Origin of the sequence: Tenacibaculum sp. 1_MG-2023 (assembly GCF_030547425.1) — a bacterium.
Taxonomy (GTDB): Bacteria; Bacteroidota; Bacteroidia; order Flavobacteriales; family Flavobacteriaceae; genus Polaribacter.
Window position 1 is genome coordinate 1 of the sequence record NZ_JAUORH010000001.1, and the last position, 57,671, is coordinate 57,671.

At 31.5% G+C, this 57,671-nt stretch carries 58 protein-coding genes and 1 pseudogene (1 of these 59 running past the window's edge); 30 read left to right on the forward strand and 29 right to left on the reverse strand.

What is annotated here, in order from left to right:
- The 6 genes from Q4517_RS00005 to Q4517_RS00030 all read left to right on the forward strand — a co-directional run.
- Positions 1-706, forward strand: a 706-nt coding sequence (locus Q4517_RS00005) for a DUF6973 domain-containing protein (protein WP_368506452.1), incomplete at its 5' end; no start/stop codon positions are given.
- Positions 707-1,393, forward strand: coding sequence for an alpha/beta fold hydrolase (locus Q4517_RS00010; RefSeq protein ID WP_303504809.1), 687 nt, complete (start codon positions 707-709; stop codon positions 1,391-1,393).
- A gap of 9 nt (positions 1,394-1,402) precedes the next feature.
- Entirely contained in the window at positions 1,403-1,987 is a 585-nt protein-coding gene (locus tag Q4517_RS00015; protein ID WP_303504811.1) for an alpha-ketoglutarate-dependent dioxygenase AlkB, read from the forward strand.
- A gap of 182 nt (positions 1,988-2,169) precedes the next feature.
- Entirely contained in the window at positions 2,170-2,847 is a 678-nt protein-coding gene (locus Q4517_RS00020; RefSeq protein ID WP_303504813.1) for a succinate dehydrogenase cytochrome b subunit, read from the forward strand.
- Positions 2,848-2,859: 12 nt separating this feature from the next.
- Positions 2,860-4,875, forward strand: coding sequence for a fumarate reductase/succinate dehydrogenase flavoprotein subunit (locus Q4517_RS00025; protein WP_303504816.1), 2,016 nt, complete (start codon positions 2,860-2,862; stop codon positions 4,873-4,875).
- A 9-nt stretch (positions 4,876-4,884) separates the two neighbouring features.
- Complete coding sequence (locus Q4517_RS00030; protein ID WP_303504819.1) at positions 4,885-5,631, forward strand: succinate dehydrogenase/fumarate reductase iron-sulfur subunit; 747 nt, start codon at positions 4,885-4,887, stop codon at positions 5,629-5,631.
- A gap of 241 nt (positions 5,632-5,872) precedes the next feature.
- Here Q4517_RS00030 and Q4517_RS00035 read toward each other — a convergent pair whose 3' ends face one another.
- Genes Q4517_RS00035 through Q4517_RS00045 form a run of 3 tightly spaced genes read right to left on the reverse strand, consistent with a single transcriptional unit; the run spans position 5,873 to position 8,218 of the window.
- Entirely contained in the window at positions 5,873-7,003 is a 1,131-nt protein-coding gene (locus Q4517_RS00035; protein ID WP_303504821.1) for an endonuclease, read from the reverse strand.
- Between the two features lie 23 nt (positions 7,004-7,026).
- The gene (locus tag Q4517_RS00040; protein ID WP_303504823.1) at positions 7,027-7,635 is read right to left on the reverse strand and encodes an FAD-dependent oxidoreductase; all 609 of its coding nucleotides are present in this window, start codon (positions 7,633-7,635) and stop codon (positions 7,027-7,029) included.
- A 1-nt stretch (position 7,636) separates the two neighbouring features.
- Entirely contained in the window at positions 7,637-8,218 is a 582-nt protein-coding gene (locus tag Q4517_RS00045; protein ID WP_115899595.1) for a MarC family protein, read from the reverse strand.
- A gap of 110 nt (positions 8,219-8,328) precedes the next feature.
- On the opposite strand from Q4517_RS00045, the gene Q4517_RS00050 reads away from it, so the two are divergent.
- A complete protein-coding gene (locus Q4517_RS00050) occupies positions 8,329-8,901 on the forward strand; it encodes a DUF3109 family protein (RefSeq protein ID WP_303504831.1) in 573 nt (190 codons plus the stop codon).
- Positions 8,902-8,953: 52 nt separating this feature from the next.
- Here the strand turns inward: Q4517_RS00050 and Q4517_RS00055 are convergent, their stop codons facing one another.
- The 5 genes and pseudogenes from Q4517_RS00055 to trxA form a co-directional block, all read right to left on the reverse strand.
- Positions 8,954-10,291 (reverse strand): deoxyguanosinetriphosphate triphosphohydrolase, encoded by a 1,338-nt coding sequence (locus Q4517_RS00055; RefSeq protein WP_303505505.1) that lies wholly within the window; start codon positions 10,289-10,291, stop codon positions 8,954-8,956.
- A 72-nt stretch (positions 10,292-10,363) separates the two neighbouring features.
- Positions 10,364-11,035 carry a hypothetical protein gene (locus Q4517_RS00060; protein ID WP_303504833.1) on the reverse strand — a complete coding sequence of 224 codons (672 nt, stop codon included), beginning with the start codon at positions 11,033-11,035 and terminating at the stop codon, positions 10,364-10,366.
- Between the two features lie 340 nt (positions 11,036-11,375).
- Complete coding sequence (locus Q4517_RS00065) at positions 11,376-13,763, reverse strand: ribonucleoside-diphosphate reductase subunit alpha (protein WP_303505507.1); 2,388 nt, start codon at positions 13,761-13,763, stop codon at positions 11,376-11,378.
- A 172-nt stretch (positions 13,764-13,935) separates the two neighbouring features.
- Complete coding sequence (locus Q4517_RS00070) at positions 13,936-14,907, reverse strand: ribonucleotide-diphosphate reductase subunit beta (protein ID WP_115899598.1); 972 nt, start codon at positions 14,905-14,907, stop codon at positions 13,936-13,938.
- Between the two features lie 305 nt (positions 14,908-15,212).
- A pseudogene (gene trxA, locus Q4517_RS00075) lies at positions 15,213-15,575 on the reverse strand (thioredoxin); the annotation flags it as partial.
- A gap of 140 nt (positions 15,576-15,715) precedes the next feature.
- Between trxA and Q4517_RS00080 the strand changes: the two are divergent.
- The 5 genes from Q4517_RS00080 to Q4517_RS00100 all read left to right on the forward strand — a co-directional run bounded on the left by Q4517_RS00080 (position 15,716) and on the right by Q4517_RS00100 (position 22,508).
- Positions 15,716-17,875: a prolyl oligopeptidase family protein gene (locus Q4517_RS00080; RefSeq protein ID WP_303504837.1), complete on the forward strand. Its 2,160-nt coding sequence runs from the start codon at positions 15,716-15,718 to the stop codon at positions 17,873-17,875.
- A gap of 113 nt (positions 17,876-17,988) precedes the next feature.
- Positions 17,989-20,091 (forward strand): M13 family metallopeptidase, encoded by a 2,103-nt coding sequence (locus Q4517_RS00085; RefSeq protein ID WP_303504839.1) that lies wholly within the window; start codon positions 17,989-17,991, stop codon positions 20,089-20,091.
- Between the two features lie 128 nt (positions 20,092-20,219).
- A complete protein-coding gene (locus Q4517_RS00090) occupies positions 20,220-20,633 on the forward strand; it encodes a RimK/LysX family protein (RefSeq protein ID WP_115899602.1) in 414 nt (137 codons plus the stop codon).
- Positions 20,634-20,636: 3 nt separating this feature from the next.
- Positions 20,637-21,509, forward strand: coding sequence for a 30S ribosomal protein S6--L-glutamate ligase (gene rimK / locus Q4517_RS00095; protein WP_303504843.1), 873 nt, complete (start codon positions 20,637-20,639; stop codon positions 21,507-21,509).
- 63 nt (positions 21,510-21,572) lie between these two features.
- Positions 21,573-22,508, forward strand: coding sequence for an ABC transporter ATP-binding protein (locus tag Q4517_RS00100; protein WP_303504845.1), 936 nt, complete (start codon positions 21,573-21,575; stop codon positions 22,506-22,508).
- Positions 22,509-22,696: 188 nt separating this feature from the next.
- Here the strand turns inward: Q4517_RS00100 and Q4517_RS00105 are convergent, their stop codons facing one another.
- Both Q4517_RS00105 and Q4517_RS00110 read right to left on the reverse strand, forming a co-directional pair.
- Positions 22,697-23,149, reverse strand: coding sequence for a 3-oxoacyl-ACP synthase (locus tag Q4517_RS00105; protein WP_303504847.1), 453 nt, complete (start codon positions 23,147-23,149; stop codon positions 22,697-22,699).
- Between the two features lie 22 nt (positions 23,150-23,171).
- Positions 23,172-24,281, reverse strand: coding sequence for an FAD-binding oxidoreductase (locus tag Q4517_RS00110; RefSeq protein ID WP_303505509.1), 1,110 nt, complete (start codon positions 24,279-24,281; stop codon positions 23,172-23,174).
- 77 nt (positions 24,282-24,358) lie between these two features.
- On the opposite strand from Q4517_RS00110, the gene Q4517_RS00115 reads away from it, so the two are divergent.
- The 4 genes from Q4517_RS00115 (at position 24,359) to Q4517_RS00130 (ending at position 27,874) form a co-directional block, all read left to right on the forward strand.
- Positions 24,359-24,820 (forward strand): hypothetical protein, encoded by a 462-nt coding sequence (locus tag Q4517_RS00115; RefSeq protein ID WP_303504849.1) that lies wholly within the window; start codon positions 24,359-24,361, stop codon positions 24,818-24,820.
- A 103-nt stretch (positions 24,821-24,923) separates the two neighbouring features.
- Positions 24,924-25,841: a hypothetical protein gene (locus Q4517_RS00120; RefSeq protein ID WP_303504852.1), complete on the forward strand. Its 918-nt coding sequence runs from the start codon at positions 24,924-24,926 to the stop codon at positions 25,839-25,841.
- A gap of 134 nt (positions 25,842-25,975) precedes the next feature.
- The gene (locus tag Q4517_RS00125; protein ID WP_303504854.1) at positions 25,976-26,731 is read left to right on the forward strand and encodes an SDR family NAD(P)-dependent oxidoreductase; all 756 of its coding nucleotides are present in this window, start codon (positions 25,976-25,978) and stop codon (positions 26,729-26,731) included.
- A gap of 3 nt (positions 26,732-26,734) precedes the next feature.
- The gene (locus tag Q4517_RS00130) at positions 26,735-27,874 is read left to right on the forward strand and encodes an ATP-binding protein (protein ID WP_303504856.1); all 1,140 of its coding nucleotides are present in this window, start codon (positions 26,735-26,737) and stop codon (positions 27,872-27,874) included.
- Between the two features lie 31 nt (positions 27,875-27,905).
- Here the strand turns inward: Q4517_RS00130 and Q4517_RS00135 are convergent, their stop codons facing one another.
- Entirely contained in the window at positions 27,906-28,637 is a 732-nt protein-coding gene (locus Q4517_RS00135; RefSeq protein ID WP_303504859.1) for a sulfite exporter TauE/SafE family protein, read from the reverse strand.
- Positions 28,638-28,690: 53 nt separating this feature from the next.
- The gene (locus Q4517_RS00140) at positions 28,691-29,170 is read right to left on the reverse strand and encodes a hypothetical protein (RefSeq protein WP_303504861.1); all 480 of its coding nucleotides are present in this window, start codon (positions 29,168-29,170) and stop codon (positions 28,691-28,693) included.
- A gap of 185 nt (positions 29,171-29,355) precedes the next feature.
- Here Q4517_RS00140 and Q4517_RS00145 point away from each other — a divergent pair, with 185 nt between their 5' ends.
- Positions 29,356-29,739, forward strand: a complete 384-nt coding sequence (locus tag Q4517_RS00145; RefSeq protein ID WP_303504863.1) for an ankyrin repeat domain-containing protein — start codon at positions 29,356-29,358, stop codon at positions 29,737-29,739.
- 74 nt (positions 29,740-29,813) lie between these two features.
- Here Q4517_RS00145 and Q4517_RS00150 read toward each other — a convergent pair whose 3' ends face one another.
- Entirely contained in the window at positions 29,814-31,355 is a 1,542-nt protein-coding gene (locus Q4517_RS00150; RefSeq protein ID WP_303504865.1) for an aldehyde dehydrogenase family protein, read from the reverse strand.
- 114 nt (positions 31,356-31,469) lie between these two features.
- Between Q4517_RS00150 and Q4517_RS00155 the strand changes: the two genes are divergently transcribed.
- The gene (locus Q4517_RS00155) at positions 31,470-32,522 is read left to right on the forward strand and encodes an isoaspartyl peptidase/L-asparaginase family protein (protein WP_303504867.1); all 1,053 of its coding nucleotides are present in this window, start codon (positions 31,470-31,472) and stop codon (positions 32,520-32,522) included.
- Here Q4517_RS00155 and Q4517_RS00160 read toward each other — a convergent pair.
- The 3 genes from Q4517_RS00160 to Q4517_RS00170 are packed head-to-tail and all read right to left on the reverse strand — an operon-like array spanning position 32,519 to position 34,853.
- Positions 32,519-33,901 carry an outer membrane beta-barrel protein gene (locus Q4517_RS00160; RefSeq protein WP_303504869.1) on the reverse strand — a complete coding sequence of 461 codons (1,383 nt, stop codon included), beginning with the start codon at positions 33,899-33,901 and terminating at the stop codon, positions 32,519-32,521. The genes Q4517_RS00155 and Q4517_RS00160 overlap by 4 nt on opposite strands.
- A 3-nt stretch (positions 33,902-33,904) precedes the next feature.
- Complete coding sequence (locus Q4517_RS00165) at positions 33,905-34,456, reverse strand: RNA polymerase sigma factor (RefSeq protein ID WP_368506454.1); 552 nt, start codon at positions 34,454-34,456, stop codon at positions 33,905-33,907.
- Positions 34,449-34,853: a hypothetical protein gene (locus Q4517_RS00170; protein ID WP_303504871.1), complete on the reverse strand. Its 405-nt coding sequence runs from the start codon at positions 34,851-34,853 to the stop codon at positions 34,449-34,451. Before Q4517_RS00170 ends, Q4517_RS00165 begins: the two co-directional genes overlap by 8 nt.
- A 107-nt stretch (positions 34,854-34,960) precedes the next feature.
- On the opposite strand from Q4517_RS00170, the gene Q4517_RS00175 reads away from it, so the two are divergent.
- The 7 genes from Q4517_RS00175 (at position 34,961) to Q4517_RS00205 (ending at position 41,742) form a co-directional block, all read left to right on the forward strand.
- Positions 34,961-35,935 (forward strand): acyl transferase, encoded by a 975-nt coding sequence (locus tag Q4517_RS00175; RefSeq protein ID WP_303504873.1) that lies wholly within the window; start codon positions 34,961-34,963, stop codon positions 35,933-35,935.
- 58 nt (positions 35,936-35,993) lie between these two features.
- Entirely contained in the window at positions 35,994-37,280 is a 1,287-nt protein-coding gene (locus Q4517_RS00180; protein ID WP_303504876.1) for a D-arabinono-1,4-lactone oxidase, read from the forward strand.
- A gap of 10 nt (positions 37,281-37,290) precedes the next feature.
- A complete protein-coding gene (locus Q4517_RS00185) occupies positions 37,291-38,463 on the forward strand; it encodes an alanine racemase (RefSeq protein WP_303504878.1) in 1,173 nt (390 codons plus the stop codon).
- Positions 38,464-38,517: 54 nt separating this feature from the next.
- Positions 38,518-38,973 (forward strand): YHS domain-containing (seleno)protein, encoded by a 456-nt coding sequence (locus Q4517_RS00190; protein ID WP_303504881.1) that lies wholly within the window; start codon positions 38,518-38,520, stop codon positions 38,971-38,973.
- A gap of 1 nt (position 38,974) precedes the next feature.
- Positions 38,975-39,409 (forward strand): YHS domain-containing (seleno)protein, encoded by a 435-nt coding sequence (locus Q4517_RS00195; protein WP_303504883.1) that lies wholly within the window; start codon positions 38,975-38,977, stop codon positions 39,407-39,409.
- 102 nt (positions 39,410-39,511) lie between these two features.
- Positions 39,512-41,158: a glycerol-3-phosphate dehydrogenase/oxidase gene (locus Q4517_RS00200; protein ID WP_303504885.1), complete on the forward strand. Its 1,647-nt coding sequence runs from the start codon at positions 39,512-39,514 to the stop codon at positions 41,156-41,158.
- 92 nt (positions 41,159-41,250) lie between these two features.
- Complete coding sequence (locus Q4517_RS00205) at positions 41,251-41,742, forward strand: hypothetical protein (protein ID WP_303504887.1); 492 nt, start codon at positions 41,251-41,253, stop codon at positions 41,740-41,742.
- Between the two features lie 29 nt (positions 41,743-41,771).
- On the opposite strand, the gene Q4517_RS00210 is transcribed toward Q4517_RS00205, so the two are convergent.
- From Q4517_RS00210 to Q4517_RS00220, 3 genes are all read right to left on the reverse strand, one after another.
- A complete protein-coding gene (locus Q4517_RS00210) occupies positions 41,772-43,040 on the reverse strand; it encodes an MFS transporter (RefSeq protein ID WP_115899625.1) in 1,269 nt (422 codons plus the stop codon).
- A 3-nt stretch (positions 43,041-43,043) separates the two neighbouring features.
- Entirely contained in the window at positions 43,044-43,703 is a 660-nt protein-coding gene (locus tag Q4517_RS00215; RefSeq protein ID WP_099214943.1) for a hypothetical protein, read from the reverse strand.
- Positions 43,704-43,935: 232 nt separating this feature from the next.
- The gene (locus tag Q4517_RS00220) at positions 43,936-44,931 is read right to left on the reverse strand and encodes an NAD(P)H-dependent glycerol-3-phosphate dehydrogenase (protein WP_303504894.1); all 996 of its coding nucleotides are present in this window, start codon (positions 44,929-44,931) and stop codon (positions 43,936-43,938) included.
- 94 nt (positions 44,932-45,025) lie between these two features.
- Between Q4517_RS00220 and dut the strand changes: the two genes are divergently transcribed.
- The gene (dut, locus tag Q4517_RS00225) at positions 45,026-45,457 is read left to right on the forward strand and encodes a dUTP diphosphatase (protein WP_303504896.1); all 432 of its coding nucleotides are present in this window, start codon (positions 45,026-45,028) and stop codon (positions 45,455-45,457) included.
- Here the strand turns inward: dut and Q4517_RS00230 are convergent.
- The 4 genes from Q4517_RS00230 to recA all read right to left on the reverse strand — a co-directional run bounded on the left by Q4517_RS00230 (position 45,454) and on the right by recA (position 49,809).
- Complete coding sequence (locus Q4517_RS00230) at positions 45,454-45,993, reverse strand: GNAT family N-acetyltransferase (RefSeq protein ID WP_303504898.1); 540 nt, start codon at positions 45,991-45,993, stop codon at positions 45,454-45,456. The two genes, dut and Q4517_RS00230, sit on opposite strands and share 4 nt — an antisense overlap.
- A 102-nt stretch (positions 45,994-46,095) precedes the next feature.
- Positions 46,096-47,790: an amidohydrolase gene (locus tag Q4517_RS00235; protein ID WP_303504900.1), complete on the reverse strand. Its 1,695-nt coding sequence runs from the start codon at positions 47,788-47,790 to the stop codon at positions 46,096-46,098.
- Between the two features lie 6 nt (positions 47,791-47,796).
- A complete protein-coding gene (locus tag Q4517_RS00240; RefSeq protein WP_303504902.1) occupies positions 47,797-48,672 on the reverse strand; it encodes a GyrI-like domain-containing protein in 876 nt (291 codons plus the stop codon).
- Between the two features lie 129 nt (positions 48,673-48,801).
- Positions 48,802-49,809 carry a recombinase RecA gene (gene recA / locus Q4517_RS00245; protein ID WP_303504904.1) on the reverse strand — a complete coding sequence of 336 codons (1,008 nt, stop codon included), beginning with the start codon at positions 49,807-49,809 and terminating at the stop codon, positions 48,802-48,804.
- Between the two features lie 115 nt (positions 49,810-49,924).
- Here recA and Q4517_RS00250 point away from each other — a divergent pair, with 115 nt between their 5' ends.
- Complete coding sequence (locus tag Q4517_RS00250; RefSeq protein ID WP_303504906.1) at positions 49,925-50,500, forward strand: pseudouridine synthase; 576 nt, start codon at positions 49,925-49,927, stop codon at positions 50,498-50,500.
- Here Q4517_RS00250 and Q4517_RS00255 read toward each other — a convergent pair.
- The 4 genes from Q4517_RS00255 to Q4517_RS00270 all read right to left on the reverse strand — a co-directional run bounded on the left by Q4517_RS00255 (position 50,497) and on the right by Q4517_RS00270 (position 53,197).
- Positions 50,497-50,937 carry a GNAT family N-acetyltransferase gene (locus Q4517_RS00255; RefSeq protein WP_303504908.1) on the reverse strand — a complete coding sequence of 147 codons (441 nt, stop codon included), beginning with the start codon at positions 50,935-50,937 and terminating at the stop codon, positions 50,497-50,499. The genes Q4517_RS00250 and Q4517_RS00255 overlap by 4 nt on opposite strands.
- A complete protein-coding gene (rpiB, locus tag Q4517_RS00260) occupies positions 50,937-51,371 on the reverse strand; it encodes a ribose 5-phosphate isomerase B (RefSeq protein ID WP_303504910.1) in 435 nt (144 codons plus the stop codon). Before rpiB ends, Q4517_RS00255 begins: the two co-directional genes overlap by 1 nt.
- Positions 51,372-52,043: 672 nt before the next feature.
- Positions 52,044-52,211, reverse strand: a complete 168-nt coding sequence (locus Q4517_RS00265; protein WP_170136987.1) for a hypothetical protein — start codon at positions 52,209-52,211, stop codon at positions 52,044-52,046.
- Between the two features lie 56 nt (positions 52,212-52,267).
- Positions 52,268-53,197 carry a diacylglycerol kinase family protein gene (locus Q4517_RS00270; RefSeq protein ID WP_303504915.1) on the reverse strand — a complete coding sequence of 310 codons (930 nt, stop codon included), beginning with the start codon at positions 53,195-53,197 and terminating at the stop codon, positions 52,268-52,270.
- A 116-nt stretch (positions 53,198-53,313) separates the two neighbouring features.
- Between Q4517_RS00270 and rnr the strand changes: the two genes are divergently transcribed.
- The 3 genes from rnr to Q4517_RS00285 all read left to right on the forward strand — a co-directional run bounded on the left by rnr (position 53,314) and on the right by Q4517_RS00285 (position 56,508).
- Positions 53,314-55,509 carry a ribonuclease R gene (gene rnr / locus Q4517_RS00275; protein ID WP_303504917.1) on the forward strand — a complete coding sequence of 732 codons (2,196 nt, stop codon included), beginning with the start codon at positions 53,314-53,316 and terminating at the stop codon, positions 55,507-55,509.
- 90 nt (positions 55,510-55,599) lie between these two features.
- A complete protein-coding gene (locus tag Q4517_RS00280) occupies positions 55,600-56,277 on the forward strand; it encodes a head GIN domain-containing protein (protein WP_303504919.1) in 678 nt (225 codons plus the stop codon).
- Between the two features lie 33 nt (positions 56,278-56,310).
- Positions 56,311-56,508, forward strand: a complete 198-nt coding sequence (locus tag Q4517_RS00285) for a twin-arginine translocase TatA/TatE family subunit (RefSeq protein ID WP_303504921.1) — start codon at positions 56,311-56,313, stop codon at positions 56,506-56,508.
- Between the two features lie 61 nt (positions 56,509-56,569).
- Here the strand turns inward: Q4517_RS00285 and Q4517_RS00290 are convergent, their stop codons facing one another.
- Both Q4517_RS00290 and Q4517_RS00295 read right to left on the reverse strand, forming a co-directional pair.
- The gene (locus tag Q4517_RS00290; RefSeq protein WP_303504924.1) at positions 56,570-56,887 is read right to left on the reverse strand and encodes a heavy metal-binding domain-containing protein; all 318 of its coding nucleotides are present in this window, start codon (positions 56,885-56,887) and stop codon (positions 56,570-56,572) included.
- A 1-nt stretch (position 56,888) separates the two neighbouring features.
- Positions 56,889-57,671: the 3' portion of an SPFH domain-containing protein gene (locus Q4517_RS00295; RefSeq protein WP_303504926.1), read on the reverse strand. Its footprint extends 144 nt past the window's final position; only the last 783 of its 927 coding nucleotides appear in the window; its start codon lies off the right edge, out of view; the stop codon is at positions 56,889-56,891.

Consider the following 57,671-nt stretch of genomic DNA (forward strand, 5'->3'; position numbering starts at 1 on the left):
ATGTTTTTACCTTCAAATTGTTCCATTTATCAGTATTTTAAAGCAAAAAAATACAGATTTTAAATTAATAAGTCAATTAATTTTTATGCTTAAAAACCTTCTTTTTTTAATTCTTTTACTCCCTTTTTACACCTCTGCCCAATCCAACTGGCAACAATTTAAAAAACTACAAGGAGCTCAAAAAACATGGGTACTACTCCATCCTTTTAAAGCAAAAAAAGCTTTTATTGTTTCACGTGAAGCATCAAGAGTAAGTGACTCTTTAAGAGCTTCTCCCCTACTAGATGGTGATCATGCAGGCGGACAAGTAGATGCTTTTCGTCATGCTTTTTGGATGGCTTTGTTACGACAACAAATTGGTGAAAATGCAGCTCGTTCACTTGGCAAAGCTCATGAAAAAGATAACTACAAAACATACAAAGAGCGAAAACTAGAAGACGGTGTTATTCCTGATCAAATTTCTTCTGAAATGGATTTATTTAACAACGAGGTTGGTTTAACACTTTCAAAAAAAGGTGGTAACCTTCCTAAAAATGGATTGATTTACAGAGTAATCAACGCCATTCATCAAGGAAAATTAAAAATTATTAAAAAAGATAAAAACGGTAATTTTCTAACTTGTAATAATGAGGTTATTTCAAAAAAAACATTAATCGGCAAGTGGAAGAATAACAAATGTTTGGTTAGTTCTAATTATAATAGATAAATGCAAAAAGTATATGTAATTTCAGGCACCATGTGTACGGTAGATTTATGGCAATATGTTTTTCCTAAACTGAAAAACACCCTTCCAATTAATATCGATATTACTCCAGCAACTTCTTTTGAAGGAATTAATCAAACCATACTGAATCACATTGAAGAACCTGCTACAATTATTGGGTTTTCTTTAGGTGGGTTTTCCGCCATGAACTTTAGTGTTCACTATCCTGAAAAAGTAAAAAAGTTGGTTGTAGTTGCTGCCAACACTGATGGATTGAGTGATTCAGAAATTCAACTAAGAAAAAGTACGATTGACTTTTTAGAAAAGCACACCTACAAAGGAATCTCTCAAGCAAGAATTCAACAATTTCTACATCCTGACAATTACAATAATTCTGAAATTGTTTCTATTATTAAAAAAATGGATGCTGATTTAGGGAAAGATGTGCTACTTCGTCAATTAAAAGCAACTTCAGCTCGGTTAGATATTTCACAAAAAGTTTTAAACTTAAACATCCCTATATTTTTTATTGCTGCGGAAAATGATGCGCTTGTCAATCCTAAAAAACTAAAAGAGTTTGCTAACAAATCCGAAAAAGGAACATACATACTAATTAAAAATTGTGGTCATATGATTCCACTTGAAAAACCCGAGGAATTGGCATCAATATTAAATATAACTGTTAACTAACCACATAAAATGTCAACTGAATTTAATAACGTTATTAGTTACAGCCCTAATTTTTTAACTGAAAAAGATGCTGCAAATCTATTTCAGCAATTAACAAGCCTCTCTGAACTCACAAATATGATGGAAATGAAACTTCCATCCGATGAGGTAATTAAATATAACTTTGGTAAGGTAATGTTTATTGACTCTGACTTGATAGAGAAAAATGTTTTTCCAAAATCAGTTTGGGGAAACATTATGAAATGGCCAGAATATATGCTACCGATAAAAAAACAAATTCAAGAGCATACTAGGTTAGAGTTTAAAACTTGTGTCTGTATTTATTATCCTGATGGAAACTCCGGTGTAAACTACCATTCAGATGGAATGGCTTTTGGAGATACGGACATTATTCCTTCAATTAGTTTAGGAGAAGAACGCATGTTTTATCTTCGAGAAAATAAAACAATGATTGAAAGCAAAATACTTCTAGAACACGGAAGTTTGTTAGTTATGGAAGATGGTTGTCAAGAATACTACGAACATAGCCTGCCTGAAAACCCAAAATATTTAAACCCGAGAGTTAATTTAACTTTTAGAAAATATGGTTTTTAAAATCCAACTACCTTAAAAAACTATAGAATTATTACGTTTTTATCCTTAAATATTTAGAAAAATAGCTTTTAACAACTACTATTTAAACCCATTCTAAATATTTAAGAAAACAATTCGTAAAGTTTGTTCAAGTACTGTGTTCCTCTTAAATTTGTGCTATTATTTAATCAACAAACAAAATAATGAGCGGATTACTAAAATCTTCTATCGGAAGAAAGTTTGCCATGGCACTTTCGGCATTCTTCCTGATGTTTTTCTTATTACAACATTTTGCAATTAACATTACTTCGATTTTTCCAGATAACGGAGCCACATTTAACAAAATGTCGCACTTTATGGGGACAAATCCGTTAATTCAATATGTAATGCAACCAGTTTTAATTATTGGTGTAGTATTTCATTTTGTAATGGGATTCATCTTAGAAATTAAAAACAAAAGTGCTCGAAAAGTTAGCTATGCTAAAAATAATGGAGCTGCAAACTCTACTTGGATGAGTAGAAACATGATTTACAGTGGAGCAGCTATTTTAGCTTTTATTGTATTACACTTTATCGATTTTTGGTTTCCAGAAATCAACACTAAATTTATTCAAGGTGATTGGAGTGGTTTGCACGATGGTGAGTTTAGGTACTTCCACGAATTACAACACAAGTTTGTAAGCCCAATTAGAGTTGGCGCTTATGTGATTGCTTTTGTGTTCTTAGCATTGCACTTATTACACGGATTTAACTCTGCTTTCCAATCAATTGGAGCAAACAACAAATACACTAAAGGATTGAAAACTTTTGGTAAGCTTTACGCAATCTTAATTCCGTTAGGATTCGTAGTTATTGCATTATTTCATCACTTCAATCATTAATACGCAACAAGTATGGCAACTTTAGATTCAAAAATTCCAAAAGGTCCATTAAAAGATAAGTGGACAACTTATAAAGATAAAATTGACTTGGTAAATCCTGCTAACAAGCGTTTAATTGACGTAATTGTAGTAGGAACTGGTTTAGCAGGTGGTTCTGCTTCTGCAACGTTAGCAGAATTAGGATACAACGTTAAAGCTTTTGCTTATCAAGATTCACCTCGTCGTGCACACTCTATTGCAGCACAAGGTGGTATTAACGCAGCAAAAAACTATCAAGGTGATGGTGATTCTTTTTACCGTTTATTTTACGATACTGTAAAAGGTGGAGATTACCGTTCTCGTGAAGCAAACGTTTACCGTTTAGCTGAGGTTTCTGCAAATATTATCGACCAATGTGTTGCTCAAGGTGTACCTTTTGCACGTGATTATGGTGGGCAATTAGATAACCGTTCGTTTGGTGGGGTATTAGTATCTCGTACATTCTATGCAAAAGGACAAACAGGTCAGCAGTTATTATTAGGAGCTTATTCAGCAATGAACCGTCAAATTGCTCGTGGTAAGATTGAAATGTTCAATCGTCACGAAATGTTAGATTTGGTAATTGTCGATGGAAAAGCTCGTGGTATTATTGCTCGTAACTTAGTTACTGGTGAAATTGAGCGTCACTCTGCACACGCAGTAGTAATTGCTTCTGGAGGTTACGGAAATGTATATTTCTTATCAACCAACGCAATGGGTTCTAATGCAACAGCAGCTTGGAAAGTTCACAAAAAAGGAGCATTCTTTGCAAACCCTTGTTACACACAAATCCACCCAACATGTATTCCTCGTTCAGGAGACTATCAGTCTAAATTAACCTTAATGTCTGAATCGTTACGTAACGATGGTCGTATTTGGGTTCCGAAGAAAATGGAAGATGTATTGGCTATTAGAGAAGGTAAATTAAAACCAACTCAGATTGCTGAAGAAGATAGAGATTACTATTTAGAAAGAAGATATCCTGCCTTTGGTAACTTAGTTCCTCGTGATGTGGCTTCTCGTGCTGCAAAAGAGCGTTGTGATGCTGGTTATGGTGTAAATGCTACTGGAGAAGCAGTCTATTTAGACTTTAAATCGGCTATTGAACGTTACGGTAGAGAGCAAGCAAAATTAAAGCATATTACTAACCCTACGGCGAAAGAAGTATACGACTTAGGGAAAGCAATTGTTGAGGCTAAATACGGAAACTTATTCCAAATGTACGAGAAGATTGTAGATGACAATCCGTATGAAACTCCAATGATGATTTACCCTGCAACTCACTATACTATGGGAGGAATTTGGGTAGATTATAACTTAATGACTACCATTGATGGTTGTTACGCCATTGGTGAAGCTAACTTCTCTGATCATGGTGCAAACCGTTTAGGAGCATCTGCTTTAATGCAAGGTTTAGCTGACGGATATTTCGTATTACCTTATACAATAGGTAATTATTTATCAAACGACATTCGTACAGGAAAAATCTCAACAGATACTAAAGAATTTGAAGAAGCAGAAAAATCGGTTAAAGACCGTATTGATTTCTTTATCAATAATAAAGGAGAACATTCTGTAGATTACTACCACAAGAAATTAGGAAAAATCATGTGGGAAAAATGTGGAATGGCACGTAATGAACAAGGTTTAAAAGAAGCTATGGCTGAAATTAAAGAATTACGTGAAGATTTCTGGAAAAATGTAACAGTTCCTGGTGATGCAAATGAAATGAATCCAGAATTAGAAAAAGCAGGAAGAGTTGCTGATTTCTTAGAACTAGGAGAATTATTTGCTAAAGATGCATTAGACAGAACTGAATCTTGTGGAGGTCACTTTAGAGAAGAATCTGTTGAATTAGACGGACCACAAAAAGGTGAAGCAAAACGTGACGATGCTAATTTTGCTTACGTTTCTGCTTGGGAATATAAAGGTGAACCAGCTGATGCTGTTTTACACAAAGAAGAATTAGAGTTTAACGATATTGAATTAAAACAACGTTCATACAAATAAGAGAGAATTATGAATTTAACACTTAAAATTTGGCGTCAGAAAAACGCAAGTGATAAAGGAAAAATGGTTGATTATAAGGTGACCGATATTTCTGAGCATATGTCTTTCTTAGAAATGATGGACGTATTAAACGAACAATTGGTAAATTCTGGAGAAGAGCCTGTAGCATTTGATCATGACTGTCGTGAAGGAATTTGCGGTATGTGTTCAATGTACATTAACGGTGAAGCTCATGGGCCAGATCGTGGAGTAACTACTTGCCAGTTACATATGCGTATGTTTAAAGATGGTGATACCATTACGATTGAACCATTTAGAGCTGCTGCTTTCCCTGTAATTAAAGATTTGGTTGTTGATAGAAGTTCTTTTGAAAGAATTCAACAATCTGGAGGTTACATTTCAGTAAACACGTCTGGAAACACTACCGATGCAAATGCTATTTTAGTTCCTAAAGAAAACGCAGACCAAGCTATGGATGCTGCAACGTGTATTGGTTGTGGTGCTTGTGTAGCTACTTGTAAAAACTCATCTGCAATGCTATTTGTAGGAGCTAAAGTATCTCAATATGCTTTATTACCACAAGGACAGGTTGAAGCGACTGAGCGTGTTAAAAACATGGTTGCTCAAATGGATTTAGAAGGTTTTGGTAACTGTACAAATACAGGAGCTTGTGAAATCGAATGTCCGAAAGGAATTTCTTTGGAAAACATTGCTCGTATGAACTCTGAGTTCTTAAAAGCAAGTTTTAAAGGATAAAATAGACCTTATATAACATAAAAAAAACGAAGCACTTGCTTCGTTTTTTTTATGCTCGATATTTACACACTCATGCCTTTTTTTAATTTAAAAAAATAAAAAGAATATACATTTGTCGCCGATGATTACAATATGATAATCTGTGGGGGACTATCTATTTACTAAATCAATCATATCTCAAATGAGATAAGAAAGCCTGAGTTTAAAAACTCAGGCTTTTAACATCTTAATTGTTTGTGTTCTATTTCCAAGTGTTTTCAGCTTCGTTACCACTCCAAATTACCGTAGCTAAGTAAGGATTATCAATAAATGGGTTTCTATTTCCTTGTTCATTAGCCACAACATTATTACGTTGTATCTCTAAATCTGATACCGGGTCTTCCGCGTTCCATTCTAACAATAAACTAACCATATTACTATCAGAGGTTGTAATTGATCCAACTGTAACATTTTTAGGTAAACATTGGCTCCCATAACGTACATACATATACATTATCATACGTGCTACATCACCTTTCCATTCATCTCCAGGGTACCAATTGCCTGAAACATCTCCTGCGTCACCAGAACTTGTAGCAAATTTTTTACTTGACCTGTCACTATTAAATCTTACGTCAGAAGGTCGTAAGTGATGTGCATCTGCCCCTGGGCCTGATGTTCCTAAATTTGGATTTCCTAAAGCCTTAGGATATACATGCTCTCTATTCCAATCTCCTGTATTTCCACCACTCATATCTTTATCACGAGTTCTATCTGTTACGTAATTCCCATCAATATCATCATAACCATAAATTAAAACCACTTTACTGTTATCATTAAGGTCTAAATCTGATTGTTTTAATACATCCCAAACATCAGGAGTATATGATAAATTAGTTGTGTGAGTACTAATTATCGTTGTAGCTAAAGCATCTTTTAAAGAAGCTCCTGTTAACGTAAAATCTACATCTTTATAATACTCTGATAGTTCAGAAGGAATCTTAAAACTACCTGAGTTTCCTTCTGATATACCTTTTACATTAATTATTACTGTAGCTGTAGAACAGCTATTAGGTATAATTGTACTACAAATGGTGTACTTAAAAGAATCTATACCCACAAAACCTTGTGCTGGAATATACGTAAATGTATTGTTGCTCTCTGTAATACTTCCATTTCTTGCTGAAGAGGTCTCAAACGTCACTTTAATTTTTCCTGAAGTATATGTGTCATTTGTTAAAAAACTAGGCAGTTCTATTTCTTTATTTTCTTCTACTTCAAAAGAGTCGTCAACTGCAACCACTTTATCTTCTGCTGGTATAACTTCACTGTCACTACCTCCACAATTAATAAACAACACTATGATTGCTATTGCTCCTATTATTTTCTTCATAATTTTTAATAAAATAATTAGCCCTATTTATGTTTATCGTGCACCTTTGTTGGTACATTCTCATTCCACACAGTTAAAATATCTGTAGCTACACTTGCGCCACTTCCTGCAGCGATAGCAAACTGACTTCTCCAACCTGCTAAAGTTCCACAAACATATAAACCTTCTCTAATTAAGTGATTAAAGTTTCGTAATTGAATTCTATCTTTCATAGCATTTGCACGTGTATGTCGTTCTACATATTGCTCTAAACCTACTATATCAAATGGTTTAGAATAATTAAGCGCTATAACTACATTTTTGCTATGGTACTCTTTTTTATTTGTAACAACTTTATAATTATCTTCTTCTTCAAAAACAGCTATTACTTTCTCGTTATCTATTTGAGAAACCTCAGGGTATAATTGTTCTAACTGGTCTCTACCTTCTTCTAAAATATCTTTTCCTAAAGTTCCCGGAGTAAGTCCAAGAACATTATTAAACAATGCATCTTGTAAATGAGAAGAACGTTGGTGCATAATGATACCTACTTTTTTGTCTCTTGCATACTCTTTGGTAAGCGCAGAACCTAAAACTAAAGCACATTGCATACCTGATACTCCTCCTCCAATAATAAGTGTGTCAAAAACCATGTTACGCTATCAACATTTTAAAATTAGCTGCAAATAATTTAACTGCAATGGCTAATAAGATTACACCAAATATTTTTCTAATAATTTTAATTCCGTTCGGTCCAATCACTTTTTCAATTTTTGTAGAAGTTTTTAACACGATATAAATTACAATTACATTTAATAAAACAGCTACAATAATATTCTCAAGGTTAAATTCAGCACGTAATGAAAGTAATGTTGTTAAACTACCTGGACCTGCTATTAATGGGAATGCTAACGGAAAAACGGTTGCACTAATTGCCTCTTCTTCATCATCTCTATACAGAGTAATTCCTAATATCATTTCTAATGCTAGAAAAAACAAAATAAAAGCACCCGCTACCGCAAATGAGTGTACATCTATACCTATTAAGTTTAATAGTCGCTGTCCTAAAAACAAAAACAGAATCATAATAAAACCTGCTATTACTGAGGCTTTTTCTGATTGTATGTGTCCTACTTTTTTACGTAAATCAATAATGATGGGAATATTTCCAACAATATCAATTACCGCAAACAATACCATAAAGGCTGTAAAAATTTCTTTGAAGTTAAAGTCCATAGTTGCTATATTTTTCGCGTGCAAAATTATATAAGTAATGTTACAATCTAGTATTTTTGCATTTAAATTTACGGGAAGTTACTATAAACTTCCAATTTTAAACACAAATTATGTTTCAATTAGGAAAAACCATCGTTTCAGAAGAGCTTATAGAAAAAGAGTTTGTCTGTAACTTATCTGCGTGCAAAGGAGCTTGTTGTATAGATGGTGATGCAGGTGCGCCCCTTGAAAAAGAGGAAACAACAATTTTAGAGGAAATTTACCCAAAAATTAAACCTTTTTTAAGAAAAGAAGGAATTGAGGCTATTGAAAAACAAGGCACTTGGGTTACCAGTGATTTTGGAGAGCTAGAAACTCCTTTAATTGATGACGCGGATTGTGCCTATGTTATTTTTGATGACAAAGGTACTGCCTTATGTGCTATTGAAGAAGCATATAATCAAGGAGTTGTAGATTGGAAAAAACCAATTTCTTGCCATTTATACCCTGTTCGCGTAAAAGATTATAGTGAGTTTGCTGCTGTAAACTATCATAAATGGGAGATTTGTGACGATGCGTGCTCTTTAGGTAAAGAGTTGAGTGTTCCTGTGTACAAATTTGTAAAACAAGCTTTAATTAGAAAGTTTGGACAGAATTGGTATGATGAACTTGAAAAGGTAGCCGAAAAGCACTTGAAAAAATAAGATAAAAAAACGACGCTAGATAGTGTCGTTTTTTATTTTATGTAGTGAATTATTAATTGATATTTCCCATTATTTTTCTATGCAAACGAATAGCATACCCATCAGATAAGCCTGCAACGTAACTAGAAATTTGCATAATTCTATCATATAAATTTTCTTTGTTCTGTTGGTATTCTTGTGGTATTAAGTTCAGTACTAATTTATCATAGTTAGATTGTTTACTGTCAAACTTATTATTTAAAGCCGTTACAAAAACATCTAGAAGGTCTGCTATGATTTTATATCCTGCAACTTCTTTTTCAACAACCTCTTTACTTCTGTAAATTTTATCAACACTTAATTTAATTATATCATTAATCTGAGCTTCATATTTACATTTATCCAATAAACCTTTATCAAATGTCCCTTTTAAAATAACTTCTTCATTATCTAAAAATATAGCTACTGCTTCGTTAATTAACACTCCTATGGCTAAAGCGCGTAGATAACTTACACGGTCTTTTGTATGTTGCAATGAATGATATTTCTTGCTATCAATGGTGTCTTTCACCAATTTAATCATATACTCTAAGGCATAATCTTCTTCAATTAAACCTAGATTGATACCATCTTCAAAATCAATGATTGTATAACAAATATCGTCAGCTGCTTCAACTAAGTATGCTAATGGATGTCGGTAGTAAGAAATTCCTCCAGATTCTTTTTTTAATAAACCTAAATCTTGTGCTACATCTAAAAAAGCTTCTTTTTCTGACTGAAAAAAGCCATATTTTTTATCTACTATGTGATTGGTAGGTTTCTTTGGTAAACTCTCTTTAGGGTACTTTAAAAAAGCTCCTAGGGTTGCATACGATAAACGTAAACCTCCTTTAATTCCTTCTCTATTTTCTGTGAGAATTTTAAATCCGTTGGCATTTCCTTCAAAATCTATTAGGTCTTGGTATTCTGAATCGGTTAATTGATTTTTATACTGAAGCCCTTTTCCTGTTTTAAAATACTCTCCAATCGCTTTTTCTCCTGAATGTCCAAATGGCGGATTCCCAATATCATGCATTACAGATGCAGCAGCTACAATCGCTCCAAAATCGTTAAAAGTATATCCTAACTCTTTTAAATGTGGATGACGTTCTAACAGCTCCTTACCTACTCTTCGTCCCAATGTACGCCCTACAACCGATACTTCTAAACTGTGGGTTAAACGTGTATGAACAAAATCAGTTTTTGATAATGGAATTACCTGTGTTTTGTCTTGTAAGCTGCGAAAAGCCGATGAAAATATAATTCTATCAAAATCTACCTCAAAACCTAAACGAGTTTCATCTTGTTTTGCACGTTCACGTTTTTGGGTATCACCAAAACGTTTTAAAGAAAGGAGTTGTTCCCAGTTCATCATTCGTAAATAAAATTTTGTCGAAAATACAAAAAAGAGAAGCCTTTTTGACTTCTCTTAATTAATTATTCATTACGCTATTTTCCAAAGTGATTTAACCTCTCTTGCAGTTTCTTTAATTTCTTCTAAAAAGAGAAACTTATTATTTGGTGAAGAAATCATTCTTCCATCAAAAACATCTAAAGAAAAACATAATTCTGGTAGAACATTGGCTTCATACTCTTTTTCTATTACCTTTAAATATTCCTCTATTAAAAAAGCAACTTTTTGAGAATCTTTTAAACTAAAAATATTTCTTTTAGAAATATGAATCTTAACTCCTCCTATATATTTCTCACCATTATACTCCATCGTAAAAATTACATCAGGAGAAATAAGAATCTCTACACCTTCTATAAAGATTGATTTTACTTTAGGTTTCTTTATTATTTGAATTTTATGATTCTTTAAAATACTTGGTATTTTTATTTTCATATACCTCTGAATTGCTTCAATTGATATAGTCTTATTCAATACCTGTCTAGGTTTAATAGGTATCTTACTTTTAAGTTTTTCTAATCCTTCAATTGTAGGTTTAAGATCTCCATTATTTACTATTGATTTCTTAATACTCGCTCTTGATGTTTGATATAATGTTATCAAAAACTTATTAGGTTCCTTTTGCTGTCTTATTATCCTTTTCTTTGTTGCTTCTGTTCCTTTTGAAAAGTCAACAAATTGATTTATTGAAATAAAAAATTCCATTTTTAATTATTTTTTAAACGATTGTTAATAACTTAATCTGTCTAAAAATCACTACACTACTATTAAATCATTGTGATTTTTATTAACAATGGAAATTTTTCTTGGGAAGAATGTACTTATTTTGGTAGTTTTGAAAAACCAAAAAAGGTAGATGAGACAATCTCAATTCTATTTTGTTTTTAAAAAATTTTTAGCCCGCCAAAGCAAAAATTTAAAACTTATACCAAGGGGATATTTCCAATATCCCTTTTTTTGTTTTTTTACTATCTCAGCACTTTGTCTTTAATTCTCTTTAAAAAGAGAAGCCTTTCGACTTCTCTTTATCACTTTTAATTTATAATTAAGATCCACACATTAAACAATCGTCTGGTCCTTCTGCATTTTTAGAAGCTTCAACCATCGCTTTGAATTCATCTGTACTCATTGGCTTGTCTTCTTCCTTCTTTTCTATATTTAACGTAAACTGCTTCGCATTTACAGCAGATTTGGTACGTAAATAATACATTCCTGTTTTTAATCCAGATTTCCATGCGTAGAAGTGCATTGAGGTTAACTTCGCATAATCAGGATCTTGCATAAATAAGTTTAACGATTGAGATTGATCGATAAAGTATCCTCTATGACGTGCCATATCAATAATATCTTTCATACTCATTTCCCAAACGGTTTTGTATAAATCTTTTAAGTCTTGTGGAATAGCTTCAATATGTTGGATAGATCCGTTTGCACGCATAATATCTTCTTTCATATTGTTATCCCATAAACCTAACTCTACTAAATCTTCTAATAAATGTTTATTTACTACAATAAACTCTCCTGATAATACTCTACGTGTGTAGATATTAGAAGTATATGGTTCAAAAGCTTCATTGTTTCCTAATATTTGAGAGGTAGATGCTGTAGGCATTGGCGCTACTAATAATGAGTTGCGAACTCCATGTTTTTTTACGTTTTTTCGTAGTTTTTCCCAATCCCAACGACCGCTCAACTCATCGTCTTTGATTCCCCACATATTGTGTTGGAATTCTCCTTGTGACATTGGCGAACCTTCATAAGTTGAATAGGCTCCTTTTGTTTTAGCAACTTCCATTGATGAGGTTACAGCTGCAAAATATAGAGTCTCGAAAATTTCTTGATTAAGCTTCTTCGCCTCTTCTGAGGTAAATGGTAAACGTAACATAATAAAAGCGTCTGCTAACCCTTGAATTCCTAATCCTACCGGACGGTGACGATAATTAGAGTTTTCTGCTTCTTTTACAGGGTAATAGTTACGATCAATTACTGTATCTAAATTTCTAATAACCTTTTTAGTTACTTTAAATAACTTTTTGTGGTCAAAAAACTTATTTCCATTCTCATCTTCAGCAACAAACATTGGTATTGCAATAGAAGCTAGGTTACATACTGCTACTTCATCATCAGCAGTATACTCCATAATCTCAGTACATAAATTCGAAGAACGGATTGTTCCTAAATTCTTTTGATTTGACTTACGGTTTGCAGCATCTTTATATAACATGTACGGAGTACCTGTTTCTATTTGTGATTCTAAGATTTTTTCCCATAAATCACGTGCTTTAATGGTTTTTCTTCCTTTACCAGCTGCTTCATAACTTGTATACAAACGCTCAAATTCTTCACCATATGTGTCATATAAATGAGGACACTCGTGTGGACACATTAACGTCCAGTCAGCATCTTCTTGTACGCGTTTCATAAATAAATCTGAAATCCACATAGCATAGAATAAATCACGTGCACGCATTTCTTCTTTACCATGGTTTTTCTTTAAATCTAAGAAATCGTAAATATCAGCATGCCAAGGTTCTAAATACATTGCGAAAGAACCTTTACGTTTTCCTCCTCCTTGATCTACATAACGTGCTGTATCGTTAAATACACGTAGCATAGGTACAATTCCGTTTGAAGTTCCATTAGTACCTGCAATATAACTTCCTGTAGCACGGATATTATGAATAGATAAACCTATACCCCCTGCAGATTGTGAAATTTTAGCTGTCTGCTTTAACGTATCATAAATCCCATCAATACTATCATCTTGCATTTGTAGTAAAAAACAAGATGACATTTGTGGTTTTGGTGTACCTGAATTGAATAACGTTGGTGTTGCATGAGTAAAGTATTTTTTACTCATTAATTCGTATGTAGCAATTGCTTCGTCTATATCTTCTTTATGAATCCCTATAGCAACACGCATTAACATTTGTTGTGGACGTTCAACAATGTTTCCGTTTAGCTTTAATAAATAAGATCTTTCTAACGTTTTAAAACCAAAATAATCGTAGTTAAAATCACGACTGTAGATAATTGTCGAGTCTAATTTATCGGCATTATCCATAATAATTTTATACACATCATCTGATAATAAAGGAGCTTTATTTCCTGTACGTGGATTGATGTATTTGTATAAATCGGTCATTGTATCCGAAAACGATTTTTTGGTGTTCTTATGTAAGTTAGATACGGCAATTCTCGCTGCTAATTTCGCATAATCGGGGTGTGCAGTTGTCATTGTAGCAGCAATTTCTGCCGCTAAATTATCTAATTCAGAAGTAGTTACCCCATCATACAGTCCTTCAATAACACGCATTGCTACTTTTACTGGATCAACAATCTTGTTTAATCCATAACACATTTTTCTAACCCTTGCTGTGATTTTATCGAACATCACAGGCTCTTTTCTGCCGTCTCTTTTTACTACATACATATTGATATTGGTTTTTTGGTTAATAGCGTCGTCAAAACATAGTTGTTTAGACAACATGTAAAATGTTAATACTAGTTTGTTTCTTTTTGAAACGATTATAATGCTAAAGCACTGGAAAAAGTGCTCTAGCTGAGTAATACTGCATGTAGGGGAAATAGCAGTTTATTGGTTCCTAAAAATCTGCATCAAAGCTGATGCTTCCTGTACCACCAGATTTTACTCCGGCTTTTTGGTACTCTGATACTCTTTTTTCAAAGAAGTTAGTTTTCCCTTCCAATGAAATCATTTCCATGAAATCAAATGGATTGGTAGACTCGTACTCTTTTTCACATCCAAATTCTAAAAGTAGTCTATCGGTAACATACTCTAAATATTGTGTCATTAACGTAGCATTCATACCTATTAAACTCACAGGTAAAGATTCGGTAATAAACTCTCTTTCAATATTTAAAGCAGAAATAATAATTTCTTTAATTCTTTCTTTTGGCACTTTATTTACTAAGTGATTGTTGTGTAAGTGTACAGCAAAATCACAGTGCATACCCTCGTCACGAGAAATTAACTCGTTTGAGAATGTTAATCCAGGTAATAATCCACGCTTCTTTAACCAAAAAATTGAACAAAACGATCCTGAAAAGAAAATTCCTTCAACTGCTGCAAAAGCAATTAAACGCTCAGCAAACGAATCAGATTCTATCCACTTTAATGCCCAATCTGCTTTCTTTTTTATGGCAGGAAAAACATCAATTGCTTTAAACAACTTGTCTTTCTCTTCTTCATCCTTAATATACGTGTCAATTAATAATGAATACGTTTCAGAATGAATATTCTCCATCATGATTTGAAAACCATAAAAGAATTTTGCTTCTGAATATTGAACTTCATTTACAAAGTTTTCCGCTAAGTTTTCGTTTACAATTCCATCAGATGCCGCAAAAAATGCTAAAACATGCTTAATAAAGTAACGTTCATCGTCTGTTAATTTAGAATTCCAATCCGTTAAGTCTGAATGTAAGTCAATTTCTTCTGCAGTCCAAAAACATGCTTGTTGCTTTTTATACCATTCCCATAAGTCGTTATGTTGAATTGGAAAAATTACAAATCTGTCTTTATTTTCTTGTAAAATTGGTTCAATCGATGCCATGCTTTTTAAGCTCTTTTTAGTGTGTTATTTTTTATTCCCTGAGATAGAAACAAAGATTGGAAAAATTGCTAAATTCTGAAAGCTATACTTATTCACAAATCCCTTGAAGTTTTTAACAAATTACTTTTCCTTCTTCAATTTACAACATTTTTATGTTTTTACAAAAACTTTAAAATCAATACTTTAAAATTTAAAAAAACGCTTGATAAGTGATACTCACTGAGTTTCTTATTTTGTGTTTTTACATAAAAAAAGTGACACAAAATGTGTCACTTTTTAAACTCTTATATTCTTCTTTTTTAAGGTTATTTTTTAACCTTTAAAACGTCTTCAATTATTTGTTCAATTTGTTTTTTTGGTAACGCTCCATGAGCCATTTGAGGGTCCTCGTTAGCAGGACAAAATAACATAGAAGGAATGCTTCTTATTCCAAAAGCAGCAGATAATTCTTGTTCAGCTTCTGTATCAATTTTATAAATATTAATTTTTCCTTCGTACTCTGCACTTAATTCTTCTAAAACAGGAGCAAGTGCTTTACATGGTCCGCACCAATCGGCATAAAAATCAATTACAGCAGGTAGTTCTCCTTCAAATTTCCATTCTTTGTTCTCTTCATAGTTAAAAACCTTTTTTAAAAAAGCTTCTTTGTTTAAATTTTCAGTCATATTATTTAAATATTGTAATTAGGTAAAGGTAGTCGTTTTTATTTCAATAGGTTTACAAGGCTGTTTTTGTTAAAATCGTCTTAAAATCAATAGCTATGATTGTTTTTATTCTAACTTTGGTCAAATTAACCAATTTTTTAATCATGAAAAAAATCCTTCTTCCAATTATTTGTGCAGGAACAATTTTAGTTTCTTGTAAAGAAGAAAAGCAACCTAAAAACAATATTAGTGTGAACTATCCAGAAACAGCTAAAAAACCTGTTGTAGATGAATATTTTGATACAAAAGTAACCGATAACTATCGTTGGTTAGAAGACGATAGAAGTGACGAAACTGAAGCTTGGGTAAAAGCAGAAAATGAAGTTACTTTTGATTACTTAGACAAAATTCCATATCGCGAGCAATTAAAAAATCGTTTATCTGAATTATGGAACTACGAAAAAGTAGGGACTCCATTTAAAGAAGGTGATTATACTTATTTTTATAAAAACAACGGGCTACAAAACCAATATGTTTTATATAGAAAAGATAAAGACGGTAAAGAAGAGGTTTTCTTAGACCCTAATACGTTTGCTGAAGACGGAACAACGTCGTTAGGTTCTGTAAGTTTTACCAAAGACGGAAAAACTGTAGCCTATGCAATTTCTGAAGGAGGAAGTGATTGGAGAAAGGTTATTATAATGGATGCTGAAACTAAAGAAATAAAAGAAGATACTTTAGTAGATGTAAAATTCTCAGGAATTGCTTGGAAAGGAAACGAAGGCTTTTACTATTCTAGTTATGATAAACCTAAAGGAAGTGAATTATCTGCAAAAACAGATCAACATAAATTATACTTCCATAAGTTAGGAACCCCGCAAAGTTCTGATGAGATTATTTTTGGAGCTACTCCAGAAGAAAAACACCGTTATGTTGGTGGGTATTTAACAGAAGATAACAACTACTTATTAGTATCTGCTTCTACCTCAACTTCTGGAAACAAGTTATTCATTAAGGATTTAACAAACTCTAATAGCAAACTAACACCTATCATTGACAATTTTGATAGCGATACTGGTGTAATTGATAGCAAAGGAAGTAAGCTATACTTAATAACTAACTTAAATGCACCTAACAAAAAAATTGTTACTGTAGATGCTTCAAATCCTACACCAGAAAACTGGGTAGATTTTATTCCTGAAACAGAAAATGTACTATCTCCATCAACAGGAGCTGGATACTTCTTTGCAAAGTATATGGTAGATGCTGTTTCAAAAGTAGTACAATATGATTTCGACGGAAAACTAATCCGTGAAGTAAAATTACCAGGAGTAGGAACTGCTGGTGGTTTCGGTGGAAAAACTGACGCTAAAGAATTATATTTCTCTTTTACCAACTACAACACCCCAGGTTCATCATACAAGTTCAATCCAGAAGATGGAACCTATGAATTATACTGGAAGCCTGCTATTTCATTCAACTCAGATGATTATGAAAGCAAGCAAGTATTTTACAGTTCAAAAGACGGAACGAAAGTTCCTATGATTATCACTTATAAAAAAGGGTTAGAACTAAACGGTAAAAATCCAACTATTTTATATGGTTACGGAGGATTCAATGTAAGTTTAACACCTAGCTTTAGTATTGCCAATGCAGTTTGGATGGAACAAGGTGGTGTATATGCTGTACCAAACTTACGTGGTGGTGGTGAATATGGTAAAAAATGGCACGATGCAGGTACACAGTTAAAAAAACAAAATGTTTTTGATGATTTTATTGCTGCTGCTGAATACCTAATTAAAGAAAATTATACTTCTTCTGATTATTTAGCAATTAGAGGAGGATCAAACGGAGGTTTATTAGTAGGAGCTACGATGACACAACGTCCTGATTTAATGAAAGTAGCTTTACCTGCAGTAGGCGTGTTAGATATGTTACGTTACCACACATTTACAGCTGGAGCAGGTTGGGCTTATGACTACGGAACTTCTGAACAAAGCAAAGAAATGTTTGAATACTTAAAAGGATATTCACCAGTACACAATGTAAAAGAAGGAACTCAATATCCTGCAACTATGGTAACTACTGGTGATCATGATGATCGTGTAGTACCAGCTCATAGTTTTAAATTTGCTGCTGAATTACAAGAGAAACAACAAGGAAACAACCCTGTTTTAATTAGAATTGAAACCAATGCGGGTCACGGAGCAGGAACTCCTGTAGCAAAAACTATTGAACAATACTCTGATATTTTTGGCTTTACATTATTTAACATGGGGTTTGAATCGTTACCAAATGCACCAAAATCTAAAATAAAAAGTTAAAAACTGTAACATTTTTATAAAAACTAAATCTTATTAGAAGTAAATTTACTACCTCGAGGCAAAATCCTCGAGGTAGTTTGTTAAAATTAAGATTCATTCAAAAAACATTAAAAATGAAAACCATTCACAAAATGCTGTTTACTACTGCCGTTGCTTCTTTAGGAGTTATTGCATGTAAAACAGATAAAAAGCCTGAAGAAAAAGTACAGGCAATTGTTTTAGAAAACATGGATACTTCGGTTAAACCTACCGATGATTTCTTTAGATATGTTAACGGTTCTTGGATTGATAACACTGAAATTCCTGCTGATGAAACTTCTTGGGGAGGATTTAATCAATTAAGAAAAACCACTACCAAAGATGTATTAGCTATCTTAAACAAGGCTATTGAAGAAGGTAACTTCCCAAAAATAAAAGATGCTGAAGGAAACGAAATAGATTCTGATCAAGAAAAAGCGGTAAACTACTACGAAACCATTATGGATACCGTAGCTAGAAATAAAGCTGGTAAAGCACCAGTACAACCTTTTCTTGAAAAAATTGAAGAAATTAAAAACTTAAACGACGTACAAACATTCATTACCAACATGGCTCCTTATGGAGGTGCTGGTTTTTATGGTTTTGGTGTTTTTAACGACCTTAAGAACAGTAGTATGAATGCTGGTTACATGGGAGCTGGCGGACTTGGTTTATCAAGAGATTACTACGTAGATGAAAAGGTAAAAGACAAACTTGAAAAATATGAAGTATTTGTAGCTAAAATGTTACAAGAGTTTGGTGATGATGAGGCTACAGCCAAAAAGAATGCAGCAACTATTGTTGCTTTTGAAAAGAGTTTAGCTGAACCTAGAATGACAAAAGAAGAACGTAGAGATACTCGTAAAATTTACAACCCAATGACCCTTGCTGAATTAACTGAGTTAGCTCCAGTAATCGATTGGGAAGCTCATTTGAAAGGAATTGGTGTTGATCTTGAAGGATTAGATGATTCTAAAGGTCTTGAAAAGATTATTGTTACAGATCCAGGGTATTTCAAAGCAATGAATGAAGTACTTAAAAATAGTCCTATTGAAACTGTTAAATTATCATTACGTTGGAATGCTATCAACAATTCATTAGGTTTATTATCTACCGATTTAGAAACTGCAAACTGGGAATTTTACAGTAAAGAAATGCGTGGAGCTAAACAACAACGCCCAAGAAACGAGCGTGCTTTAGCAAACTTAAACGGAGCTATTGGTGAAGCTTTAGGTAAATTATATGTAGATGAAAAGTTTCCACCAGAAGCGAAGCAAAAAGCTAAGGAGATGATTGATAACGTAATGTTAGGTTTTGAAAAACGTATTGCGCAATTACCATGGATGAGTGAAGAAACAAAAGAAAAAGCATTAGATAAATTACACAAATTAACTGTTAAGATTGCATACCCTGATAAATGGAAAGACTACTCTGCTTTACTTGTTAAAGGTTTAGATGAAGGTGGTACCTATTTTGACAATGCTGTAAACGTTCGTAAGTGGAACTTTGAAAAAGATATGGCTAAGTTAGGTAAAGAAGTTGATAGAACTGAATGGGGAATGTCTCCTCAAACAGTAAACGCTTACTTTAACCCTGTAAACAATGAAATCGTATTCCCAGCAGCAATTTTACAACCTCCTTTTTATAACTATAAGGCTGATGAAGCTGTGAACTATGGAGGAATTGGAGCTGTTATTGGTCATGAAATCTCTCACAGTTTTGATGATTCTGGTGCTCGTTTTGATGGTGATGGAAACCTTAAAAACTGGTGGACAGAAGAGGATTCTGAAAAGTTTAAAAAAGCAGGTGCTAAATTAATAAAACAATACAGTGATATTATTGCTATTGATAGCATGCATTTAAATGGAGAATATACTTTAGGAGAAAATATTGGTGATTTAGGAGGTGTACAAGCTGCCTATGAAGGGTTACAGGTTTTCTTAGGAAAAAATGGTCGTCCAGAAAAAATTGATGGTTATACACCAGAACAACGTTTCTTCCTTTCTTGGGGAACTATTTGGAGAACAAAAATGCGTGATGAAGCGCTTAAAAACTTGATTATGACAAATACACATGCTCCAGGGCAATACAGAGCTTATATGCCTCTTAAAAACGTAGATGCTTTTTATGAAGCATTTGATGTTAAAGAGGGAGATAAAATGTATTTAAAACCAGAAGATCGTGTAAGAATTTGGTAAATTCAATTAAAAAATAAGTACCTTTAAACCAGTGTATAAGCACTGGTTTTTTTATTTTAAAAAATTAATAATAGAGTATTGTATATTTCAAAAAATAGTAAGTAATTCGCTCACCTTAATTTTAAAAAATGAGACTAATTGGAAGGGTTGAAAAAATATCCTTTTTAAACTGGGAAATAGAAGATTTGCCCGTAAAGATTGATACTGGAGCTTATACTTCTGCGATACACTGCAAACATATTGAAGAAAAAGACGGTGTATTAGAGTTTATACTATTATGCCCTAAGACAGAAAGGTATAATAATAAATTACTCCAAACTACAAAGTATAAAGTTAAAAGCATAAGAAGCTCAAACGGAAAAAAACAAAAGAGATATGTTGTTTCCACATCCGCTATTTTTTACGGCAAAAAATATAAAATAAAGCTATCGTTATCAGATAGAGGTAAAATGAATTATCCAGTATTAATTGGTAGAAAATTTTTAAATAAAAAATTTATTGTAGATGTTTCACAAAAAAACATCACTTCAAAAGAAATATAAAAAATGAAAATTGTTGTTCTTTCTAGAAACCCTAAATTATATTCAACAAAACGCTTAGTAGAAGCAGGCGAAAAAAGAGGTCATGAAATGGTCGTATTAGATCATACTAAATGTGATCTTATTATTGAAAAAAAGAAGCCTGCTATAGTATACAATCATGAACTTATAACCGATGTTGATGCTATTATACCTCGTATTGGTGCTTCAGTTACTTTTTATGGTACCGCAGTTGTTCGTCAATTCGAAATGATGAAAGTATTTTCTGCAGTAGAATCACAGGCTTTAGTACGATCTAGAGATAAACTAAGTAGTTTACAAGTGCTTTCAAGAGCAAATTTAGGACTACCAAAAACCGTTTTTACCAATTACTCAAAAGATACCTCTGAAATCATCAAAAAAGTAGGAGGAGCTCCTTTAATAGTTAAACTTTTAGAAGGAACACAAGGTTTAGGTGTTGTGTTAGCAGAAACCAAAAAAGCTGCAGAATCTGTTATAGAAGCTTTTAATGGCTTACAAGCTCGTGTAATTGTTCAAGAGTATATCAAAGAAGCTAAAGGAGCAGATATTCGTGTTTTTGTAGTAGATGGAGTTGTTGTTGGAGCCATGAAGCGTCAAGGTAAAGAAGGAGAGTTTAGATCAAACCTACATCGAGGAGGAACTTCAGAAATTATAGAATTAACTGATGAAGAAGAAAATGCAGCTTTAAAAGCTGTTAAAGCAATGAAGTTAGGTATTGCTGGTGTAGATATGTTACAGTCAGATAGAGGTCCGTTAATTTTAGAGGTTAATTCTTCCCCTGGTTTAGAAGGCATAGAAAAAGCTACAGGAAAAGATGTAGCAAAAAGCATTATACGTTACGTAGAAAGAAGCGCTTAAAAACAAAACCGATACTCTCTGTATCGGTTTTTTGTTTATAACTAAACAATTACTTTTGTAGCTATGCTACAAGTAAACAATATTTCATTCACTTATCCGTCAAAAGAAAAAACTTTAGAAAACATCCAATTTACACTTCAAAAAGGAGAGCATCTCTGTGTAATGGGTGAAAGCGGTTGTGGGAAATCTACCCTTTTAAAAATTGTATATGGATTACTCGATGTTGATCATGGAAGTTTACACTGGAACGACACACAAATATTAGGCCCTGAACATTACCTTGTTCCTGGTATGGAGTTTTTTAAATATGTCGCACAAGATTTTGATTTGATGCCTTTTACATCAGTAAGTGAAAATATTAAGAAGTTTTTATCTCGATTTTATCCAAAAGAAGCTGAAGAAAGAACAAAAGAACTTCTTGAAGTTATTGAAATGACTGAATTGGCAAACGAAAAAGTTAAAAACTTAAGTGGCGGACAACAACAACGAGTAGCCATAGCAAGGGCTCTCGCAAAAAAACCTGAATTACTATTGTTAGATGAACCTTTCAGTCAAATAGACAACTTTAAAAAGAACTCATTAAGGCGACGATTGTTTTCTTATTTAAAAAAGAAAAATATTGCTTGTATTGTTGCAACGCACGACGGAAATGATGCGCTTTCTTTTGCTGATACTATGATGGTAATTCGCAACCATAAAGTCATTGCATACAATAGTCCAGCAAACCTGTATAAAAACCCAAAAGAAAAGTATGTAGCTTCTTTATTTGATGATGTAAACGAACTCACCATAAATAAACAAACATTATTACTATATCCTAACTTACTTGAGATTACCAAAAAACCATCAAAATTAGAAGGAACTGTATTGAAATCTTATTTTAAAGGGAACTATTGGCTAATAGAAGTTGCGTACAACAACCAATCAATTTTTATAAATCACTTTGAAAGTATTGAGTATAAAAAAACGGTCTCTTTTAAAATAAAAGAGACTGTTTAAACCAATAATAACTATCTCAATAATTATTACTCAACTATCTTAAAATAAATTATTTTTCTAAAAAAATACACCCTTACCGTCTAAATACCAAAAGATAAAAGTGTATTATAGCTTCTTTTTCTGTTCTGGTTATAACAACCTTTCCTGCATTTAGAACAAGTAGTTTTTATTTTACCCTACCTTATGCTTTAAAAAACTTCTTTAATGGTATTTTTTGCTCCATTAAACTCAAAAGATTCTCCTTCTTTTTTTCCTAAGATTAACTTTCCTATGGGTGAAGATGGAGATACAGCAAAGTATGTTTTATTTTCAACAACTAACAAACCTACGCTTACACTAATAAAATAGTTTATGGCTGAGGTAGTAATAACCACGCTACCTAAATGAGCATTTTTTGAAGTTGTTTCTGTATTAATTTTTGCAAGTGTTTCTTTCATTTGAGCAACTCCGCTAAGTTGCTGACTCGCTTTTTCCATTTCTAACTGTAGCATTGCTCTACCTGTTTCATGTTTATCTCCTGCAGAACTCTTTGTTTCTGATTGCAACGCTTTTTGATGAAAGGTAATCGTTTCTTCTACTGTTTGTAAACGTTTATTCACATACAACTCACATTGTTTGTATAATTCTTCTTTAATATTCATTTTTTTACCTCTCTAAACAACATTAATCCATAAGTTCAGCTAGCTCCTTCCCTACCAAACTTCCTATGGCAACCCCCATTCCACCTAAACGAACTCCGCAAAACACATTATTTGAAAGCTGCTTTACAATGGTTTTTTTCTGATTTCCAACTCCCATAATTCCGCTCCAACGATGTTCAATTTCAACTTTAGTATTTGGTAAGATTGTAGTTTTTAAAATTTCCTCTAATTTATTTTGAATAAGTACTGTCTGTCCAAAATCAGTAGTTTCTTCACCTTTGAAATTAAGATTCCTCCCTCCTCCAAACAAAATTCTATTATCAATATTTCTAAAATAATAATATCCTTTATCTAAGTGAAAAGTTCCTTTAATATGGAGGTTTTTAATTGGTTTCGTAATTAACACTTGTGCTCTTGCTGGTTGTACTTTTTCGTTTAATAGCTGATTTGAAAACCCGTTGGTAGCAATAAATAGCTTTTTGGTATTAAATGTTATTTGATTTGTTTTTACTGCAACTTGCTCATTGTTTTCAATAAAGTTTTCAACATGAATAGTATTGATGATTTTGATTCCTGAGGACAACACTTTTTTTAACAGTTTCGCTGCCATTTTACCAGTATCAATCTGTCCTTCAAAATTATTGGTAATATAATTTTGATGAATATTTTTAAAATGAAACTTATTGTCATCGACTGTAAAAACATCTGAAGAAAATAACGGTTGTAAAAGTTTGTTTATAACCTCTTTTTTATCCAAACACGATTCATATAGTTCAGTTGTTAAAAAAAGTTCATATCCTTTATTTTGTTGAAAATCGATGTTTTTATCACCTAGGTTAGTTCTTAAAAGCTGTAAGCCTTCCCAACGTTTTTTCACCAAATTAAAAACTTCTCCTTCAGTATGTGTTTCTAAATCATCAATTAATTCTGATAAACTCCCAAAACAAGCAAATCCTGCATTTTTAGTACTTGCTCCTTGCGGTAATATTCCTTTTTCAAGAATAAGAATTTTGGCTTTCGGGTAATTTTTACTCAGTTGTAATGCACAGTTTAACCCAACAATACCGCTACCTACTACTGTAAAATCGACATCTTTAAACCATTCTTTTAATTCCCAATAACTGAAATTCAACTTCATATAAATCTGATTATATTTGTGACTTGGCACGCTCCTTGAATGTCTAAATGTAAACATTAAAAAACAACTCTATGAAATTAATTGGAATCTTAATTTTAGCTTTAAGTTTTACGAAATGTGCAAGTGTAAAAATGGAAAACAATCATCCTTTCAAAATAGAATCAGCAAGTTATTCTCATGTAACTGGTGGTGTAAAAGGTAGCTACAGCTCTACTAACTTAATTATTTATTTTGCTCCTGAAGAGTCTGTTGATTTTCAAAAAGTATATTTTCAAAATAGAATTACCAAAGCTGTTGTTGAGCAACATAATGATAAACAATACATCGCTGCTCGTTATAAAACCTCATTTAATAACAGAAAAGATCTTATTTTACATGCTGACCCTAAAAAAGAGTTTGGAAACACCCCAACAGAAGAATTTCCTTTCGAATTAAAAGAAAATGAAGCAATGGTTTCATATGTTGTAGGAAAGAAAATACACTACGTTAAAATAGAAAACATTATAAAAAAAGATAGGGTCTTTATGCAATAAAAACCTCAGCATAGAATAGCTTTAAACACCTCTTTTTTGAGGTGTTTTTTATTTTTGGCACGTAATTTGAAAACTTATTAGCATAACCATAAAACGAATGCTTATGAAACGTATAAAATTACTTTTAGTACTACTTATTAGTGGTGTAACACTTACGTCGTGTGTTGTAAGAAATGAAATTGTAGATGATGGTTTTGCTTTAAGCGAATATATTTCAAGTTATGATTTATGGTATGTAGATTATCACAGAACTACTGGTAGTGGCGAAGTTCCTTTTTTATCAAGAGCTTTTACCATTTCCTTTTTAAACGGAACCATGTATGCAAATAACAATATTGTTGATGTTGGTAAAACAGGAAATGGTTTTGGTATAGCTGTAGGTAACTATGGCACCTACGGAACCGCTTTAGAAACGCGTCACGATATAGATGGATATTTTGAATTTGATGTAGTACAACTTTCTAGTAATGAAATTAGAATTGATGATTTGTCTCAAAATGTGAGTTATTATCTAGTAGGTTACCAAGTAGATACATTTGATTATGACATGTTATTTTATGACAATATTGAATATTTTTTACAAGAGTTTAAAGCTTGGAAAAGAACTGATGAAGCTGGGGGTAGACCAAACCCTTTTGATAACGAGCATTACCTTAGGTTTACACCAAAAAATAATGTAACTTTCAATTCGTCAAATGACCCTTTTGGCACAAATGTTGATTATATTAATTGGGACTTTGAAGGAAACTATATTGTTAGAAATGTTACAGGTGAAAACAGCCTAAAATATTTAACACTTAATTATGATAACGGAGATACTGAAGAGTTTGATTTAACCGTTATAAATGACGAAACAATACGATTAAAACACGTAAGTTCAAGAACAACATATATTTTTTCTGGTATAGAATTTATACAATATCTTAAAGGAGAAAAAACAAGTACTACAAAACCAGCTGTAAGGAATAGCGGTAGAAAACGTACTAAAATAGAAAGAGAAACAGTTCCGAAAAGGAAATAAAAATAAAGTTTGGTTAGTTGATTTTTGGTTGGTGTAGTAGCCAACTGAAAAGAACCGCCCCTCACGGGGCGGTTTTTCATTTTATAATAGTAGCTTAACATAAAAAACTTTACCTTTATACAAAACAACAAACCATGCAACAAACTGCTTTAATTACTGGAGCAACCTCAGGTATTGGTAAGGCAACCGCTCAACTTTTTGCTAAGAATAACATTAACTTAATTATTTGTGGTAGGCGTATTGAAAAACTACAACAATTACAACAAGAACTATCACAGTTCACCAAGGTACATGTACTTCAGTTTGATGTTCGTTATAACAAAGAAGTACTAAAAGCAATCAATAGTTTACCTATTGAGTTTAAACATATTAATATTCTTATTAACAATGCTGGAAATGCTCATGGATTAAACAGTATTCAAAATGGAAATATTGATGATTGGGATGCTATGATTGACGGAAACGTAAAAGGTCTTTTATACGTTTCAAAAGCCATTATTCCTCAAATGGTAGAACGGAACAATGGTTTCATTGTAAATATCGGCTCTATTGCAGGAAAAGATGTATACCCTAACGGAAATGTGTATTGTGCATCAAAGTTCGCTGTAAACGCTTTAAATAAGGGAATGCGTATTGATTTGAATCAAAATAACATTCGTGTATGTGCTATTCATCCCGGGTTGGTAGAAACTGAATTTTCTGATGTTCGTTTTAAAGGAGATTCTGAAAGAGCTAAAACTGTGTATCAAGGATACAAAGCACTACAACCTGAAGATATTGCAGATATTATTCATTTTGTGGTAACACGCCCATACCATGTTAATATTGAAGATTTAATTGTATACCCTACGGCGCAAGCTAGTGCAACTATTGTGAATAAAAACGCTTAAGTTGTGATTAACAAACGTCTTTTAATTAAAAACTTATTGTCTCATAACGACGAGAATAGTTTTTATGATAAAAAACAAAAATTATCCCTTAGTTCTAAAGAAGGAAAAGCTAAGTTTATAAAACACATTTGTGCGCTTTCTAATTCTAACCCTAACAACAATTCCTATATTGTTATTGGTATTGAAGATGAAGAAAATAAAATTATTGGAGTCGATTTTTACGATGATAGTAAAATTCAGAACCTTGTAAATGCTTACCTAAAAAACCCTCCAAAAATAGAATATGAGAATGTTCCTTTTCCTCGCTTACAACGTCATAAAGTAATTGGTTTAGTAACTATTTATCCTACTAAATTAATTACCTCTTTAGCTAAAAATGCGTGGAAGTACCGTAGAGGAACTATTTTTTATCGCAGAGGTAGTAATTCTATGCCTACCGAAGATAGTTTTATACTTAAAAACAACAATAAAGCGATTGTTGAAGCTATTGAAAAAAATGCTAGTAACAATATCCAGCTTACACTCGACGGTGTTTTTGATTTTATTGAAAGACACAAACCAGAATACAATCCGAAGTACAAAGTATTTAACGAGCAATTTGTGCTTTGTTGGGCAGGAAAAAAGAAGATTATAAATGATGAAGAGTTTTTTACACGGGTTGATATTGAATTGATAAACGAGCAAGTTCGTTTGTTTTTTTCTTCGTTAGATGATGTACAAATTAGTTATAACGAACAGTCGTTTATTATTACTGAGTACATTGTTTTAGGAATTGATAAGAGTGAGAAACGCTATCCGTTAGAAAAAACTATTATCAACTTTAAAGATAACGGAAAGCATGATATTGTTACGGAATTTTTATTTGAAGCTCCTCAATATCATAACGATATTTTACAACTTATTTACGATAACAATAATAGTATTATCGCTAAAATTGTGAACAACAAACCACTTTCTGTTATTGAACACGAAGATGTATATCGATTACCTACTTCCTACTTAATCTGTTATTTAAATGGATTTGAAAGTGCTCCTCTACAACTTAAAAAAGCAAAAAATTATATCAAAAATCTAGAAGATAAAACTACCTATATTAAATACAAAGAGGCAATTCGAGTAATACGAAAGGTGAAGTATAGTTAGAAACTTTTAACCTCTTTTAAAATCTTACTATCTACCTCAACATTAATTGTACAATTGTAACGATTCCAATTAATAGAATAAAAGACAACGACAGTTTTCTGAATTTAGATTGTGGTATATAAGCTAATATTTTCTTTCCTATAAATGATCCTACAAGTCCAATTACAAACAAAAAAGGGACGTATTTTAGGTCGTGATTGTGAATGTAACCATTGTTGTAATAGACAAATGTTCTTGAAAAATCAATCATAAAATCTATAAAGGCTGAAGTCGCTATAAACACACTCTTTTCTAAGTTAAAAGCTGCCATGGTTAACCCTCTAATAGCTCCTCCTGTACCTAACAATCCCGCTGAAAATCCTGAAAATGAACCTCCAATAATGGCATTTTTTTTATTCGGGGAAACAATGAATTTATTTTTAATCAGGAAGAAAGCACTAAACCCCACTAAAAAGACTCCTAAAAATATTTCTAAATAGGCACTGTTCACATATTTTGATAATATACCTCCTAAAATCACAAAAACCACTGAAGGAATTCCAATGTTTATCAACAATTTTTTATCTAAGCCTTTTTTAAATAAGAAGATTTTACTCACATTACTAGACAAATGAAAAATAGCTGTAAGACCTAACACAGAGTAAAAATCGAAATAAAAATTTCCTATTGGAACAAAAAAAACAGACGAACCAAAACCTCCTATTGTTCCAATAATTTCGGCAATTAAAGCTAATACTAAAAATATGAAGTTTATGTCTTTCATTCCTTTTTACCATCTAAATTATCTTGCAAATTTTTAAGTTCTTGCCATTTACCTTAGTAAGCTAATTTTGCTTGTTTGGGCCATGTATTAGGTTTATGAACTCTATAACGATCTCCTCCCCTTTTTAATACTTCTTGACATTTTTCTACAGACGTTTCTGCTAACAACTTCCAACTATTTATACTAAAATTATGGAAAAGTTCTTCAATTTTAGGTCCTATTTCATCAACTATTTTTAAATCATTCTCTTTTATTTTTCTACCAAACACCTTTTTAATTTCATTTGTATTAAATGGTTTTTGTTCTTCAGATATAGAGGGTGCTATACTAGATTTTGCTAATTTTAAATCAGTTTCTAATACTGACTTACTTTCTTTACAGTTCCTTAAACTAGATTCTAATTTTACTATTTTATTCTTTAAAAGAACTATCTCGTCTTTCCTAATATTTTTACTCGATAGTTTTCCTAATAAATAGCCTAAAATAGCGGCAATTACTGCTACTGCTAATGAAATTAATATACACCAATTCATGATTTAATTATTCGGTTAATAGCTAGTTAAATTACTGATTTTTAATTTATTAAAAAAACATTCAATCTGTTAAGAGATTTTTAAAAGCTTATCTTAAATAATTGTTAAGTCTATGTATTTGTTGAAACGTTTTGTTTTTATAGGCGTCTTTTAGCTGTAACCTAATCATAAAAAAACTTAACATCATGAAAAAATTTGTATTAACTGCTTTAGCAATCGCTTTATCTTTCGGAACTATTACTGCTGCTTCAACTTCATATGAAGCACCTATTAAAACTAACTTAGAATATCCTAACGTAAGTACTTTTTGTAAATTAATTAGAGTTGGAAACTTTGAAGCTGTAAAAGCTATGGTTGAAAACGGAACAGATATTAACAGAAAATCTACTGGATTAACTCCTTTAATGTTTGCTGCTAGATATAACAAAGTAGACATCGTTAAACTTTTGATTGATAGCGGAGCCAAGTTGAAAACAAAGTCTGAAAGAGGATATACTGCCTTAGAATATGCTAAAATGTCGAAAGCACATGAGGCCTATAAAGTTATTTCTGTTGCTTTAGAAAAATAATATAAAACTTGTTTAAAAGCAAAAAGTCTCATCAAAATGATGAGACTTTTTCATATTTTGAAAACTATGTTTTCTTATAAATCGAACTTAATTCCTTGTGCTAAAGGTAATTCATCAGAATAGTTTACAGTATTTGTCTGACGACGCATGTACACTTTCCAAGCATCAGATCCAGACTCACGTCCACCACCTGTTTCTTTTTCACCTCCAAAAGCTCCTCCAATTTCAGCTCCTGAGGTACCAATGTTTACATTTGCAATACCACAATCAGATCCTGCAAACGATAGGAATTTTTCAGCTTCTTTCATTTCATTTGTCATGATTGAAGAAGATAATCCTTGTGCAACTCCGTTTTGTAATTCAATCGCGTTTTCAACATCTCCTGAATACTTCATTAAGTATAAAATTGGAGCAAATGTTTCATGTTGAACAATTTCAAAATGGTTTTCAGCTTCAATAATTGCTGGCTTAACATAACAACCACTTTCGTAACCTTCACCTTCTAAAACACCGCCTTCAACTAATACGTTTCCTCCTTCAGCTTTTGCTTTTTCAATAGCAGCTAAATAAGTATTTACAGAGTCTTTATCAATTAATGGTCCAACGTGATTATTTTCATCTAATGGGTTTCCAATTTTGATTTGACCATAAGCTCCAACAATCGCATCTCTTACTTTGTCATAAACAGATTCGTGAATAATTAAACGACGTGTTGATGTACAACGTTGTCCACATGTACCTACAGCTCCAAATACAGCACCTGGAACTACTACTTTTAAATCAGCAGTTGGAGTAATAATAATTGCATTGTTTCCTCCTAATTCTAATAATGATTTACCGAAACGCTCCGCAACTTTAGTACCAACAATACGTCCCATTCTTGTAGAACCAGTAGCAGATACTAAAGGAATACGTGTATCTTCAGTAATGTATTCACCAACTTTATAGTCTCCATTAACAATACAAGAAATTCCTTCTGGTAAATTGTTATCTTTTAAAACCTCAGCAATAATGTTTTGACAAGCTACTGAACATAAAGGTGCTTTTTCTGAACCTTTCCATACACATACGTTACCACAAATCCAAGCCAACGCTGTATTCCAAGCCCAAACAGCCACAGGAAAGTTAAATGCTGATATAATACCAACAACACCTATTGGGTGCCATTGCTCTCTCATTACGTGTTCTGGTCTTTCAGATGGAATTACTTGTCCATTTAACTGACGAGATAAACCTACAGCGAAATCACAGATATCAATCATTTCTTGCACCTCACCTAAACCTTCTTGGTAAGATTTACCCATTTCGTAAGAAACTAATTTACCTAACGGTTCTTTTAACTCTCTTAATTTGTTTCCAAATTGACGAACAATTTCTCCACGTTGAGGTGCAGGCATAGTTCTCCAAGTTTTAAATGCTGAAGTAGCAGCATCCATCACCTTTTCGTAATCTTCTTTGGTAGAAGCTTTTACTTTTCCTATTAACTTTCCATCTACTGGTGAGTATGATTCAATAATTTCACCGTTTGAAAAGTTTACTGAACCTGTTGAAGTTCCTTTATTTATTTCTTGTAAGCCTAAAGTAGCTAACGCTTCTTTAATACCAAAATCTGCCATATTTTTATATTCTAATTTTAGTTGTTTAAATTTAAAGCTCAAAACTACGAATAATTTTACAATTAATAAATTAAACAAACACAGTTGTTTTTGTTTAAAAATTAACAAATAATCATGAAAAACATTTATTACTTTCTTTCTTTACTGGTAACATTAACAGCTTGTAATTCGCCTAAAACAACTTCAAATAAACAAAATGATACTCCTGTAAATGAGTTCGCTATTATTATTCATGGAGGAGCTGGAACTATTCTAAAAAAGAATATGACCCCTGAAAAAGAAGCTGCTTATAAAGCTAAACTAGAAGAAGCTATAAAAACAGGATATGAAATTTTAAAAAACGGAGGTTCTAGTGGTGATGCTGTTGTAAAAACCATTCAAGTAATGGAAGAATCTCCTCTGTTTAATGCGGGAAAAGGAGCTGTGTTTACCCATGATGAAACGAATGAACTTGATGCCTCTTTTATGGATGGAAAAACATTGAATGCGGGAGCTGTAGCAGGTGTAAGTACTATTAAAAGTCCAATTGAGGCTGCTAGGACTGTAATGACAAATTCTGACCATGTGATGTTATCTGGAAAAGGAGCTTCTCAATTTGCTAAAGAACAAGGGTTAGAAATTGTAGACCCAAATTATTTTTATACTGAAAATCGTTTCAAATCTTTACAACGAATTAAGGACAAAGAAAAAACAGCATTAGACCATGATGATAAAGAAGCTGCTTTTTATGATGCTTATATTAAAAATAGTAAGTTTGGTACTGTTGGTTGTGTGGCCTTAGATAAGAATGGAAATATTACTGCGGGAACTTCTACTGGCGGTATGACTAACAAACGTTGGGGACGCATTGGAGATTCTCCTATTATTGGTTCAGGTACCTATGCAAATAATAAAACTTGTGGTGTTTCTTCAACTGGTTGGGGTGAATATTTTATCCGTACTCAAATAGCTTATGATATTTCTGCTCAAATGGAATACCAACAAAAATCATTAAAAGAAGCTACTAAAGATGTTATTCAAAATAAACTAACCAAGCTTGGTGGAACTGGTGGTGTGGTTGCTTTAGATAAAAATGGTAATATGTCTTTTGAATTTAATACTGCAGGAATGTATCGTGCTTCAATGGATGATAACGGTCATTTAGTAATTAAAATTTATAACGATTAAAACTGATAGTTTAAACCTGTATAAATACCAATAAAATATGGCTGAAACCCATTTGAATCATTTTTAAATGTATTTAACTGGGTTTTTAGCATTGGATTAATATTTAGAGACCATTTTTTACTGAACTTATAACTAAGATCTATCCCTAAATTTCCACTAAAGTTAACGCTATTTAAGTTGTTTGCTTCTCCTGATGTTGAAAAATCAGTAGTTTTTAAGTTTACATCATTCTTGTTTAAAAACAAAGAACTAAAACCCATAACTAATTGTGTTTTTAGCTTTTTTCCTTCTAATACACTATACTTAACTTCTACTGGAACTTCAATATACCCATAACTTTGATTTAACTCACCATCAAGGCTTCCTGAACTTATAGATACTGAATTTGTACTAAAATCTGTTTGAGAAGTATCATTTAATGTATAATTCTCTCCAGAACTAAAGGCTACATTAGAGCTACTTGATTCTACAGGGTTTACAGCTACATTAGTATTAGAATACCCCATTTCTTGTAAATGTATCCCCGATTGAAGTGTCCATTTTTTATTTAATTGATATGCAACTTGAACACCATAGGAATAACTTGTATTTCCTTTTGTAGTGTTTGATAAATTTACATCTATAGGGGATGATTCAGAAAATGAATTAGAGTTTAATACAGCTACAGTTGGTGAAACAGTCCACAGTTTCTTTTTTTCTTCTTCTTCTTTTCTATTTTCTTCATCATTTACAACTGCTAAAAAGTCTTTTTTAGGTTTTACAACCTTATAAATTGTATCCTTTTCTTTTTTGAAAACACTTTTTTCTTCGTTTTTAAGAACTGGCAAGCTATTTTCAAGCTTGCCAGTAGAGTTTTCTTCTTTCACAACATCTTTTTTAGCCAGTAAAGCCCCTTCAACTACTCTACTTGACACGTTATTGCTATCTTTTTCTTGCAATTCTTTTTTACTAACCTTCACAACATGATTAGCGGTTAAAACTTCATTTTCATGAAGCTTTTCTTTCAATACTTTTTTCTTTTTCGTTTCTTCTTTTACTACAAGTGTTTCCCTTAAGTTTTCTTTGGTTGGTTTTATCAATAAATCATCTTTTAATTCTTCATTTTTCTTTTCTTGCTCTTTAGGTTCAGGTTTTGGCGATTCAACCAAAATTACATCTGTATCTTCTATATTTTCTTGTTCGTGAGCAAATGGATAAAGCAAAAGACCTAAAACAAGTATAGCAGCAACCCCTCCAGAAAACCACCAAATAGGAAAAACACGTTGTTTTTTCTTTTTTTGTAGTTTTTCTTCAATAGCATTCCATACGCTTTCATTAGGAGTTACCTCCAAATCTTTAAGCTTCTCTTGAAATAGTCTATCGATGTTTTTTTCTTCCATCAGTTATGCGTTTTCCTCTTTTACTTGATATCGTTCCATTTCCTTTTTCAATATCTGTCTTGCTCGTGATAAATTTGATTTTGATGTTCCTACAGAAATATTTAATAGTTCTGCTATTTCTTTATGTGAGTAATTATCTAATACATAAAGATTAAAAACTAAACGATACCTATCTGGTAAATTTTGAATTAAATCTAACAAAACATCAATATTAACATTTTCTGTTTCAAAGGCTACTTCTTCAACTATTTCCTCATCAGGAGCTTCTGAAACTAAGTGTAAAGGTGATTTTTCTCTATACTTTTGTAATGCTGTATTTATGGTTATTCTTTTCATCCATCCTTCAAAAGAACCTCTGTGCTGATATTGAGGCATCTTTTTAAAAATGGTTAAAAAACTATCTTGTAACGTATCTTCAGCATCTTGATAATTACGTGAATACTTTAAACACAGCGCAAAAAGTTTACCAGAAAATAACTGGTAAACTTGCGCTTGCGCTGTGATATTTTGATGACAGCATCCTTGTATGAGTTTTTCTAAATTGATGTTACAAATTTACTGGAATTACCACTTCTTCGTATACATCTTCTCCTTCATCATTTTTACCTTTCCAAAACTTAAAAACATAATCTTCTTCCTGAGTTGCCTCAACAGGAAAAGCATATTCTTCTTGTCTTACATCTTCAGTACAAGCAACATCAAGAGCTACTATTGCTGTACCAGCTACAATTCTAGTTGTATCTACTTTTTGGTAGTATAATCCATCAAAAGAATAACAACTATTAGGCAACGTATACTTTATCTTAATTGTATCAACTTCTCCGAATGTAAAACTTTCAGGTGTTGTAGCACTATCAACCTTTAAAAACTCATACCTAACATTAGGGCCGTCATCATCTAAACAAGAATAAAACGTAAATACACTTAAAAAAAGAATTAAAATTTTTTTCATGACATATATAATTGGGGTTATTATTATTTTAATTTTCTATGGTTTATATACTAGATGAAAAAAAATTAAAAAGGTTGCGTCGAATACTCTTACTTTTGTAGAAGTTTATGAAAAACACCATTTTTAACATACAGTCTACAGAAGATTTCAATAAAACTGCACTACAAGTTTTTAAACATCAGTTTACAAACAACAAGGTGTATCGTTCTTTTTGCGATTTAATATATGTTCATCCATCTGATGTAAACACTATTGAACAAATTCCGTTTTTACCTATTCAGTTTTTTAAAACTCGTGAGGTACTTTCTTCTACCGAAGAAATTCAAGAAACTTTTACAAGTTCAGGAACTACAGGAAATACAACCAGTAAACATTTAGTTACCGATTTATCTTGGTACGAAACCAGTTACTTAAAAGGGTTTGATTATTTTTATGGAAATATAGAGCACTATGTAGTATTAGCTTTGTTACCTAATTATTTAGAACGTAAAGGATCTTCTTTAATTTATATGGTAGATGATTTAATTAAACGTTCTAAAAACCCTGAAAGTGGGTTTTACCTCAATAATTTAAATGAACTTGCTCAAAAGCTTACACATTTAGATTCACAAGGAAAAAAAGTATTACTTATAGGTGTTTCTTTTGCTTTGTTAGATTTAATAGAACAATATGATTTCAATCTTTCTAATACTATCATTATGGAAACTGGTGGAATGAAAGGAAAAAGAAAAGAACTTATTCGTAACGAACTACATACTATTTTAAGTAACGGATTTGGTGTAAATGAAATTCATTCTGAATATGGAATGACAGAGTTGTTAAGTCAAGGATATTCAAAAGGAAACGGTGTTTTTAACTGTCCACCTTGGATGCAAATCTTAACTCGTGATACTGAAGATGCTTTAACTATCTTACCTAAAGAAAAATCAGGCGGAATTAATGTTATTGATTTGGCAAACTATAATTCTTGTTCTTTTATTGCGACACAAGATTTAGGTAAAGTATACCAAGACAATAGTTTTGAAATTATCGGTCGTTTTGATAACTCTGATATTCGTGGTTGTAATTTAATGGTTTTGTAATCCTTTTTTATTTTTTGCTATCTTACCTTGCTATTAACCTCTATTAGTTCAAGGTATTATGAAAAACTGGGCAGAAAATGTACAGTGGAATCCATCAACTATTGCATTTCCTCATTCGGAAAATGAAATTCAGCAACTTGTTTTAAAAGCTATTCAATTTAACCAAAAAATCAGAGTTATTGGTTCTGGACATTCTTTTACTTCTTTGTGTAGTACTCATGAAATATTAGTAACTCTCGATAATTTTCAAGGAATTATTTCGGTAAACAAAGAAAAAAATCAAGCTACTGTAAAAGCAGGAACGAAACTTTCTTTATTAGGAGAATTATTATTTAATGAAGGATTAGCTATGGAAAATATGGGCGATATCAACGTTCAGTCAATTGCTGGCGCCATAAGTACAGGTACACACGGAACAGGTGTCGGACTTAAATCCATCAGCAACCAAGTAATCGGATTAAAATTTGTGAATGGAAAGGGTGAAATTATGGAGTGTTCTACCTCAAAAAACACAGAGCTATTCAAAGCAGCACAAGTGTCTTTAGGATGCTTAGGAATTATTACAGAGGTTACTTTACAGTGTGTACCAACTTACAAACTAAAGCTTCAAAACAAAAAAGAAAAATTAAGTGATGTTTTGGCAACCTTGAACGAAAGAAACTCTCAAAATAGAAATTTTGAATTTTACTGGATTCCTTATACCGATACTGCTTGGACAAAAACTTCAAACATTGTGGAAGATTCTGAACCCGATAAAGTGAATTTTTTCAACTACTGGACTGAATATATACTAGAAAACCATATTTTTAAACTCATGTGTGAATATGCTAACCTTTTTCCATCACAAAATAAAACAGTAGCTAACATCACTGCGGCCAGTATAAGCAATGTGAAAAAAGTATATCACAGTCACAAAGTATATGCTACGCAACGAATGGTTAAATTCCATGAAATGGAGTATAATATTCCTGCAGAAACTTACCAAGATGTATTTAAAGATGTGCAAAAAATTGTCAATTCTAAAAAATTCAATATTCATTTTCCGATTGAAAATCGTTGGGTAAAAGGAGATGACGTTTTCATGAGTCCTGCTTACAATAGAAATTCTGCATATATCGCTTGCCATGTTTACAATAAAAAGGATAGCAGTGCTTATTTTACTGCTTTAGAAGAAGTTTTTAAAGCCTATAATGGAAGACCTCATTGGGGTAAAATGAATACATTCACTTCAGAAGATATTGCTAGAATGTATCCTAAATTCCCCAATTTTATGGCTTTCAGAAAAGAGCATGACCCAGAAAATATATTTGTGAATCCGTATCTTCAAAAACTGCTAGGTATTTAATTCTATGGATATGTATTTTAAAACCCTAAATAAAGAATTAAAAAACTACCAACGAGCGATTCCTTGTTTGTTAGTAGATTTAGATATTTTAGATGAAAATATTACAGAAGTAATTTCTAATTTTAGAAAAGATACTTCGCTTAGAGTTGTAGTGAAATCATTACCTTCATTTCAATTAATTGAATATATATTAGAAAAAACACTCTCAAATAAGTTGATGGTTTTTCATCAACCTTTTTTAACCGATTTAACTGCTCGATTAAATAACAAAGCAAATGTTTTATTGGGTAAACCCATGCCTATAAAAACTGTTGAATATTTTTACAACAACTTACCTCAGCAACACAACGGGTTTAATCCGTTTACACAAACTCAATGGTTGGTAGATACCGAAAAAAGAATTAAAGAATACATCAACTTAGCCAAACAACTCAATCAAAAATTACGATTAAACATTGAAATTGATGTGGGGTTACATCGCGGTGGATTTTCTTCTCTAAAAAATTTATCAAAAGGATTATCATTGATTGAAAACAATCAAGAATTTGTGGCGTTTTCAGGATTTATGGGCTACGATCCTCATGTGGTAAAACTTCCAACAATTATTCGTTCTAAAAAAAAGGCATTACAATTGGCCAATCAGTTTTATGAACAATGTAAAAATTTGCTTCAAAAAGAATTCCCTTTATTATGGAACGAGAATTTAACTTTTAACGGAGCCGGAAGCCCAACCTTAAACTTACATAAAGAACAAAATTCTCCGATAAACGATATTGCCATTGGCTCATGCTTTGTAAAACCTACAGCTTTTGACATTCCTTCTTTAAAAAACTACATTCCTGCAGCTTTTATTGCCACACCTGTTTTAAAAACTTTTTCAAACACTACGTTACCAGGGTTAGAAACTTTAAAGAATCTATTCACTAAAAAATCAGCATTTATTTATGGTGGTTTTTGGAAAGCTGATTATTACTATCCGAAAGGAATAAAACAGAATAATTTGTTTGGAGCATCTACCAATCAAACCATGATTAATATTCCTAAAAATATAACTTTACAAGTAGATGAGTTTGTATTTTTAAGACCACACCAAAGTGAATTTGTTTTTCTTCAATTCGGAGAAATTTTACCCATTAGAAAAGGTAAAATTCAAAAACCTTGGCAATTATTAAACAATTCCTAACTGTAATTGTAATGTTCATTGTTTTTCATCGACTACTCATAAAATCTACAAACAATGAAAAACTTTTTTACACTGCTTTTGGTAGTAATTTCTACTGCATTATACGCTCAAAAAACTGATTATAACACCAAAAAAGGCTATGTGTCAGAAGGTTACGACGTTGTTTCTTACTTTACAAATAGTGAACCTATTGAAGGAAAAAAGAAGTTTCAAACAACTTACGACGGAGCAAAATTTAAGTTTTCCTCAGAAAAAAACTTATCCCTATTTAAAGAAAATCCAACAAAATACATTCCTCAATATGGAGGATATTGTGCTTATGCTGTAGCTGCTAAAAAAACAAAAATGTACATTGATGCTGAAGCTTATGAAATTAGAGATGGTAAACTATACCTTTTTTATAGCTCTTGGATTTCTAGTAAACTTGATGATTGGAGAAATGGTAATACTAAAAAGTTACAAGCTCAAGGAGATATAAATTGGGAAGAACTAAAGCATAAAAAGAATTAACATGAAACATTTATTCATAATTTTTCTACTTTTTTCAACCATTACTTTTTCACAAGAATACAATACTAAAAACGGTGTAGCTGTTAAAGGTTATGATGTAGTTAGTTACTTTCATGATATAGCCGAAAAAGGGAATAAAAAATTTACCACTAAATACAACGGTGTTTCTTTTCGTTTTTCATCAAAAGAAAATTTAGGTACTTTCCTTAAAAATCCTAAAAAATACAATCCACAATATGGTGGATATTGCGCCTATGCAATTGGTAAAACTGGAGCAAAGGTTGATATTAACCCGAAAACTTTTGAAATACGAGATGGTAAACTGTATTTATTTTATAATTCTTGGGGTACCAATACATTAAAAATGTGGTTAAAAGAAAATCCTGAAAAACTCAAAAAACAAGCAGATATAAATTGGAGAACAGTGAATCAGTAATTGATTCATTTATTTAGGGGGATGAAGGGCTGGATAAATCCAGCTCTTTTTTTGTTTTTTGGTTATTTTTTATTCTTATTTTTGGTTGATAAAGAAAGCTCTATGAATAATTTCTCTTCTTTCAATAGAAAAAACATTCAACAAGAATTACAAACAACAGAATTTGATATTCTAGTAATTGGCGGTGGTATTACTGGTGCAGGTATTGCTTTAGATGCGGCATCACGTGGAATGAAAGTTGCCTTAATAGAAAAAAACGACTTTGCTTCAGGTACTTCAAGTAAATCTACCAAGCTAATTCATGGAGGTTTACGCTACTTAAAACAGTTTGATTTTTGGTTGGTGAAAGAAGTAGGTACTGAACGTGCTATTGTTCATAAACTAGCTCCGCACTTGGTAATTCCTGAAAAAATGATTTTACCATTAATTGACGGCGGAACTTACGGTTCATGGTTAACATCTATCGGATTAAAAGTATATGATGTACTAGCTTCTGTTGAAGGAGATGATAAACGTAAAATGCTTGATAAGAAGGAAGCGTTAGAAAAAGAACCTTTGTTACCTGAAAGTATTTTAAATGGTGCTGGTTTTTATGCTGAATATCGTACGGATGATGCTCGTTTAACTATTGAAGTTTTAAAAACAGCTAGCCAATACGATGCACAAATATTGAACTATACACACGCAGACGAATTTATTTACGAAAATAAACGTGTCGTAGGTGCTAAAGTAACGGATACTTTTACTGATGAAAGTTACGATATCAAAGCTAAATATGTAGTAAATGCAGCAGGCCCTTGGGTAGATGAATTACGTCAAATAAACAATTCTAAAATTGGAAAGCGTTTACATTTAACCAAAGGAGTTCACTTGGTTGTACCGCATGAAAAATTACCTGTAAAACAATCGGTGTATTTTGATATTCCTGATGGTCGTATGATGTTTGCTATTCCTCGTGGAAAAGTAACCTATTTCGGAACTACAGACACCAATTATCAACAAGACAAAGATTCCGTTGAAACTTCAATGGTAGATGCTTTATATTTAATTGAAGCAGTAAATAATATGTTTCCTGACATCCAATTAACTATGGATGATATTCAATCATCTTGGGCAGGATTACGTCCGTTAATTCATGAAGAAGGAAAATCGGCTTCGGAATTGTCTCGTAAAGATGAAATTTTTGTGTCTGATACCAAGTTAATTTCTATCGCAGGAGGTAAGCTAACAGGTTACAGAAAAATGGCAGAACGTATCGTAGATATTGTCGCTAAAAAAATGAAACGCCGCTTTGAGATAGAATTTGACCCAATTCAAACTGAAGAAATTGTTTTAGCAGGAGGTCCTTTTCAAAACTATAAATCAGTAAAATTATATAGTAATCAGGTTTATAAACGTATAAAATCATTTGGTTTTTCAGAAAAAGATGCTAGCTATTTAGTGCACAACTATGGTAAACAAACTGAACTTATTTTAGATAAGTTTGATGAGCTAAATGAAAAAAATATGCAAGAACGTTTGTTAAAAGCAGAAGTATGGTTTACCATAAAACACGAAATGACCTGTACTCCTACCGACTTTTTTATGCGAAGAACTGGTCGTTTGTTTTTTGATAAACCAAGTGTAGATCTATACAAAAACTTTATTATTCAAGAGTTTACCAAACGTTTTAATTGGAATAAAAACACATCTTTAAAACACAAACAAGAGTTGGATAAAAAAATAGCTTTAACCTTAAATTTTAACTAGTTTTTATCTAGAAAATTAATCGAGTATTATATCTTTGGCGACTGCAAAATTTAGCTACAAAAAAGGTTTGTACAATTAATTTTTTAAGTAATATGAAACAACTAGTACTCGTATTTTTTCTATTAACCACTCTTTTAGCAAAAAGTCAAACTAATATTATTTCTAATTCAGATTTTGATAATATTAAAATAAATAATGTTGCTTTAACTGATATAAAAAAGACCTTTGGAAAACAAGCAAAGGTAGAATCTTTATTGGGTGCGACTACTTCTTTTGAAGATAATGGTTTCTACTACTATTTTAAATTCAATGGTTTAAAACTTGATTTTTCTACTTCTGGAAGAAAGCCTTACATCGAATCTTTAGATGTTTTAAGTGATGAAGCCTCTTTTACAATTAAAGGAATTACAGTTGCTGTAGGGGATTCTATTAGTAAATTAGGTAATGTTACCTTAAGTACTGGTAGAAATGGCTCTAAAAGTATTTTATATGCCGAATGTGATAATTGTGATGTTTTTATTAACATAGATTTTGATCAAGCAACTAAAAAAATTACAAAAATTAATTATTTCGATATGTCATAATTGATTTACTTATTAAAATAGTTAACTTGTTATTCTTCCTTCTCATGCTCTTCTAAATCTTTAGTTAAATCTAACTTTCGTAACGTTGGGTTTAAAACTCCCGTAGTAATAACGGTAATTAAAGTCATGGTACCACCAAAAACAACTGCTGTAACGGTACCCATTAATTTTGCTGTTACACCACTTTCAAAAGCTCCTAATTCGTTAGAAGAACCTACAAACATAGAGTTTACTGAAGCCACTCTACCACGCATATGATCGGGTGTTTTTAATTGTAATATTGTTTGGCGAATCACCATCGAAACTCCATCAGTTACACCACTAAAAAATAGCGCTACAATTGAAATCCAGAAAACAGAAGACAATCCAAATACGATAATACAAATTCCAAAACCAAATATAGCTGCTAAAAGCTTCATTCCTGCATTTCTACTAATAGGTATGTAAGCAGTTATTAACATTGTTAAAAAAGCTCCTATGGCTGGTGCAGCACGTAAAGCACCAAAACCTTCCGGTCCTACTTTTAATATATCTTGAGCATATACTGGAAGCAATGCTACTGCCCCACCAAATAATACTGAAATCATATCTAACGTAAGCGCTCCTAAAATAGCTTTTGTTTTATACACAAAACGTACTCCTTCTTTTAAACTTTTCATTACTGGCTCACCAATTTTAGGGTTTAAAATTGGTTTCTTTTTAATGAAAAATACTGTTAGAAATGATATAGATACTAAACCAAATACAACACATAATGACCAATGTACTCCAATCCAAGAAATGGTAAATCCTGCAAAAGCAGGTCCTAGTACAGAAGCTATTTGCCATGTTGAACTACTCCAAGTTGCTGCGTTTGGGTATAATTTTTTAGGTACTATTAATGCAATTAATGAAAATATAGTTGGTCCGAAAAATGAACGTAGCAATCCACCAAAAAATACCAAGGCATAAATAGCGTATAATACTGTGTTCTTATTCCACCCTTCAATAAAACTAGGTAAGGTTAAAAAGAATAGTCCTAAGCTAATGAGTGAAAATAACCCAATGCACAACGCTAATAAATTCCTCTTTTCTTTTTGATCTACAATATGACCTGCAAACAGCGCCATAGATACTGCTGGAATTACCTCCATTAGACCTATAATTCCTAGTGATAATGGGTTTTTAGTGATACTATATACTTGCCATTCTATAATAATAAATTGCATAGACCATGCAAATACTAGGGCAAATCGTACTAAAAGAAAAATATTAAACTCTTTGATTCTTAGGGAAGCGTAGGGATCTTTTTTTTCCATTAATTAATTTAGTTTCAAATCCATTAAAATAGCAAATGTTTCATTCACATCTCTTTCTTTTACCACTATGGTCATTTCATGTGTCGTAGAAATTACTTCTTGTACCGCTATATTTGCCCAAGCAAATTGTTTTAAAATGAAATAATAAATACCTGATTGATCTAAATTACCTTTTGGAAGTTTTATAGTTATGGAAGCTAAATCGTTTACGTTATTAATTAATGCTTCTTTCTTAAAAATTTCTTCAACAAAAGGCTTTAAGTTTTTACTTGTAACAATATTGGTTTCAAAAATACCTTGAGAAACCGTTAAAAAGTAATCTTTACTATCAGCTGATTTACTTAAAATTTTAGCAATTTCTTTTAGTAATGATGTGGTATTTTTAAAAGTGAAATCGCACAAATCTGAACGTACAATTACATCTCCTAAATTCAATGCAAGTCGTTTAATATTTTTACGAACTCTCAATTCGTTTGCTGGAGATAACCTATTAATAGCCATCATAACTGCACCAACTTTTACTTCTTTTTTTAACAGTTTAGAAACTTCTGGTAAAATTTCTCTTGCTAACGATGATACATTAATTAACTTCTCATTTAAAGCCTCTTCTATAAAAGGAGTTTTTCTGATGGTAATTTCAACAGCTTCTTGAATTGTTTTCATGCTTGTTTAATTTTAAACTAAAAGTAACAAAAATACAATTAAAAGTGAATTTATACTATATTTTTAATTTGTAATATATTTAATTAAAAACTTTGTTAATCAGATTTTTAAACTAAATTTGTTACTATTGTATCTTGTATACAAGACCTATACACAACTCAATTTATTAGAAGCGATTGATGGGGCTTCTTAATTATATATTAAGAAGGATTATTTGTACAAATGCAAACAACTAATCTAATCTATTTGTTAACTTTAAAAACTCATCTTTCGCTTCTTTTTTGTCGTACAATACGTTATAAACAGCTTCGATTATTGGAGTTTTAGCTTTGTTTTTTTGATTGATTTTATAGGCACTTTTTGTTGCGTAATATCCTTCAGCAACCATACTCATTTCTAACATTGCAGATTTCACAGTGTACCCTTTACCTATCATGTTTCCAAACATTCTATTTCTACTAAATGTTGAATAGCCTGTAACTAATAAGTCACCTAAGTATGCTGAGTTATTAATATTACGCTTCATTTTGTGAATCTTTTTAATAAAGCGTTTCATTTCACGAATACCGTTACTCATTAATACCGCTTGAAAATTATCTCCATATCCTAAACCGTGAGCAATTCCAGCTGCTATGGCATAGATGTTTTTTAACATTGCTGCGTATTCGGTACCAATAATATCATCAGATATTTTAGTTTTAATATAGCGTCCTGCTATAGCTTTGCTAAGTTTTTTTGCTTTGTCTTCATCTTGACACGCCAATGTTAAATACGATAGGCGCTCCATTGCCACTTCTTCTGCATGACAGGGTCCTGATATCACTCCAATATTTTCGTATGGAATATTATATGATGTATGAAAATGTTCACCAACAATTAATCCTGATTCAGGAACTATTCCTTTGATAGCTGAAAAAATAATTTTTCCCTCTAAAGAAGCTGTTAGTTTTTCTAGCTCGGTGTTTAAAAAAGCAGATGGAATAGCAAAAATTAACACATCGTAATTTTCAATAATATAGTTTATATCTTCAGACAAATCTAATTGCTCTGGATGTAATTCTGCAGAACTTAAATAACTAGGATTATGCTTGTTACGTTTAATATGTTCAATAGCATATATGCTGCGCATATACCAACCAATAGTTTCTAAGTTTTCAGATAACATTTTAACAATAGCTGTTGCCCAACTTCCTCCTCCTAAAACGGCTATTCTAGTTTGATTGCTCATAAGTAGTATTTGTTTGTATTACAAAATTAAGAAATCTATAAACGACTCTCTAAACTTAAAGGTTATTATATTTGAAAATTGAAAATCAAGAATTATGAATGTACAAATCATAAACAAATCAAAACACCAAACTCCAACGTATGAAACCGAAGGTTCTGCAGGTATGGATTTGCGTGCAAATATAGATGCTGCTATTACTTTAAAACCTTTAAAGAGAGCTATTATAAAAACAGGTTTATTTATTGCTCTTCCTGTTGGATATGAAGCTCAAGTTCGACCACGTAGTGGACTTGCAGCTAAAAAAGGAATTACTGTATTAAACTCTCCTGGTACTGTTGATGCGGATTACCGTGGTGAAATTGGCGTTATTTTAGTCAACTTATCTAATGAAGAGTTTATTGTAAATGATGGTGAACGTATTGCGCAATTAGTTATTGCAAAACATGAACGTGTAAACTGGCAAGAAGTAGAAGTTTTAAACGAAACTGAACGTGGTGCCGGTGGTTTTGGAAGTACTGGAGTTTAAGTAATATTTTTATATACTTGACTCATTTTTCTAACTTCATCAAACAATAATTCAAAGTTTAAAAAACAATGTGAATGATGTTGGTACCCTAGTTTTTTATAGAATTCAAAAGCTTGCGGTTGCTCATCAATAGTATCTAACCATATTAATTCATATTGTTTTTTTCTAGCTTCCTCTTCTAACCAAGCTAATAATTGTTTACCAACACCTTTACCTTGAGTGCTTTTATGTAAATAAATTCGATGGAGTTTTAATGATTTTTTATTCTCAATCCCTGATAATTTTTCATCCCATAGAATTCTAAAAACCCCTATTATTTCTCCCTTGTAAAGAATAAAATAGTAGCTTGTTTTATCTTCCAGTAATTCTTTTTCTAAATTACTTTTAGAGAATTGAGTTTGCACATACCAACTACCTGCATCTTTCCAAAAATGACTGTATGCTGCTGGATATATTTCTTCCATTAAATTAAAAAGAGATGTTGAATCGGAACTCAACATTTCTTTTAATTGTATGCTTTTAGATACATTAATCATTGTCTTTTTAAATACAAAATTACTTATAAAAACAGTATAATTATTTACTAGTTTTAGATTTACACTAAATCTTCTTTTTATATAATTTTCAAAACAATTTGTTTATTTACTTTCATATATTTCTTTACCATTAAAAACCGTTAAAACTACTTTAGTTGTTTTAATTGTATTTGATGAAATTGTAAAAATATCTTGATTAAGAACAATAAAATCAGCTAGTTTTTCTGCCTTTATAGACCCTACTTTATCTTCTTGACGCATTACATATGCTCCGTTAACTGTATACGCTTTAATGGCCTCTTTTAACGATATATTTTGTGGTGCCCTTGTAACGGCATTCTGAATTCCTACAAACGGATTTAAAGTACTTACATTCCAATCACTACTCAATGTTATTCTAACTCCAGCTTCTTTTAATGATTTTATTGGAACTTGATTGTCAGATAATTCTGCACCTAGTAAATGATTGTTTTCATGCCAATATTGTGGTTGGGTGAAATCTCCAGCTACTTGAGCATCAGCTGTTATATTTAATTGTTTAAACCTAATTAAATCAGAATTATTTATCATTTCTACATGCGTTAATCGATGTCTTCCTTTTGAGGTTCCATTTTGTTCAATGGCATTTAAAGCTTCTGTTACCCCTCTATTTCCTATAGTATGAATGTGAAAATCAAATCCAACCAATTCTAGTTCTTCAATATACTTTGCAATCCTTTCTTGTGTAAAATAATTAAGTCCGTTATTTGTTTTTAATCCAAAAAAATCTTCTTTGTAGTTTGAATGTAACGCTGCTGTGGTATTATGTGTTATTCCGTCTGAATATAATTTTATCTGATTAATTTTTAACAGGCTATTTTCATCATTTGAAAACAATGATTTTAGCGATGCTAATTGTTCTTTATCATTTTCGGTTGGATATGCCCATAAACCTAAATTAAATCGAGCAGTTAATTTACCATCATTAGCTAAATTTTTCCAAGTTTCATGTTGTTTTCTTTTCCAGTAAGTTCTTGCATCAGAAACTGATGTTATACCGTATTTTGCTAATTCCGGTAGTACATAAGAAACCATTCCGTCATACTCACCATCTGTATCTTTTAATGATGCTACTGCTTGCTGAAAAACTACATCGCCAGCATTATCTATTAAAATTCCTAATAACTTCCCTCCTTCTTTCATAATAATTCCACCTTGAGGATTGCTTGTAGAATTCGTAATTCCTGCTAATTCTAAACCTTTAGAATTTATCCACATTGAGTGTGATGTTTGTTCCATAATAATTACAGGTCTGTCTGAAACAGCTTCATCTATAATTTCTAATGGATTTCTTTTTGCATTAAATAGTGTATTTATAGAATGCCCAAAACCAATTAACCACTCAACATTTGGATTGTCCTTTGAAGCTTTTTGGATGGTTGAAATATAATTTTCTGCATTAGTTTCTTCTTCATTTAACACAAAATCTGTGGTAGTAGATCCTACCTCCATAGGATGCATATGAACATCATGAAAACCTGGTAATACTAATTTTCCTTTTAAATCAATTTTCTTAGCATTTTTATTGGCTTTTAATTTTGCTTCTTTATTTGTTCCTACAAAGATTATTTTATTTCCTTCTAACAATAATGCTTGTGCTAAAGGATTATTTTCATCTACTGTATAGATTTTTGCGTTGTAATATAATTTTTGACTGCTTATTTCAGTGTTTTTATTTGTAATTGCTACATCACTTGAACAAGATTTCATTGTAAAAACTATACTGCATAAAATAGCTAATAACTTCATTTTCTTCATGTTTTGTTAGTGTTGTGAAATCGTCTTTTTTAAAGGTATATAAATTTCTGTTTCAAATTCACTTTCATTATTTGTATTTCCTTCATGTTTTATATATTTTTCAATAAATGGTTTTTCTGAAACTTCAAAATTTGTAGTAAATAACCACCTTGTAAAAATTTTGTCATACGTTTTAGAAATACTTTGATACGACCCAACATGTGTAAATACGGCATAACATTGTTCTGGAATAGTTTTTACCTTAAATTTTTTTTGAGGTATTTTTTCTGTAAAATTAACTTCAATACAAGCATCGTAATCATAGTTTATAGCTTCTGAAATACTAGGTTCGTCCCATATAATTCCAAAACATTCAGCTGTATTAATATTTATATTTTGTGCAGATGCTTCTTCTAAAAACTCATCCCAAATAGTAGTTAACTTTGTACTATTATAATCTCCTTTAAAAGTAGTATATAGTACTTTTTTTGTGGGTAAAACAGTAATTTTTTCTTCAAAAAAAGGCATAATTTCTATATTTATTTGATTCTTTTTTTGAAATAATTCTTCTTTTTTATTTCTATACTTTGCTGGCGAAATTCCGAAATGATTTTTAAATGATTTACTAAATGTTTGTACATCAGAATATCCTACTTCTTCAGCTATTAATTTAATTTCTGTAGAAGAGTACACTAACATTTTAGCACCGTTTTCTACCTTTATTCTTGTAACATAAGCTCCTATAGTTTCTTTATAGTATGCTTTAAATACCCTTTGAAGATTTCTGTATGAAAAGTTTGAAAACTCTTCAAGCTCTTTAATAGAAATTTTTTCATTGTATTTAGATCGTAAATAAGAAACAACTTGCTGTAACCGGTTTTTATAGAATTCTTTTGTTTCCACAATGCAAATTTATGCTAGGATTAGTGTTTTACTTTTGTCTTAAATTGACAACATTTAATTTACAAAAAAAAAGCTGTTGAAATATTTCAACAGCTTTTTAGTAATAGTTAGAACTTTTTAATTTAAATCTTAATCTTGGTTTTCAATAGCATCTTTTATTTTATTTTCTAACTCTTCCATTAGTTCCGGGTTGTCTTTAATAACACCTTTTACAGCATCTCTACCCTGACCTAATTTAGTATCTCCGTAGCTAAACCACGAACCACTTTTCTTTATAATTCCGTAATCTACACCAATATCTAATACTTCACCAACTTTTGATATTCCAGCTCCATACATAATATCAAACTCAGCCATTTGAAATGGTGGTGCTACTTTATTTTTTACAATCTTAACCTTGGTACTGTTACCAATTACCTTATCACCATCTTTAATTTGTGTTCTACGACGAATATCTAAACGAACCGATGCATAGAATTTTAAAGCGTTACCACCAGTAGTTGTTTCAGGGTTACCAAACATAACTCCAATCTTTTCACGTAACTGGTTAATGAAAAATACCGTACAGTTAGTTTTACTAATTGTTCCTGTTAATTTACGTAAGGCTTGTGACATTAAACGTGCATGAAGTCCCATTTTAGAATCCCCCATTTCACCTTCAATCTCAGATTTTGGTGTTAAAGCTGCAACCGAGTCAATTACCACAATATCAATAGCACCTGAACGAATTAAATTATCAGCAATTTCTAAAGCTTGTTCCCCGTGATCTGGTTGAGAAATGATTAAGTTATCAACATCAACTCCTAAACTTTCAGCATAAAAACGATCAAAAGCATGCTCTGCATCTATAAAAGCTGCAATTCCTCCTGCTTTTTGAGCTTCTGCAATGGCATGTATGGTTAATGTTGTTTTACCTGATGATTCTGGTCCGTAAATTTCTATAATTCTTCCACGAGGATATCCTCCTACTCCTAAGGCTAAATCTAATCCTAAAGAACCCGACGATATTGCATCTACATCTTCTACTTGGCTATCTCCTAACTTCATTACGGTTCCTTTACCGTACGTTTTATCTAACTTATCTAGTGTAAGTTGAAGCGCTTTTAATTTCGCTTCTTTTTCTTTATCTGCTGCCATAAATCGTGCTAATTATTTTAAGTAATAAGAACGGCTAAGTTATGAAAAACTAGCTTTAATATCCTATCTTTTTATGTTACATTTTGTAATATTGTGCTTCTTAAAAAAAGAAAAGATGCCAACCCATCGTCACTTCATGATTTACAAACCTTATGGTTTTTTATCGCAATTTATTACCAATCAAAAAAAAGGTGGTAAACATAAATTGTTAGGAGAACTATTTAATTTTCCTGAAGGAACTATGGCTGTAGGTAGATTAGATGCAAAATCAGAAGGATTATTATTATTAACTACCGATGGAAAAGTAAGTGATTTTATTACCACAAGAGGCAAGGTTGAAAAAGAGTATTATGTGCAAGTTGATGGAGCAATTACATCTGAAGCTGTTGAACAGTTAAAAAATGGTGTTGAAATTGGTTTTGACGGAAAAAAATATATGACTAAACCTTGCAAGGTTAAAATGATTGACATTCCTAATTTTCCTGAACGCTCTAAAAAAATTCGTGATGCTCGTCATGGTCCTACCCCTTGGATATCTGTTACCTTAACCGAAGGGAAATTCAGGCAAGTACGTAAAATGACCTCGGCTGTTGGTTTTCCTACACTTCGTTTGGTACGTGTTCGCGTGGGTGATATTGTATTAGGTAAAATGGATTCTGGGGAAGTTATTGAAGTTGAAAACTTAACTTAATTCCTTACCATTTTTATATGCGGAATTCCATCTTCCAAGTATCCTTCACCTACTTGTTTAAAACCGTGAGATTCATAGAATTTCTGTAAATACGTTTGCGCAGAAATGGTAATAGTTGTTTCATTATAGTTATCAACAATAGCTTTGATAGAAGCTTTAATTAAATTATGTCCATAACCATATTTACGTTCGGTTTCCTTTATTACTACCCTACCAATACTAGGTGTATCAAAATATTCACCACTGTTAAATAATCGTGTGTAGGCTATAATTTTACCTTCTTTTACACCTATAACATGTAAAGCTTTTTGATCTTTACCATCAACATCTTGATATACACAATCTTGTTCAACAACAAAAACTTCAGAACGTAATTGAAGTAATTCATACAGTTCTGAAGTTGTTAATTCTTGAAAATTTTTAACTTTAAATTCCATTAGCAATCACAAGCTATTTTATTTACTCTATTAGCATGACGACCACCTTCAAATTCGGTAGATAAGAATATTTTAACAAACCCTAAGGCTTGTTGTAACGATACAAAACGAGCAGGAATCGTTAAAATATTAGCATCGTTATGTTGACGTGTTAATTCAACTAATTCATTATTCCAACATAAAGCAGCTCTTACACCCTGATGTTTATTAGCTGTCATTTGCGCTCCGTTGCCACTTCCACACAAAATAATACCCATTTCAGCTTGACCAGTTTCAACAGCTTCAGCAGTAGGGTGAATGGTATCTGGATAATCCATACTATCGGTTTCATTTGTACCAAAGTTAATTACCTTATGTCCTAATTCTTCTAATAGGTTAACTATTTCAAATTTGTATTCGGTACCTGCGTGATCATTTCCTACAGCGATTGTCATAATTTGTTGATTTTAATTCAGTTGTGAGCTACAAAAATACAGTTATTCACGGTTATCAACAGTAATTAACAATGCTTTTTTTAGCATTCTTAATAACCTCTTTAAAATTAAGGGGTTAAACTGTATTACCAAATTGTTAAGAACTAGTAGTAGATTCTGAAAAGAAAATTTGATTTTCTAGATATTTTTTACAATACAAGAATAAGAATTAATTATGCAACTTTTTTTTTGAGATTTTAATGAACATTTATCAACATAAAATTACCCCTTTCTTTACATTTAAAATGAAATTAACTATTCATAATTTTTAGTGAATTGCTGTTTATAACTTTTGTTAATAACTCCATTTTATAGTTGATTTTTAAGATTTTATTCAACTAATAACTTGTTTATTTATTTTAATAAGTCACTTTACCAAAAATAAAATCTACTTTTTATGCTACATATTAACACACTATTATAACAATCATTTCTTTTTTTAAATTTTAAAAATCTTTTATAGATATTATATAATATGTTAACAACAGTTTTTTTGAACTTTAAATAATTTACTTGTAATATGAGAGATTAAATAAATTAGAATCCTTTCTGTGTTTTTAGTAGGCAAATTGCAAAAAATAAGGTATTAATGCTACGTTTGTTGATAAGTGGTAATAAATGTAAAGAAGTGCTTTAAACGGCTTTTTTATAAGCTTTGATAAGGTTAAGAGTGTCTTTAGCTTTAACTACTTCAGAAGGAGTTTTTTTATTCAAAGTCGTATTGATACTTACTACAGTTACGATAATTCCTGTAATAAATATAAAAATAAACAGCGCTATTATTTTTCGTAAGTTTTTCATTTATAACGACTTTCTTATTATAAAGACGTATGAGTTTAAGAAATGTTACAATTTTTTTAAGTTTTTTTTAACTTTTTAGGAACTACTATTCGAATAGCACTTTTAATAACACTAACTCTTACTTTTCCTTTACCTATTAACTCTCCATCTGCCTGAATATAAGGAAGGTTCTTTCTGTTTCTTGGAGTTATTAACAATGATTTTGAAGTATATGTTTCTACTTTTTTATGCTGAAGAATTTTTCCGTTGTATAATTTTTTTATAGAAAACAATAAATCCCAAAAAGATAGATTTTTAGCTATGGTTATATCAAATAATCCATTATTAGAGTTTTTATAATCAGTTAATTGCATACCTCCAGCAGAATACTTACAAATACCAAACAAAGTCATTAAACACTTAGTTTCAATAGATTTTTTGTCAATATCTACTTTAAAAGTAGTTTTTTTATAGAGTAATAAACCTGCTATTCCACTAACTAAATACGCTATAGGTCCAAATCTTTTCAATTTATTCAACTTATTAACAACATATCCGTCATAACCAATGCCTGCAACATTATTAAAGTAAGAAGTAATATCTGATAATTCCAAGTAACCGATGTCTTGAAAAATGGTTTTTTCCTGTTTAATTAAATTAATAGCTGCTTTTACATTTTTAGGAGTAGTATAGGTTTTAATCCAATCATTACCAGTACCTAAAGGTATTACAGCAACAGTTGTTTCTTTTGAATTAATAGTATTTTGTGTCATAATTCCATTAATAATATGATGTAAAGTACCATCACCACCTACTGAAATTATTTTTTTATAACCTTTGTTAATAGCTTGTTGAACAATTGTTTTTTCATGATTTGAATACTCAGTTTTAACATATTCATAAGTAATATCATTCGCTTCTAATCCCTGTTTAATTTCAGACCAATATTTATTAAAATTACCATTACCAGCTACAGGATTAACAATAACAAACCAAGAATTATTCATACAAATACTTTAAATAAAGAATTGAAAAGTACGAAATCAATTTATAACAGTTATTTAAATTATTAGCATTAATTTTATTTGTACTTTGGTTGAAAATTTAATAAGACGAAAGATTAATGACTAGAAAGAAAAAAATCTACAAAAAAAAGGGTAAAGTAATTAAAGATCTTACCCGAAACATTTTCAAAATACTTAACGAAGACAGTAATAAAAATTATAATTACAAGCAGATTGCTGCCAAATTGAAGGTTTCTGATACTGATGGTAAAAATCAGATTATTAAGAAACTAGCTGAATTAACAGCCAATCAAAAAATTAAAGAAATTGACAGAGGTAAATATCAAATAAACGAAGATCGTAAGTATCATATTGGTACATTAGATGCTACTTCTAACGGTAATGCTTATTTTATTTGTGATGATTTTGAACATGATATTTTTGTTCCTTCAGTAAATTTAGGAAAAGGCTTACATAACGATACTGTTAAAGCTTATGTTTATAAAAAGCGTAGAAGTAATAAATTAGAAGCAGATGTTGTTGAAATTATAGATAGAGCTAAAACAGAATTTGTTGGTGTTTTACAAATGAATAAAAACTTCGGATTTGTGATACCTGATAGCAATAAAATGTATGCCGATATTTTTATTTCACAAAGTAAACTTAATGGTGCAAAAGATGGTGATAAAGTGGTTGCTAAAATGACTGATTGGCCTGAGAATTCTAAAAATCCGTTTGGAAAAATCACACAAGTTTTAGGAAGACCAGGAGACCATGATACCGAAATTCATTCTATTTTACTAGAGTATGGTTTACCGTATGAGTTTCCAACAGAAGTAGAAAAAGAAGCATCAGAATTACCCATTGATATAACTAAAGAAGAAATTGCTAAACGTAGAGATATGCGTGGTGATTTAACTTTTACTATTGATCCAAAAGATGCAAAAGATTTTGATGACGCTTTATCATTTACCAAACTTGAAAATGGAAATTATGAAATAGGAATTCATATTGCAGATGTTTCTCATTACTTACAACCAAAGACAACTTTAGATGATGAAGCCTACGATCGTGCTACTTCAGTATATTTAGTTGACAGAGTGGTACCAATGCTACCAGAAATGTTAAGTAATGGAGTTTGTTCATTACGACCAAATGAAGAAAAATTGACTTTTTCTGCCGTATTTGAAATGAATGAGAAAGCACAAGTTATCAACCAATGGTTTGGAAGAACAGTTACTTATTCAGACAAGCGTTTTGCTTATGAGGAAGCACAAGCCATAATTGAAAACAAAAATAATATTATACCTGCTGATGTTTCTTTAACAGGTGAAGCCTATGAAGTTGACGAAAATATTGTTGAAGCTACATTAAAATTAGATGAATTAGCAAAAAAGATGCGTAAGAAACGTATGAAATCTGGAGCTATTTCTTTTGATAGAGTTGAAGTTAAATTCGAATTAGACGAAAATGCAAATCCTACTGGAGTTTTCTTTAAAGAAGCCAAAGAAGCCAATAAACTAATCGAAGAATTTATGCTATTAGCAAATAAAAAAGTTGCTGAGTTCATAGGTTTTTCTGGTGGAAAACCAAGTAAGAAAACATTTGTGTATCGAGTACACGATGAACCAGATGTTGAAAAATTAGCATCATTACAAAATATTATTAGTAAGTTCGGATATAAAATCAATACAGAAACCCGCCATAAAACATCAGATAGTTTAAATAAATTATTATCAGATGTACATGGCAAAGGGGAAGCTAATATGGTAGAAACTTTAGCAATACGTTCTATGAGTAAAGCTGAATATACTACACAAAATATTGGTCACTACGGATTAGCATTTGATTATTATAGCCACTTTACCTCACCTATTCGTCGTTATCCTGACGTAATGACACATCGTTTATTACAGCATTATTTAGACGGAGGAAATTCACCAAAAGCAGAAATTTATGAAGAAAAGTGTAAGCATTCTTCAAAAATGGAAGAATTAGCTTCTAAAGCCGAAAGAGATTCTATTAAATACATGCAAGTAAAATACATGCAAGATCATAAAGATCAAGAGTTTGAAGGTGTAATTTCTGGGGTTACCGAATGGGGAATTTATGTTGAAATTAAATCTAATAAATGTGAAGGTATGGTTAGAATCAAAGATATTAAGGATGATTATTATATCTTTGACGAAAAACAATATGCTGTGATTGGACAATCGACCAAGAATATGATTCAACTAGGTGATGAAGTAGTAGTAAAAGTAAAACACACCGATTTGGAACGTAAACATCTTGATTTCAATTTGATCTCACACTAATTTGTACAGTTTAAACAATAAAAATTAAGATTTACCTTTATAGTATTGGTATAATTATTGGTTATACTCAATTAACTAATGGAATTAATTATGAAGAAGTTAGCAATATTAAGTTTGTTTTTGATGACCGTTTTAGCATCAGCTCAAACAACTATAACTAAAAATTTAGGAGACTTTTCAATCGTAAAAGTGTATAATGGCATAGATTTAAAACTCGTAAAATCTGATGAATCTAAAATAATAGTTACTGGTGAAAAAACAGATAAAGTTAAAATTAAGTTGGATGGAACTACCTTAAAAGTATTATTAAGATTCCCAGAAACTACTGCCGATGGTAAAGTGAAAGCAACATTATATTACAATAAAACTTTATCAATCATTGATGCAAATGAAGGAGCAACAATTACAGGAAAAGATATTAATCAACAAAAAGTTGAAATTAGAGCTCAAGAAGGGGCTTTTATCAATCTTGTGGTTTATGTTAAGCATTTGAATGTAAAAAGTTCTTCAGGAGCTGTTATTAAGCTTTCTGGTACAACCAAGAATCAAAATGTGAATGCTGATTTAGGTGGAATGTATCATGGATATAAATTATTAGTAGAACAAATGACCACTGTAAAAGCTGGATCTGGTTCTAAGGTTGAAGTACAGTCTGGAGAAACACTAGATGCTAAAGTATCGTTTGGAGGTTCTATTTTTTACAAAGGTAAACCAGAAGTATTTAGAGACAAAAAAGTAATTGGTGGAGTAATTGAACACCGAAGTTAATTTCGTATCTTTGTAGCGCAAAATTTAATAAAAATGAATTTACTTACTATATTTTTAGGCATGATTGGACCATGGCAAATAGCTATTGTCGTTGCATTAGTATTATTATTATTCGGAGGTAGAAAAATACCTGAATTAATGAGAGGTTTAGGAACAGGTATCAAAGAATTTAAAGATGCTACTAAAAATGAAGATGAAGAGAATATTGATAAAGCAGAAGATAAAAAATAAGATTAGTACGTATCACAAATAAAAAAAACCGAAACATTTAATGTTTCGGTTTTTTATTTAGTTATATTTTTATGGCAGTACCTGAGGCTGTGACCATTAGCATACCACCATTTGAACCCACAGTTTCATAATCTAAGTCAATTCCTACGACTGCATCTGCTCCTAAACTACGAGCTCTTTCAGTCATTTCTTTTAAAGCTATTTCTTTAGCTTCTCTTAGAACTTTTTCATACGAACCAGACCTACCTCCTACTATATCTCTAATACCAGCAAAAAAGTCCTTAAAAATGTTTGCACCAATAATTGTTTCACCTGTAACAATACCTAAATATTCTTTAGCAGGTCTATTTTCTAACAAAGGTGTAGTTGATAATATCATATTATTCTTTGTCTTTTTTCTCTTGAGCTTTTTTCATAGCTTCCCCTATTTGGTTACTAGCTGTAAAGCTTGCTACCATATCATTTAACATATTACTACCCGCTTGTGGTGAATTAGGTAATAAAATTAAGTTACTGTTTGTTTCTTCACCAATAGATTGTAATGTATCGTAGTGCTGGGTAACAACAATTAAAGCAGAAGCTTCTTGACTATTAATACCAACCTTATTTAATACTTCTACAGATTCTTCTAATCCACGGGCAATTTCACGACGTTGATCAGCAATACCTTGTCCTTGTAAACGTTTACTTTCAGCTTCCGCTTTTGCTTTCTCAACAATTAAAATACGCTGTGCATCACCTTCATATTGAGCCGCAGTTTTTTCTCTATCTGCTGCATTAATACGGTTCATAGCTGCTTTTACTTGAGCATCAGGATCAATATCGGTAACTAAAGTTTTTATAATATCATAACCATAATCCATCATTGCATCATTCAATTCTGTTTTAACAGCGATTGCAATATCATCTTTCTTAACAAATACATCATCTAAACGCATTTTAGGTACCTCTGCACGTACTACATCAAATACATAAGAAGTAATTTGATCATGTGGATAATCTAGCTTATAAAAAGCATCATACACTTTATCTTTTATTACTTTGTATTGAACAGAAACTTTTAATTTAACAAATACATCGTCTAAGGTTTTTGTTTCCACTATTACATCTAATTGCTGAATTTTTAAGCTTAATTTCCCTGCTATTCTATCTACAATAGGAAC

Excerpts from the sequence above, each read along its gene's own strand:
- Q4517_RS00035 (WP_303504821.1), bottom strand. The coding sequence starts at position 7,003 with ATGAAGAAAATAATAGGAGCAATAGCAATCATAGTGTTGTTTATTAAT.
- Q4517_RS00200 (WP_303504885.1), top strand. The coding sequence starts at position 39,512 with ATGAATAATTTCTCTTCTTTCAATAGAAAAAACATTCAACAAGAATTA.
- Q4517_RS00255 (WP_303504908.1), bottom strand. The coding sequence starts at position 50,937 with ATGGAATTTAAAGTTAAAAATTTTCAAGAATTAACAACTTCAGAACTG.
- Q4517_RS00045 (WP_115899595.1), bottom strand. The coding sequence starts at position 8,218 with ATGGACTTTAACTTCAAAGAAATTTTTACAGCCTTTATGGTATTGTTT.
- Q4517_RS00285 (WP_303504921.1), top strand. The coding sequence starts at position 56,311 with ATGAATTTACTTACTATATTTTTAGGCATGATTGGACCATGGCAAATA.
- Q4517_RS00270 (WP_303504915.1), bottom strand. The coding sequence starts at position 53,197 with ATGAATAATTCTTGGTTTGTTATTGTTAATCCTGTAGCTGGTAATGGT.
- Q4517_RS00205 (WP_303504887.1), top strand. The coding sequence starts at position 41,251 with ATGAAACAACTAGTACTCGTATTTTTTCTATTAACCACTCTTTTAGCA.
- dut (WP_303504896.1), top strand. The coding sequence starts at position 45,026 with ATGAATGTACAAATCATAAACAAATCAAAACACCAAACTCCAACGTAT.
- recA (WP_303504904.1), bottom strand. The coding sequence starts at position 49,809 with ATGGCAGCAGATAAAGAAAAAGAAGCGAAATTAAAAGCGCTTCAACTT.
- Q4517_RS00250 (WP_303504906.1), top strand. The coding sequence starts at position 49,925 with ATGCCAACCCATCGTCACTTCATGATTTACAAACCTTATGGTTTTTTA.
- Q4517_RS00290 (WP_303504924.1), bottom strand. The coding sequence starts at position 56,887 with ATGATATTATCAACTACACCTTTGTTAGAAAATAGACCTGCTAAAGAA.
- Q4517_RS00195 (WP_303504883.1), top strand. The coding sequence starts at position 38,975 with ATGAAACATTTATTCATAATTTTTCTACTTTTTTCAACCATTACTTTT.
- Q4517_RS00125 (WP_303504854.1), top strand. The coding sequence starts at position 25,976 with ATGCAACAAACTGCTTTAATTACTGGAGCAACCTCAGGTATTGGTAAG.
- Q4517_RS00120 (WP_303504852.1), top strand. The coding sequence starts at position 24,924 with ATGAAACGTATAAAATTACTTTTAGTACTACTTATTAGTGGTGTAACA.
- Q4517_RS00190 (WP_303504881.1), top strand. The coding sequence starts at position 38,518 with ATGAAAAACTTTTTTACACTGCTTTTGGTAGTAATTTCTACTGCATTA.
- Q4517_RS00100 (WP_303504845.1), top strand. The coding sequence starts at position 21,573 with ATGCTACAAGTAAACAATATTTCATTCACTTATCCGTCAAAAGAAAAA.
- Q4517_RS00080 (WP_303504837.1), top strand. The coding sequence starts at position 15,716 with ATGAAAAAAATCCTTCTTCCAATTATTTGTGCAGGAACAATTTTAGTT.
- Q4517_RS00085 (WP_303504839.1), top strand. The coding sequence starts at position 17,989 with ATGAAAACCATTCACAAAATGCTGTTTACTACTGCCGTTGCTTCTTTA.
- Q4517_RS00030 (WP_303504819.1), top strand. The coding sequence starts at position 4,885 with ATGAATTTAACACTTAAAATTTGGCGTCAGAAAAACGCAAGTGATAAA.
- Q4517_RS00220 (WP_303504894.1), bottom strand. The coding sequence starts at position 44,931 with ATGAGCAATCAAACTAGAATAGCCGTTTTAGGAGGAGGAAGTTGGGCA.
- Q4517_RS00115 (WP_303504849.1), top strand. The coding sequence starts at position 24,359 with ATGAAATTAATTGGAATCTTAATTTTAGCTTTAAGTTTTACGAAATGT.
- rpiB (WP_303504910.1), bottom strand. The coding sequence starts at position 51,371 with ATGACAATCGCTGTAGGAAATGATCACGCAGGTACCGAATACAAATTT.
- rnr (WP_303504917.1), top strand. The coding sequence starts at position 53,314 with ATGACTAGAAAGAAAAAAATCTACAAAAAAAAGGGTAAAGTAATTAAA.
- Q4517_RS00105 (WP_303504847.1), bottom strand. The coding sequence starts at position 23,149 with ATGAATATTAAAGAAGAATTATACAAACAATGTGAGTTGTATGTGAAT.
- Q4517_RS00145 (WP_303504863.1), top strand. The coding sequence starts at position 29,356 with ATGAAAAAATTTGTATTAACTGCTTTAGCAATCGCTTTATCTTTCGGA.
- Q4517_RS00215 (WP_099214943.1), bottom strand. The coding sequence starts at position 43,703 with ATGAAAACAATTCAAGAAGCTGTTGAAATTACCATCAGAAAAACTCCT.
- Q4517_RS00010 (WP_303504809.1), top strand. The coding sequence starts at position 707 with ATGCAAAAAGTATATGTAATTTCAGGCACCATGTGTACGGTAGATTTA.
- Q4517_RS00060 (WP_303504833.1), bottom strand. The coding sequence starts at position 11,035 with ATGGAATTTTTTATTTCAATAAATCAATTTGTTGACTTTTCAAAAGGA.
- Q4517_RS00050 (WP_303504831.1), top strand. The coding sequence starts at position 8,329 with ATGTTTCAATTAGGAAAAACCATCGTTTCAGAAGAGCTTATAGAAAAA.
- Q4517_RS00090 (WP_115899602.1), top strand. The coding sequence starts at position 20,220 with ATGAGACTAATTGGAAGGGTTGAAAAAATATCCTTTTTAAACTGGGAA.
- Q4517_RS00015 (WP_303504811.1), top strand. The coding sequence starts at position 1,403 with ATGTCAACTGAATTTAATAACGTTATTAGTTACAGCCCTAATTTTTTA.
- Q4517_RS00135 (WP_303504859.1), bottom strand. The coding sequence starts at position 28,637 with ATGAAAGACATAAACTTCATATTTTTAGTATTAGCTTTAATTGCCGAA.
- Q4517_RS00140 (WP_303504861.1), bottom strand. The coding sequence starts at position 29,170 with ATGAATTGGTGTATATTAATTTCATTAGCAGTAGCAGTAATTGCCGCT.
- Q4517_RS00230 (WP_303504898.1), bottom strand. The coding sequence starts at position 45,993 with ATGATTAATGTATCTAAAAGCATACAATTAAAAGAAATGTTGAGTTCC.
- Q4517_RS00150 (WP_303504865.1), bottom strand. The coding sequence starts at position 31,355 with ATGGCAGATTTTGGTATTAAAGAAGCGTTAGCTACTTTAGGCTTACAA.
- Q4517_RS00070 (WP_115899598.1), bottom strand. The coding sequence starts at position 14,907 with ATGGCATCGATTGAACCAATTTTACAAGAAAATAAAGACAGATTTGTA.
- Q4517_RS00210 (WP_115899625.1), bottom strand. The coding sequence starts at position 43,040 with ATGGAAAAAAAAGATCCCTACGCTTCCCTAAGAATCAAAGAGTTTAAT.
- Q4517_RS00235 (WP_303504900.1), bottom strand. The coding sequence starts at position 47,790 with ATGAAGAAAATGAAGTTATTAGCTATTTTATGCAGTATAGTTTTTACA.
- Q4517_RS00025 (WP_303504816.1), top strand. The coding sequence starts at position 2,860 with ATGGCAACTTTAGATTCAAAAATTCCAAAAGGTCCATTAAAAGATAAG.
- Q4517_RS00055 (WP_303505505.1), bottom strand. The coding sequence starts at position 10,291 with ATGAACTGGGAACAACTCCTTTCTTTAAAACGTTTTGGTGATACCCAA.
- Q4517_RS00155 (WP_303504867.1), top strand. The coding sequence starts at position 31,470 with ATGAAAAACATTTATTACTTTCTTTCTTTACTGGTAACATTAACAGCT.
- Q4517_RS00065 (WP_303505507.1), bottom strand. The coding sequence starts at position 13,763 with ATGTATGTAGTAAAAAGAGACGGCAGAAAAGAGCCTGTGATGTTCGAT.
- Q4517_RS00020 (WP_303504813.1), top strand. The coding sequence starts at position 2,170 with ATGAGCGGATTACTAAAATCTTCTATCGGAAGAAAGTTTGCCATGGCA.
- Q4517_RS00180 (WP_303504876.1), top strand. The coding sequence starts at position 35,994 with ATGAAAAACTGGGCAGAAAATGTACAGTGGAATCCATCAACTATTGCA.
- Q4517_RS00280 (WP_303504919.1), top strand. The coding sequence starts at position 55,600 with ATGAAGAAGTTAGCAATATTAAGTTTGTTTTTGATGACCGTTTTAGCA.
- Q4517_RS00160 (WP_303504869.1), bottom strand. The coding sequence starts at position 33,901 with ATGGAAGAAAAAAACATCGATAGACTATTTCAAGAGAAGCTTAAAGAT.
- Q4517_RS00185 (WP_303504878.1), top strand. The coding sequence starts at position 37,291 with ATGTATTTTAAAACCCTAAATAAAGAATTAAAAAACTACCAACGAGCG.
- Q4517_RS00040 (WP_303504823.1), bottom strand. The coding sequence starts at position 7,635 with ATGGTTTTTGACACACTTATTATTGGAGGAGGAGTATCAGGTATGCAA.
- Q4517_RS00175 (WP_303504873.1), top strand. The coding sequence starts at position 34,961 with ATGAAAAACACCATTTTTAACATACAGTCTACAGAAGATTTCAATAAA.
- rimK (WP_303504843.1), top strand. The coding sequence starts at position 20,637 with ATGAAAATTGTTGTTCTTTCTAGAAACCCTAAATTATATTCAACAAAA.
- Q4517_RS00265 (WP_170136987.1), bottom strand. The coding sequence starts at position 52,211 with ATGAAAAACTTACGAAAAATAATAGCGCTGTTTATTTTTATATTTATT.
- Q4517_RS00170 (WP_303504871.1), bottom strand. The coding sequence starts at position 34,853 with ATGAAAAAAATTTTAATTCTTTTTTTAAGTGTATTTACGTTTTATTCT.